48 protein-coding genes, 1 tRNA gene and 2 pseudogenes (1 of these 51 cut by a window edge) are annotated in these 56,662 nt (G+C 66.6%); 24 read left to right on the forward strand and 27 right to left on the reverse strand.

What is annotated here, in order from left to right:
• Positions 1-67 precede the first annotated feature (67 nt).
• Positions 68-994 (reverse strand): LysR family transcriptional regulator, encoded by a 927-nt coding sequence (locus AC3WT0_RS13690; RefSeq protein ID WP_492753956.1) that lies wholly within the window; start codon positions 992-994, stop codon positions 68-70.
• Positions 995-1,143: 149 nt separating this feature from the next.
• Here AC3WT0_RS13690 and aqpZ point away from each other — a divergent pair, with 149 nt between their 5' ends.
• Positions 1,144-1,866 (forward strand): aquaporin Z, encoded by a 723-nt coding sequence (gene aqpZ, locus AC3WT0_RS13695; RefSeq protein WP_492753957.1) that lies wholly within the window; start codon positions 1,144-1,146, stop codon positions 1,864-1,866.
• Between the two features lie 99 nt (positions 1,867-1,965).
• On the opposite strand, the gene AC3WT0_RS13700 is transcribed toward aqpZ, so the two are convergent.
• A complete protein-coding gene (locus tag AC3WT0_RS13700; protein WP_492753958.1) occupies positions 1,966-3,033 on the reverse strand; it encodes a mannose-1-phosphate guanylyltransferase/mannose-6-phosphate isomerase in 1,068 nt (355 codons plus the stop codon).
• A gap of 187 nt (positions 3,034-3,220) precedes the next feature.
• Here AC3WT0_RS13700 and AC3WT0_RS13705 point away from each other — a divergent pair, with 187 nt between their 5' ends.
• The 12 genes from AC3WT0_RS13705 (at position 3,221) to AC3WT0_RS13760 (ending at position 17,222) form a co-directional block, all read left to right on the forward strand.
• On the forward strand, positions 3,221-4,609 hold the full coding sequence (locus AC3WT0_RS13705; protein ID WP_492753959.1) for a TIGR03013 family XrtA/PEP-CTERM system glycosyltransferase: 1,389 nt from the start codon (positions 3,221-3,223) through the stop codon (positions 4,607-4,609).
• A 1-nt stretch (position 4,610) separates the two neighbouring features.
• The gene (gene prsK / locus AC3WT0_RS13710; RefSeq protein WP_492753960.1) at positions 4,611-6,692 is read left to right on the forward strand and encodes an XrtA/PEP-CTERM system histidine kinase PrsK; all 2,082 of its coding nucleotides are present in this window, start codon (positions 4,611-4,613) and stop codon (positions 6,690-6,692) included.
• Complete coding sequence (prsR, locus tag AC3WT0_RS13715) at positions 6,692-8,050, forward strand: PEP-CTERM-box response regulator transcription factor (RefSeq protein ID WP_492753961.1); 1,359 nt, start codon at positions 6,692-6,694, stop codon at positions 8,048-8,050. The genes prsK and prsR overlap by 1 nt, the downstream gene beginning before the upstream one ends.
• On the forward strand, positions 8,031-9,947 hold the full coding sequence (locus AC3WT0_RS13720) for a tetratricopeptide repeat protein (protein ID WP_492753962.1): 1,917 nt from the start codon (positions 8,031-8,033) through the stop codon (positions 9,945-9,947). The genes prsR and AC3WT0_RS13720 overlap by 20 nt, the downstream gene beginning before the upstream one ends.
• 29 nt (positions 9,948-9,976) lie before the next feature.
• Entirely contained in the window at positions 9,977-10,792 is an 816-nt protein-coding gene (locus tag AC3WT0_RS13725) for an ATP-binding protein (protein WP_492753963.1), read from the forward strand.
• A 290-nt stretch (positions 10,793-11,082) separates the two neighbouring features.
• The gene (locus tag AC3WT0_RS13730) at positions 11,083-11,652 is read left to right on the forward strand and encodes a hypothetical protein (RefSeq protein WP_492753964.1); all 570 of its coding nucleotides are present in this window, start codon (positions 11,083-11,085) and stop codon (positions 11,650-11,652) included.
• A 139-nt stretch (positions 11,653-11,791) separates the two neighbouring features.
• Complete coding sequence (locus AC3WT0_RS13735) at positions 11,792-12,100, forward strand: hypothetical protein (RefSeq protein WP_492753965.1); 309 nt, start codon at positions 11,792-11,794, stop codon at positions 12,098-12,100.
• A gap of 92 nt (positions 12,101-12,192) precedes the next feature.
• A complete protein-coding gene (locus AC3WT0_RS13740) occupies positions 12,193-12,906 on the forward strand; it encodes a hypothetical protein (protein WP_492753966.1) in 714 nt (237 codons plus the stop codon).
• Between the two features lie 155 nt (positions 12,907-13,061).
• Positions 13,062-13,829 carry a phasin family protein gene (locus AC3WT0_RS13745; RefSeq protein ID WP_492753967.1) on the forward strand — a complete coding sequence of 256 codons (768 nt, stop codon included), beginning with the start codon at positions 13,062-13,064 and terminating at the stop codon, positions 13,827-13,829.
• Positions 13,830-14,022: 193 nt separating this feature from the next.
• A complete protein-coding gene (gene clpS, locus AC3WT0_RS13750; RefSeq protein WP_492753968.1) occupies positions 14,023-14,352 on the forward strand; it encodes an ATP-dependent Clp protease adapter ClpS in 330 nt (109 codons plus the stop codon).
• A gap of 67 nt (positions 14,353-14,419) precedes the next feature.
• On the forward strand, positions 14,420-15,703 hold the full coding sequence (gene murA, locus AC3WT0_RS13755; RefSeq protein WP_492753969.1) for a UDP-N-acetylglucosamine 1-carboxyvinyltransferase: 1,284 nt from the start codon (positions 14,420-14,422) through the stop codon (positions 15,701-15,703).
• Positions 15,696-17,222 carry a PAS domain-containing protein gene (locus AC3WT0_RS13760; protein WP_492753970.1) on the forward strand — a complete coding sequence of 509 codons (1,527 nt, stop codon included), beginning with the start codon at positions 15,696-15,698 and terminating at the stop codon, positions 17,220-17,222. The genes murA and AC3WT0_RS13760 overlap by 8 nt, the downstream gene beginning before the upstream one ends.
• 24 nt (positions 17,223-17,246) lie before the next feature.
• Here AC3WT0_RS13760 and AC3WT0_RS13765 read toward each other — a convergent pair whose 3' ends face one another.
• The 3 genes from AC3WT0_RS13765 to AC3WT0_RS13775 form a co-directional block, all read right to left on the reverse strand.
• Positions 17,247-18,515 (reverse strand): DUF445 domain-containing protein, encoded by a 1,269-nt coding sequence (locus AC3WT0_RS13765; protein WP_492753971.1) that lies wholly within the window; start codon positions 18,513-18,515, stop codon positions 17,247-17,249.
• 70 nt (positions 18,516-18,585) lie between these two features.
• Positions 18,586-21,738, reverse strand: a complete 3,153-nt coding sequence (locus AC3WT0_RS13770; protein WP_492753972.1) for an efflux RND transporter permease subunit — start codon at positions 21,736-21,738, stop codon at positions 18,586-18,588.
• A gap of 11 nt (positions 21,739-21,749) precedes the next feature.
• A complete protein-coding gene (locus AC3WT0_RS13775; protein WP_492754043.1) occupies positions 21,750-22,922 on the reverse strand; it encodes an efflux RND transporter periplasmic adaptor subunit in 1,173 nt (390 codons plus the stop codon).
• A 160-nt stretch (positions 22,923-23,082) separates the two neighbouring features.
• On the opposite strand from AC3WT0_RS13775, the gene AC3WT0_RS13780 reads away from it, so the two are divergent.
• A complete protein-coding gene (locus tag AC3WT0_RS13780) occupies positions 23,083-23,799 on the forward strand; it encodes an SIMPL domain-containing protein (protein WP_492753973.1) in 717 nt (238 codons plus the stop codon).
• 59 nt (positions 23,800-23,858) lie between these two features.
• On the opposite strand, the gene AC3WT0_RS13785 is transcribed toward AC3WT0_RS13780, so the two are convergent.
• The 3 genes from AC3WT0_RS13785 to AC3WT0_RS13795 all read right to left on the reverse strand — a co-directional run bounded on the left by AC3WT0_RS13785 (position 23,859) and on the right by AC3WT0_RS13795 (position 24,955).
• Positions 23,859-24,116 (reverse strand): GlsB/YeaQ/YmgE family stress response membrane protein, encoded by a 258-nt coding sequence (locus AC3WT0_RS13785; RefSeq protein ID WP_492754044.1) that lies wholly within the window; start codon positions 24,114-24,116, stop codon positions 23,859-23,861.
• A gap of 178 nt (positions 24,117-24,294) precedes the next feature.
• Positions 24,295-24,594, reverse strand: a complete 300-nt coding sequence (sciP, locus tag AC3WT0_RS13790) for a CtrA inhibitor SciP (protein ID WP_492753974.1) — start codon at positions 24,592-24,594, stop codon at positions 24,295-24,297.
• 97 nt (positions 24,595-24,691) lie between these two features.
• Positions 24,692-24,955: a hypothetical protein gene (locus AC3WT0_RS13795; RefSeq protein ID WP_492753975.1), complete on the reverse strand. Its 264-nt coding sequence runs from the start codon at positions 24,953-24,955 to the stop codon at positions 24,692-24,694.
• Positions 24,956-25,070: 115 nt separating this feature from the next.
• On the opposite strand from AC3WT0_RS13795, the gene mnmA reads away from it, so the two are divergent.
• Positions 25,071-26,177, forward strand: coding sequence for a tRNA 2-thiouridine(34) synthase MnmA (mnmA, locus tag AC3WT0_RS13800; protein ID WP_492753976.1), 1,107 nt, complete (start codon positions 25,071-25,073; stop codon positions 26,175-26,177).
• A 100-nt stretch (positions 26,178-26,277) separates the two neighbouring features.
• Here mnmA and AC3WT0_RS13805 read toward each other — a convergent pair whose 3' ends face one another.
• Together AC3WT0_RS13805 and AC3WT0_RS13810 are read right to left on the reverse strand one after the other, a co-directional pair.
• Entirely contained in the window at positions 26,278-28,056 is a 1,779-nt protein-coding gene (locus tag AC3WT0_RS13805) for an ABC-F family ATP-binding cassette domain-containing protein (protein ID WP_492753977.1), read from the reverse strand.
• A gap of 150 nt (positions 28,057-28,206) precedes the next feature.
• Positions 28,207-29,805 carry an amidohydrolase family protein gene (locus AC3WT0_RS13810; protein ID WP_492753978.1) on the reverse strand — a complete coding sequence of 533 codons (1,599 nt, stop codon included), beginning with the start codon at positions 29,803-29,805 and terminating at the stop codon, positions 28,207-28,209.
• Positions 29,806-29,879: 74 nt separating this feature from the next.
• Between AC3WT0_RS13810 and AC3WT0_RS13815 the strand changes: the two genes are divergently transcribed.
• The 4 genes from AC3WT0_RS13815 (at position 29,880) to AC3WT0_RS13830 (ending at position 34,639) form a co-directional block, all read left to right on the forward strand.
• The gene (locus AC3WT0_RS13815) at positions 29,880-30,335 is read left to right on the forward strand and encodes a hypothetical protein (protein ID WP_492753979.1); all 456 of its coding nucleotides are present in this window, start codon (positions 29,880-29,882) and stop codon (positions 30,333-30,335) included.
• 33 nt (positions 30,336-30,368) lie between these two features.
• Positions 30,369-31,034: a response regulator transcription factor gene (locus AC3WT0_RS13820; protein WP_492753980.1), complete on the forward strand. Its 666-nt coding sequence runs from the start codon at positions 30,369-30,371 to the stop codon at positions 31,032-31,034.
• 37 nt (positions 31,035-31,071) lie between these two features.
• Positions 31,072-32,442, forward strand: a complete 1,371-nt coding sequence (locus AC3WT0_RS13825) for a sensor histidine kinase (RefSeq protein WP_492754045.1) — start codon at positions 31,072-31,074, stop codon at positions 32,440-32,442.
• Positions 32,443-32,557: 115 nt separating this feature from the next.
• On the forward strand, positions 32,558-34,639 hold the full coding sequence (locus tag AC3WT0_RS13830; RefSeq protein WP_492753981.1) for a M13 family metallopeptidase: 2,082 nt from the start codon (positions 32,558-32,560) through the stop codon (positions 34,637-34,639).
• Between the two features lie 51 nt (positions 34,640-34,690).
• On the opposite strand, the gene AC3WT0_RS13835 is transcribed toward AC3WT0_RS13830, so the two are convergent.
• Entirely contained in the window at positions 34,691-34,975 is a 285-nt protein-coding gene (locus AC3WT0_RS13835; protein ID WP_492753982.1) for a chorismate mutase, read from the reverse strand.
• Positions 34,976-35,070: 95 nt separating this feature from the next.
• Between AC3WT0_RS13835 and AC3WT0_RS13840 the strand changes: the two genes are divergently transcribed.
• From AC3WT0_RS13840 to AC3WT0_RS13850, 3 genes are read left to right on the forward strand one after another with little or no spacing between them, the layout of a single operon-like run.
• Positions 35,071-36,084: a polyprenyl synthetase family protein gene (locus tag AC3WT0_RS13840; RefSeq protein ID WP_492753983.1), complete on the forward strand. Its 1,014-nt coding sequence runs from the start codon at positions 35,071-35,073 to the stop codon at positions 36,082-36,084.
• Between the two features lie 19 nt (positions 36,085-36,103).
• Positions 36,104-38,551: an ATP-dependent helicase HrpB gene (hrpB, locus tag AC3WT0_RS13845; RefSeq protein ID WP_492753984.1), complete on the forward strand. Its 2,448-nt coding sequence runs from the start codon at positions 36,104-36,106 to the stop codon at positions 38,549-38,551.
• Positions 38,552-38,606: 55 nt separating this feature from the next.
• On the forward strand, positions 38,607-38,888 hold the full coding sequence (locus tag AC3WT0_RS13850; protein WP_492753985.1) for an ETC complex I subunit: 282 nt from the start codon (positions 38,607-38,609) through the stop codon (positions 38,886-38,888).
• 71 nt (positions 38,889-38,959) lie between these two features.
• On the opposite strand, the gene AC3WT0_RS13855 is transcribed toward AC3WT0_RS13850, so the two are convergent.
• The 3 genes from AC3WT0_RS13855 to AC3WT0_RS13865 are packed head-to-tail and all read right to left on the reverse strand — an operon-like array spanning position 38,960 to position 41,774.
• Positions 38,960-39,718 carry a hypothetical protein gene (locus AC3WT0_RS13855; protein ID WP_492753986.1) on the reverse strand — a complete coding sequence of 253 codons (759 nt, stop codon included), beginning with the start codon at positions 39,716-39,718 and terminating at the stop codon, positions 38,960-38,962.
• A gap of 36 nt (positions 39,719-39,754) precedes the next feature.
• Entirely contained in the window at positions 39,755-40,888 is a 1,134-nt protein-coding gene (locus tag AC3WT0_RS13860; protein ID WP_492753987.1) for an NAD(P)/FAD-dependent oxidoreductase, read from the reverse strand.
• A 7-nt stretch (positions 40,889-40,895) separates the two neighbouring features.
• On the reverse strand, positions 40,896-41,774 hold the full coding sequence (locus tag AC3WT0_RS13865) for a peptidylprolyl isomerase (RefSeq protein WP_492753988.1): 879 nt from the start codon (positions 41,772-41,774) through the stop codon (positions 40,896-40,898).
• Between the two features lie 93 nt (positions 41,775-41,867).
• Here AC3WT0_RS13865 and AC3WT0_RS13870 point away from each other — a divergent pair.
• Positions 41,868-41,958, forward strand: a tRNA-Ser gene (locus tag AC3WT0_RS13870).
• 136 nt (positions 41,959-42,094) lie between these two features.
• Here the strand turns inward: AC3WT0_RS13870 and AC3WT0_RS13875 are convergent.
• The 11 genes and pseudogenes from AC3WT0_RS13875 to AC3WT0_RS13925 all read right to left on the reverse strand — a co-directional run bounded on the left by AC3WT0_RS13875 (position 42,095) and on the right by AC3WT0_RS13925 (position 54,205).
• A pseudogene (locus AC3WT0_RS13875) lies at positions 42,095-42,845 on the reverse strand (IS5 family transposase).
• Positions 42,846-43,067: 222 nt separating this feature from the next.
• Positions 43,068-44,051 carry an acrylyl-CoA reductase (NADPH) gene (gene acuI, locus AC3WT0_RS13880; RefSeq protein WP_492753989.1) on the reverse strand — a complete coding sequence of 328 codons (984 nt, stop codon included), beginning with the start codon at positions 44,049-44,051 and terminating at the stop codon, positions 43,068-43,070.
• Positions 44,051-44,839, reverse strand: a complete 789-nt coding sequence (locus tag AC3WT0_RS13885) for a DUF1295 domain-containing protein (RefSeq protein WP_492753990.1) — start codon at positions 44,837-44,839, stop codon at positions 44,051-44,053. Before AC3WT0_RS13885 ends, acuI begins: the two co-directional genes overlap by 1 nt.
• A 17-nt stretch (positions 44,840-44,856) precedes the next feature.
• A complete protein-coding gene (locus tag AC3WT0_RS13890; protein WP_492753991.1) occupies positions 44,857-45,324 on the reverse strand; it encodes a DUF3237 domain-containing protein in 468 nt (155 codons plus the stop codon).
• Entirely contained in the window at positions 45,321-46,094 is a 774-nt protein-coding gene (locus AC3WT0_RS13895) for an SDR family NAD(P)-dependent oxidoreductase (RefSeq protein WP_492753992.1), read from the reverse strand. Before AC3WT0_RS13895 ends, AC3WT0_RS13890 begins: the two co-directional genes overlap by 4 nt.
• A 17-nt stretch (positions 46,095-46,111) precedes the next feature.
• The gene (locus tag AC3WT0_RS13900; RefSeq protein WP_492753993.1) at positions 46,112-48,709 is read right to left on the reverse strand and encodes a TonB-dependent receptor; all 2,598 of its coding nucleotides are present in this window, start codon (positions 48,707-48,709) and stop codon (positions 46,112-46,114) included.
• 117 nt (positions 48,710-48,826) lie between these two features.
• Entirely contained in the window at positions 48,827-49,936 is a 1,110-nt protein-coding gene (locus AC3WT0_RS13905; RefSeq protein ID WP_492753994.1) for a saccharopine dehydrogenase family protein, read from the reverse strand.
• 11 nt (positions 49,937-49,947) lie between these two features.
• Entirely contained in the window at positions 49,948-50,475 is a 528-nt protein-coding gene (locus AC3WT0_RS13910; protein ID WP_492754046.1) for an AMP-binding enzyme, read from the reverse strand.
• Positions 50,464-51,579 (reverse strand): annotated as a pseudogene (locus AC3WT0_RS13915) (AMP-binding protein); the annotation flags it as partial. The gene AC3WT0_RS13910 and the pseudogene AC3WT0_RS13915, both read right to left, overlap by 12 nt.
• The gene (locus AC3WT0_RS13920; RefSeq protein WP_492753995.1) at positions 51,576-52,790 is read right to left on the reverse strand and encodes a thiolase C-terminal domain-containing protein; all 1,215 of its coding nucleotides are present in this window, start codon (positions 52,788-52,790) and stop codon (positions 51,576-51,578) included. The gene AC3WT0_RS13920 and the pseudogene AC3WT0_RS13915, both read right to left, overlap by 4 nt.
• A 92-nt stretch (positions 52,791-52,882) precedes the next feature.
• Entirely contained in the window at positions 52,883-54,205 is a 1,323-nt protein-coding gene (locus tag AC3WT0_RS13925) for an acyl-CoA dehydrogenase family protein (protein ID WP_492753996.1), read from the reverse strand.
• Between the two features lie 132 nt (positions 54,206-54,337).
• Between AC3WT0_RS13925 and AC3WT0_RS13930 the strand changes: the two genes are divergently transcribed.
• Positions 54,338-55,360 carry an AraC family transcriptional regulator gene (locus AC3WT0_RS13930; RefSeq protein ID WP_492753997.1) on the forward strand — a complete coding sequence of 341 codons (1,023 nt, stop codon included), beginning with the start codon at positions 54,338-54,340 and terminating at the stop codon, positions 55,358-55,360.
• 11 nt (positions 55,361-55,371) lie between these two features.
• On the opposite strand, the gene AC3WT0_RS13935 is transcribed toward AC3WT0_RS13930, so the two are convergent.
• Both AC3WT0_RS13935 and araD1 read right to left on the reverse strand, forming a co-directional pair.
• Entirely contained in the window at positions 55,372-56,304 is a 933-nt protein-coding gene (locus AC3WT0_RS13935) for a Gfo/Idh/MocA family protein (protein WP_492753998.1), read from the reverse strand.
• Positions 56,301-56,662: the 3' end of an AraD1 family protein gene (araD1, locus tag AC3WT0_RS13940; protein ID WP_492753999.1), read on the reverse strand. The gene runs 631 nt beyond the window's last position; only the last 362 of its 993 coding nucleotides appear in the window; the start codon falls outside the window, past its right edge; its stop codon occupies positions 56,301-56,303. Before araD1 ends, AC3WT0_RS13935 begins: the two co-directional genes overlap by 4 nt.

Raw genomic sequence — 56,662 nt, forward strand, 5'->3', positions numbered from 1 at the left:
TCATCCAACTCGTCGGCAGCGTCAGATGTGGAGAAGAGACAGGGCCGGCGCCGCCCCCGAACGGACTCTAGATATCCGGCAGCCCCTGGTCGCTGTCGTCCGCGCCCAGCCGCACGAACTGATCGAGCAGCCATGACGCGGCGGGGCCGGGCGGCGTGTCGCGCCGCCACACGCCCGCGAAGCGATAGATGCCGCCCGGATGATCGGGCATGTGGAGCCTGACGAGCCGGCCCTTCTCCAGATCCTCCTCGATCATCGGCAGCGGCATGTTGCCCCAGCCGATCCCTTCGCGGAGCAGTGCGTGCTTCGCGCCCAGATCGGCCAGCCGCCAGGTCCGGTGGCTGAGCACTGAGAAATCCTGCCCCTCGGTGAAGCGCGACCGGTCGGTCAGCACCAGCTGGGTGAAGTTGCGCCCCATGCCGGGCGCGATCCGTTCCAGCCGCCCGAGCGGATGATCGGGCGCCGCCACGGGCACCATCGGCACCGCGCCCGCCGCCATGCAATCGACGCCTTCGACCCCGGCGGCGAGCGGTCCTGAAATGCCGACCACCGCCTGCCGGTCGAGCACCATCTGCGTGATCGCGCCCAACGCCTCGACATGCAGGCGCAGCGACACCGTCGGATATTCGAGCGCGAAGGCCTTGAGCACGCCGCCCAGCCGGTTGGCGGGCAGCATCACGTCGACGGCAAGGTCGACCTCGGCCTCCAGCCCGTCGAGCAGCCCCTTCACCGTGGCGCGCAGCGCATCGACGCCCTGCGTCACTGTCCGCGCCTCGGCGAGCAGCACGCGCCCGGCGGTGGTCAGCACCGGTTTGCGCGATCCCTCGCGCTCGAACAGCGTCACGCCCAGTTGCTGCTCGAGATTGACGACGCCGTAGCTGATCACCGAGACGGCGCGGTTAAGCCTTCGCCCCGCCTCGGCGAAGCTGCCGGCGTCCACCACGGCAAGGAAGATCCGCAACTGGTCGATCGTCGGCGTGCCGGGATTGGCCATGATGCGCGGCTCTCATAATTTTACATTTGGACAAGGCGCGTCCGCCTGCAGCCTATCCTATAGGGACAGGCCGGATCGGCAAGCATTGCTTGCCAAGTCCTCCACTTTTCAACATCCTGCGCAGACGTGTGGGTGAGGGGAGATTGATCATGCCTGACCTTAAGCGACTCTTTGCAGAAAGCCTCGGAACATTCTGGCTCGTCTTCGGCGGCTGCGGCAGCGCGGTTTTCGCGGCGGCCTTTCCCGATCTCGGCATCGGCTTTGCGGGCGTGGCGCTCGCCTTCGGCCTGACGGTGCTGACGATGGCCTATGCGATCGGCCATGTCTCGGGTTGTCACCTCAATCCGGCGGTGACGATCGGCCTGTGGGCCGGCGGCCGCTTCCCGGCGCGTGACATCCTGCCCTATGTCGTGGCGCAGGTCGTCGGCGCGATCATCGCGGCATGGCTGCTGCTGTTGATCGTCAGCGGGCGGCCCGATTTCGTGCTCACGCCCACCGGCCTCGCGGTCAACGGCTATGGCGAACATTCGCCGGGCGGCTACAGCCTGCTGTCGGGTTTCCTGATCGAGGTGATCCTGACCTGCGGCTTCCTCGTCGTGATCCTGGGTTCGACCGACAAGCGCGCACCCGCCGGCTTCGCGCCGATCGCGATCGGGCTGGCGCTCACGCTCATCCACCTGATCAGCATCCCGGTGACCAACACCTCGGTCAATCCGGCGCGCAGCACCGGGCCGGCGCTGCTCGTCGGCGGGCTGGCGCTGCACCAGCTCTGGCTGTTTTGGGTCGCGCCGATCATCGGCGGGCTGCTCGGCGGCGTCGTCTATCGCACCGTCGCGCCGGAGCCCGGAGCGCCCCCGATCGTCGGGGACTGATCGCCACCGTCATTGCGAGGAGGCGAAGCCGACGAAGCAATCCAGTTCGACGCTGGACTGGATTGCTTCGCTCCGCTCGCAATGACGCAGCTCAGATGATCATCCGCTCTCTGCCGCGCGCGCCTTGAGGGCATCGACGATCTTGCGCACCTCCTGCGATTTGCCGCGCGGCAGGATCAGCACGTGACCCCCGCTGGCGACGACGATCAGGTCGCTGATCCCCACCGTCGCGATCGACGGGCCGTCGGTGCGGATCAGGCAGCCCTCGGTATCGATCGCGATCACGTCGCCGCCGATCGCATTGCCGCTTTCGTCCTGCTGGCTGAGCGTATGGAGCGCATCCCAGCAGCCCACGTCGGACCAGCCCATCGTCACCGGCACGACGGCGACCTGATCCGAAGCCTCCATCACCGCATAGTCGATCGAGATCGACGGCGAGGCGACGAAGGCCTGCGCGTCGGGATAAAGGCGTATGCCCTCGCGCGTGCCCTTGGCCATCGCCAGCCGCGCCGCTTCGAACACGGCGGGTTCGTGATGGGCGAGCGCATCGAGATAGGCATCGGCACGGAACATGAAGATCCCGCCGTTCCAAACATGATCGCCCTCCGCGAGCATCGCCGCCGCGCGCACGGCGTCGGGCTTTTCGACGAACCGGTCGACGCGGTGGACGCGGTTGGTCAGTCGCTCGCCGATGCGGATATAGCCGTAACCCGTCTCGGGCGCGTCGGGCTCGATCCCGAAGGTGACGAGCCAGCCCTCGTCAACATAAGGCAAGGCCGCCTCGATCGCATCGTGGAAGGCCTGGACATCGTCGATCACATGATCGCTCGGCATCACCAGCAGCGGCGCGTCGGGGGTCGGCGCAGCGAAAGCCGCCAGCGCGATCGCCGGCGCGGTGTTGCGCCCTGCGGGCTCGAGGATCAGCCGCGCCGCCTTGATGTCGACTTGTTCGAGCTGATGCTCGATGGTCTCGGCATGCGCGCCGTTCGCGACGACGATGGGGCGCGTGAAGCGCGCATCGTCGCCGGTACGCAACACAGTCAGCTGAAGCATCGTCTGCGCCGCCGTCAGCGCCAGGAACTGCTTGGGCTGCTCGGCGCGTGACATCGGCCATAAACGCGTGCCGGCGCCGCCGGACAGGATGACGGGGGTGACCGAATGGCTCATGCGTTGATCATGTAACAGTAAATTCTCCACGCGAAACGGGGGGATGGACCCGCCCCGCGGAAAGAACCCGCCACGCCCCCTTTGGCTCCGCCAAACCCGCCTTCAGGAAATATTTGTCAATTTCGCCGACACTGCCGGCCGTGTCGGAATCTCTTACAGGTGGGGCAGGGCCGGGTCGCGCGCGCCGATGATAAGGCTGTTCAAACATTATGTGCCGCATGCGGTGCTGGCGCTCTGGCTGCTCGATGTAGCGCTGCTGCTCGTCGCGGCCGAGGCGGGGTGGACGGTGCGCGCGCATCAGATCGGCATGGATGCCGGGTCGCTCGCCGGCCGCACGCCTCAATTGCTCGCCTTCGCTTCCTGCCTGTCGCTGACGATGATCGGCGTCGGCGTCTATGGGGTAGAGGCGCTTCAGTCGCTGCGGTTTGCGACCGCCCGGCTGATGGTCGCCATCTCGCTGGGCGTCATCCTGCTGTCGCTCGTCTATTTCCTGCTTCCCGATTTCAGCCTTTGGCGCTCCAACCTCTTCTACGCGATGATCCTGTCGTCGGCGCTGCTCGTGGGCGTCCGCCTGCCGATGGCGCGCGCCTTTCGCGGCCCCGGCTTCAAGCGGCGGATCATCATCCTCGGTGCCGGCCGGCGCGCGATGCGCATCCGCGATCTGGCGGCGGCGCGCGGCGCGGGCTTCGTCATCGTCGGCTATGTCGCGATGAACGACGGCAAGCAGCTGATCGGCGAAGCGATCAATCGCGATGCGATCAACAGCCTTGCCGATCATGTCGTGCTGCTCGGCGCGAGCGAAGTCGTGCTCGCGCTCGAGGAAAGGCGCAACGCGCTGCCGCTTCAGGATCTGCTGCGGATCAAGACCACCGGCGTCCATGTCAACGACATGTCGACTTTCCTCGAGCGCGAGACGGGGCGCGTCGATCTCGACAGCGTCAATCCCTCCTGGCTGATCTTCTCCGACGGCTTCTCGTCGGGCCGCCGCCTGTCGGGTTTCGCCAAGCGCCTGTTCGATCTCGCAGCCTCGCTGTGCCTGCTCGTGCTGACCTTCCCGCTTCTCCTCCTCGGCGCGCTGGCGGTGAAGCTGGGCAGCCGGGGACCGGCCTTTTTCCGGCAGGTCCGCGTCGGGCTCTACGGGCAGAATTTCACGCTGGTGAAGCTGCGCTCGATGCGCGTCGATGCGGAGGCGCCGGGCGTCCCGCAATGGGCGGAGGAGAATGATCCGCGCATCACGCGCATCGGCCGCCTGCTGCGCATCACGCGGATCGACGAACTGCCCCAGCTCTGGCTGGTGCTGAAAGGCGAGATGAGCTTCGTCGGCCCGCGTCCGGAGCGTCCGCAATTCGTCGCCGATCTCGAGACGCGCCTGCCTTATTATGCCGAACGCCATATGGTGAAGCCGGGGATCACCGGCTGGGCGCAGATCAACTATTCCTATGCCGCCTCGATCGAGGATGCGCGGCGCAAGCTCGAATATGACCTCTATTACGCCAAGAACTACACGCCCTTCCTCGATCTGCTGATCCTGCTCCAGACCGCGCGGGTTATCCTCTGGCCGGAAGGAGCGCGCTGAGATGCTGACGATCATCGGCATCTGGGGCCATGCGGCAGCGGCCACGCTGTTCGCGGCGCTCGCTGCCTGGCAGGTCCGGCTCGTGCCGCCGACCAGCCAGCGACGCATGCTGGCCGCCGCACTCGGGCTGACCGCGCTCTGGGCTTTCGCCTCGGCGATCATCGCGCCTGATGCGATGGTCGCGCGCCTCGCGGAAAGCCTGCGCGACCTCGGCTGGCTCGGCTTCATGTTCCTCATCCTCAGGCGGGGCGAGGGCGATCAGCGCAAGGGCGCGGTCTCCGCCCTCTACGGCGTCGTCGCGCTGGTGATCGGCGCGGAGATGCTGCTCGATCTCACGCTCGATCCCGACATCGCCGATCGCGCGATCGGCGGGGCGATCGCCTATGCCGCCGTCGTGCTGCGCCTCGCCGCGACGATCGGCGCGCTGGTCCTCGTCCACAATCTCTACACCGCCGCCGCGCCCGGCGCGCGCGCGGGCATCCGCCTGCCGATGACCGCGCTCGCGGTGATGTGGACCTACGATCTCCAGCTCTACACCGTCGCCTATCTGGCGAGCGGCTGGACACAGGAGATTTTCGCGTTGCGCGGGCTGATGATGGTGCTGCTCGCGCCGATCTTCGCGCTCGCCACCTGGCGGCGCGAGACATGGACCGTCCGGCTGTCGCGCACTGTCGCCTTCCAGTCGCTCTCGCTCGTCGCGATCGGCGCCTATCTCGTCGTCATGGTCGTCGTCACCGCCGCGCTGGAACGCTTCGGGGGCGAGGCCGCGCGCGGCGTTCAGGTCGCTTTCGTCTTCGGATCGACCATTGCGGTACTGCTGCTGCTTGCCGTCGCGCCGTTCCGCGCCTGGTTCAAGGTCAAGATCGCCAAGCATTTCTTCCAGCATCGCTACGACTATCGCACCGAATGGCTGCGCTTCACCGAGACGATGGGCCGCCCCGGCGCTGTCAGCGGCTCGCTCGACCAGCGCGTGGTGCAGGCGATCGCCGACATCACCGAATCCCCCGGCGGGCTGCTGCTGCTCCCCGACGACAGCGGCGGGCTGTCGACGCAGGCGCGCTGGAACTGGCCGGGCGCCGACGTCCCCGTGCAGGCGGGCGACGGCGATCTGCTCCGCCACTTCGAGGCGACGGGGCGGATCGCCGAGCTCGACGCCGCGCGCAGCGGGCAGGGGCCGGACGCCGGGCTGCTGCCCGAATGGATGCTGGCATCGCCCGCCGCCTGGGCCGCCGTCCCGCTCGTCCATTATGACCGGCTCGCCGGCGTCGTCCTGCTCGCGCGTCCGGTGATCGGCCGCCGGCTCGACTGGGAGGATTTCGATCTGCTCCGCGTCGTCGGGCGGCAGGCGGGCAGCTATCTGGCCGAGGCGCGCGTGGCCGAGGCGCTGTCGGAGGCGCGGCGCTTCGACGAGTTCAACCGCCGCTTCGCCTTCATCATGCACGACATCAAGAATCTGGTCAGCCAGATCAGCCTGCTCGCGCGCAATGCCGAACGCCATGCCGCCAATCCCGATTTCCGGGCGGACATGATCGCGACGCTCAAGGATTCGGCGACGCGGATGAACGATCTGCTCGCGCGCCTGTCGCAGCATAACAAGGCGCGCCCGGCCGAGCCGCGCCCGGTGCCGCTGATGGCGGCGGTCGAAGGCGTGACGGCGGCCAAGCGCCCGCTTCACCCGATCACGCTGACGGGCGAGGCGGACCTCTTCGCGCTCGCCGATCCGGCGCGGCTCGAGCAGGTCATCGGGCACCTCGTCCAGAATGCGATCGACGCGAGCCCCCCTGGCGAGCCCGTCTGCCTCAACGTCCGCCGCCGCGGGCTCGAGGCGCTGATCGAGATTCTCGACCGCGGCCACGGCATGTCGGCCGATTTCGTCCGAACGCAGCTTTTCAAGCCCTTCGCGTCCACCAAGGCGGCCGGCTTCGGCATCGGCGCCTACGAAGCGCGCAGCCTCGTCATGTCGATGGGCGGCCGGATCGAGGTCGAAAGCCGCGAAGGCGAAGGCAGCCGCTTTACCGTCGTGCTGCCCCAGCCCGCATACACGCGTGATTCCCCTGACAACCTAGTTGAAAAGGCCGCCTGATGAGCGACAAGCCCCGCCTCCTGATCGTCGAGGACGATCAGGGCCTCCAGCGCCAGCTGCGCTGGGCCTATGAGGATTATGAAGTGATCGTCGCGGGCGATCGCCAGTCGGCGATCGATGCGCTGCGCCTTGCCGAACCCAGGGTAGTGACGCTCGATCTCGGCCTGCCGCCCGATCCCGACGGGACGAGCGAGGGCTTCGCGACGCTCGAGGCGATCCTCAGCCTCGCGCCCGATACCAAGGTCATTGTCGCATCAGGTCACGGCGCGCGCGAAAGCGCGCTGGGCGCGATCGCAGGCGGTGCCTATGATTTCTACCAGAAGCCCGTCGACATCGACGAGCTTGGCCTGATCGTCCGCCGCGCCTTCCACCTTCAGGCGATCGAGGCCGAGAATCGCCGCCTCGCCGAAAGCATGAACGGCAGCCACAGCGTGCTCGGCGGGATGATCACCGGCGCGCCGGAAATGCTGAAAGTCGCGCGCACGATCGAGCGCGTCGCCGGCAACAATGTCTCGGTCATGCTGCTCGGCGCGAGCGGCACGGGCAAGGAACTGCTCGCGCGCGGCCTCCACGACGCCAGCGGGCGCCAGGGCGCCTTCGTCGCGATCAACTGCGCCGCCATTCCCGAGAACCTGCTCGAGTCCGAATTGTTCGGGCATGAGAAGGGAGCGTTCACCGGCGCGATCAAGACCACCGAAGGCAAGATCGAGATGGCCGAGGGCGGCACGCTCTTCCTCGACGAAGTGGGCGACATCCCGCTGCCCCTGCAGGTCAAGCTGCTGCGCTTTCTGCAGGAGCGCGTGATCGAGCGGATCGGCGGCCGCAAGCCGATCGTCGTCGATACGCGCATCGTCTGCGCCACGCACCAGAATCTCGAAAGCATGATCGCCGACGGGCGTTTCCGCGAGGATCTCTACTACCGCCTCGCCGAGATCGTCGTGAAGATCCCCGCGCTTGCCGAGCGGCCGGGCGACGCGGGCCTGCTCGCGCGCCACTTCCTCGGCCGCTTCGCCAAGCAGATGAACCCCAATGTACGCGGCTTCACACCCGATGCGCTCACCGCGATCGATCGCTGGAGCTGGCCGGGCAACGTCCGCGAGCTTGAGAACCGGTTGAAGCGTGCGGTGATCATGGCTGACGGCAAGCTCGTCGCCGCGGCCGATCTCGATCTCGAAGGCGATGCCGAGGAAGCCGATCTGATCAACCTGAAGGCCGCGCGCGAGCAGGCCGACCGCAAGGCGATCCGTCGCGCGCTGGCGCGGAGCGAGAATAATATCTCGAACGCCGCCAAGCTGCTCGGCATCAGCCGGCCGACGCTCTACGATCTGCTCAAGCAATATGACATCTCGGCCAGCTAGGCTGGCGGCGCTTGCCGGCGCGTTGTTGCTGCTGGGCGCAGCGCCGTCGGCGAGTGCCGATCTGGTGGCGGGGCTGGCGGCGCTGCGGCTGCATCATCCCCGCGAGGCGCGCGTCCATTTCATGAATGCGGTGCGCGCCGATCCGCGCGATCCCACGGTGCGATTGCTGCTGGCGCGGACGGCGCTGCTGCTTGGCGACGGCGTGGCGGCAGCAGGCGAGATCGGACAGGCCAGGAGCCTTGGCGTTCCCGCCGCCATAAGCCATCATCTGCTCGCCGAAGCGCTGCTGCTTCAGGGGCAGGCGCAGGCCGCGCTCGCGGAAGCGGATGCCGTCCACATTCCGGCGCGCTATGCCGTCTACGCTGCGCGCATCCGCGCCCGCGCGCATGCGATGCTGGGCGACAATGGGTTGGCCGTTGCCGATTTTGGCGAGGCGCTGCGGCGGGCGCCCGACAATGCTGCCTTGTGGATCGATCTTGCCCGCTTCCGCCGCGACACGGGCGAGATGGCCGGCACGATCGAGGCTTCGGCGCGCGCGGTTGAGCTCGATCCTCGCGATCCCGAGGTGTTGCTGGTGCGTGGGCAGATGGTGCGCGATCAGTTCGGCCTCGTCGCGTCCTTGCCCTGGTTCGATCAGGCGATCGCGATCGATCCCGGATATGCGCCCGCGCTGATCGAGAAGGCGGCGACGCTGGGCGATCTGGGACGTTATCAGGCGATGATCGCGGCCTGCCGGGCGGCGCTGGCGATCGATCCGGGCAATGCGCGGGTCCTCTACCTGCAATCGGTGATGGCGGCGCGCGCGGGGCGCTTCGATCTCGCGCGGAACATGCTCAATCGCGTGGGGGAACGCCTGAACGGCGTGCCCGGCGCGATGCTGCTTTCAGCCACATTGTCGATCCACGAAGGCGCATTCGAGCAGGCAGCGAACCAGCTCGACGATCTGCTCGACGAGCAGCCCGACAATCTCGCTGCACGCCGGCTGCTGGGGCTGGCGCGCTGGCGGGCGGGCGATCCGGCGGCGGCGATCGAGGCGCTCGCGCCGCTTGCGTCGCGCGGCGACAGCTATGCGTTGCTGCTGACCGGGCGCGCGTATGAACGGCTGGGCGATCGCGTGGCGGCCGCTCCCTTCCTCGATCGTGCGGCGGTCGCTCGCGGCAACGACGGAGGCCCGATCGATCCGGCCACGCCGCTCACGACGCTGGCAGCCGAAGCGGCGGGCGGCGATGCGCGCGCCGTCGCGCGCTATTCGCGCGGGCTGATGATCGCCGGGAATGGTGGCGCGGCGCTGGCCGAGGCGCAGCGTTTGCTCCGGCGCAATCCCGGCGCGCCGGGCGCGCATATGCTGGTAGGCGACGTGCTGGCGGCGATGCAGCGCTGGGGCGAAGCGGCGCGTGCCTATAGGGACGCCGCCTCGCTGCAATTTTCGGAGGGCGTCGCGCTGCGGCTTGCCGACGCGCAGACGCACGCAGGCGACGCGGCGGCAGGGGCGGCGACGCTCAGCCTGTTCCTGGCGCAGAATCCGCGCTCGATCCCCGCGCTCAACGCGGCGAGCGACGCGATGCTTGCGGCGGGCGCGTGGGCGCAGGCGGAAGCGGTGATCCATTCGGTGCGTCTGCGCATCGGCAATGGCGATTTGCTGCTGCTCAACAATGCCGCCTGGGCTGCGAACGGGGCAGGGGATCAGGCTCGCGCGCTGCGCTTCGCGCAATTCGCTTTTGGTCGCCAGCCCGCCAGCCCCGCGCTCGCCGACACGCTGGGCACGATCATCGCCGAAGGCGGGGCTGACCGGGCCTATGGTGTCGCGCTGATCGAGCAGGCTCTGGCGATCGCGCCGAACGATCCAGCTTTTCGCCAGCATCTGGCACGCGCGCGTTCGGCCGGCGGGGAATTGTAGCGGGACCCCGCGCGCGGCTAGAGGGGGGCATGACCGAGGATCATCTCGCCCGCATCGCCGCCGCGCTGGAGCGCATGGCGCCCCCTCCGCCGGCTGCCGCTGATCCGTTGGCCCATCCGGCCTATGGCTGGCGCGACGGCGTATTGGTGGCGCTGCGCGATTTTCGTCCGCTGCCGCTCGACATGCTTTGGGGTATCGACGCGCAGAAGGCGACGCTGCTCGAAAATGCGCAGCGGCTGGCGACGGGGCACGCCGCGCATGACGTGCTGCTGTGGGGCGCGCGCGGCACGGGCAAATCGGCGCTGGTCAAATCGGTGGTCGGCGCGCTGCAATCGGAAGGCGCGGGGATCGCGCTGATCGAGGTCGACGGCGACCGGCTCGATACGCTGCCCGCGCTGTTCGCGGCGCTGGCCGGCGTCGAGCGCGCGTTCGCGATCTTCGTCGACGATGTCGCGTTCGAGGCCAATGGCGCGGGTGCGCGGGTGCTCCGCTCGCTGCTCGAGGGCGGAGCGGAGGCGCGACCGAACAATGCGCGACTGCACGTCACGTCCAACCGCCGCCACATCGTCGCGCGCGACATCGCCGAGCAGGACAGCGCGATCAACGTGCGCGACGTGGTCGACGACCGGCTCGCGCTCGCCGACCGCTTCGGCCTCAGCATCGGTTTCCACAATGTCGACCAGCAGGCCTATCTGGCAATGATCGAACATTATGCCGCCGCCTACGACCTGCCCTTCGATCCGGCGGATGCGGTCCAATGGGCGACGCAGCGCGGCAGCCGATCGGGACGCATCGCCTGGCAATATGTGACCGAGCTCGCCGGGCGCGCGGGGAAGCGGATATGATCCCGATCGTCATCCCCATCCGCAGATGGTGGAACGGTGGCTTTCCCGTCATTGCTTCGCTGCGCTCGCAATGACGATCTGAGTTGAATGCCGGCCCTTCTCGTAAGGCTAACCGGCCGAAGGCGCAGTGCGGGAGTTACTAATCGCGATCATGCGCGTTAGGATCGCATCGGGCGGTCGCGAGGGGCGTTGTCGTCCGGTGCTGCTCGATCACGCAGATGAGTGAGTATAATTTGTCAGGACAATCCTCCTCGATATCACCGGTTCGTTGCGAACGCGCGGCTTCGCGCATGATGGCCTGGTCGCTCGCCGCCGCGCTGTTCGCGAGCGCGCCCGCCTTCGCTCAGGACTATGCCGCACGCGACATCGGCGGCTGGACGGTCGCGCCCAACAAGGACCGAAATGGCTGCTTCATCACCAAGGCCTATGACGGCGTCGGGGGCACGACGCTGCTTCTCGGCCTCGACATCGATGGCGCCAACCATCTCTCTGTCCTGAACGACAACTGGTCGATCAAGCCGCAGGATCGGTTGAAGCTGAGCTTTCGCCTGTCCAGCGGCACCTATCCCGATCATTTCGCGGTGGGGATGGCATCAGACGGGAAGAGGGGGTTCGTCACCAATTTCGAGACGAAGTTTCCGACCTATTTCGCGGCGTCCAAAACCCTCAACATCTATCGCGGCAGCACGCCGGTGGAACAGCTGGCGCTCGACGGGAGCGGTGCGGCGGTTACCGAATTGCGGCGCTGCGTCGAGGCGCAGCGAGCCAAGCCGGCGGCCGACGCGCAGGTCGAAAAGCGATCGGGCAAGATACCGAAAGATCCTTTCGCATCGGACCCGAAGCGCCGCCCCAGCCCCTGACGGATTGTTCCTCGATAGCTTCGATGGCGCCCCGTCATGCGCCGAACCGAGGCGACGCGCCGTTGGATTGAGGTAAACGGCGGAACAACCGCGCGCGGGCGCTGTTTACGAGCGGTTGGGTCAACAATTGGAAATTAGCATGTCGCGAACTGTGAAACTTGCCCCCGCCATCGTCATTCTGGTGGGCGCGATCAGCTTGGGCGGCTGCGCCACCAAATCCTATGTCCGCGAGCAGATCGCTCCGGTCAGCGAGCGCGTGGGTGCACTCGAGACGAAGCTGCAGGAAACCGACGGCACGGCCAAATCGGCCCTCGCAGAGGCTCAGGCCGCGTCGCAGGCGGCGCAGAATAACGGCCAGCGTATCGACCAGCTCACCACCCGCGTGGACGGGACCGAGCAGCAGATCGTCGCGCTTCAGAAGAAGCAGCAGAAGCGGTCGCGCAACTGACCGGATGCAGCCGCAACGGCTGATCAGAGTTTGACTATAACGCGTGGTCGCTCCTCGGGGCGGCCACGCTTTTCTTGTGAGCGCTCCAGTCGATGATCACTTTATTCCTGGCGCTGGCGGCAGCCACACCGGCCGCAGGGGCCGCCCGTCCGTCCGAACCGGCGCCGTCGCAGTCCGAAGCCGCGCCGGTCAGGAAAAATGCGATCGTGCCGTCCCCGGATGCGGAGCGCGTCGTCGACTGGATCGCCGCATCGGGCGACAATCGCGGGCTGCCCTACGCCATCGTCGACAAGAATAACGCCTCGCTCTTCCTGTTCAGCGCCAAGGGGAAGGCGGTGGGCGCCGTTCCCGTGCTGATCGGTGTCGCGACGGGCGACGAGGCGACGCCGGGTATCGGCAGCAAGAACCTCGCCGAGATCGGCCCCGCCGAAAAGACGACGCCGGCCGGGCGCTTCCTTGCGAAGTTCGGCCTCGCCGCCGGCAAGGAAAGGGTGCTGTGGGTCGATTATGCCACGTCTGTGGCGCTCCATCCGATCCCGCCGGGCGCCAGCAAGAAAGAGCACCGGCGCGAGCGACTCCTGTCGCCGACGTCTGACGACAATCGCATCACCTTCGGCTGCATCAACGTGCCGCTCGCCTTCTACGGCAAGACCGTGCGTCCGCTTTTCCTGCGCAAGGGCGGCTATGTCTATGTGATGCCCGACACCAAGCCGCTCGAAGATGTTTTTCCACGCCTGCGCGTTGAAGCGCTTGCGCGGGGCGGGGCGAAACTTGCGACGGATCAGGACATGGTTTCCGGTAAGTAGCTATCTTCACATGCAATATAGCCGGCACGCGTTCCCGCGCCGGACGAGCAGATTGCATTTTTGTTGCACTGCACAAAAACTCTTGAAAAGCGAATCACGCTCCTATATTGTGCATTGCAACATAGAAGAGCGTTCAAGCTTTTCGGGAGCCTGAAATGAGCGACGAGACGAACAAGACCGCGCCCGATGGCGCCCCGGCCCCCAAGGCCGCGGCAAAGCCGGCGGCTGTGAAGCCTGCGGTCAAGGTCGAGGCGACGAAGCCCGCGCCGGTGAAGCCGGCCGTGGCCAAGGTCGCCAAGCCGGTTTCTGCGCCGGCCCCGAAGGCGAAACCTGTTCCCGTCAAGCCGGCGGTTACCAAGCTGGCGGTCAAGCGTCCCGCCGGCCCGGTTTCCTCGAAGACGCCCCTCAAGCCGCAACTGAAGAAACCCGCTGCTCCGGCGATCGCCGCTGCCGCGCAGAAAGGAACGACCGCAATGACCGAGACCGTGACCAAGATCGCCAACGAAGCCGTGGAGCGCGGCCAGGCGCTGTTCGGTGACTTCAACGCGCGTGCCAAGGCCGCGCTCGAGAAGAGCACCAAGCTCGTCGAGGAACTGAACGAGTTCAACAAGGGCAACCTCGAAGCCGTGGTCGAATCGACCAAGGTCGCCGCGAAGGGCGCCGAGGCCCTCGGCCAGCAGGCCGCTGACACCGCCCGCAAGAATTACGAGAAGGCCACGGCCGCGATGAAGAGCTTCGCGTCGGTCAAGTCGCCGACCGAGCTGTTCCAGCTGCAGAGCGAATATGCGCGCTCGGCCTTCGACAGCTTCGTCGCCGAAAGCTCGAAGAACACCGAAGCCTTCCTGAAGCTGGCCGGCGACGTGTTCCAGCCGCTGTCGAACCGCATCGCGGTGGCGGCGGAGAAGATCAAGACGGTCGCCTGATCGTCCGAACTTCGTAAAGCATTGAAAGGGCCGTCCCGGAATATCGGGGCGGCCCTTTTTCTTTCGGCGCGAAACGCCTGCGCCGCGCGCGATTCAACACGCTCTATCGCATCTTAACCCTTCAACCGCCCTTGCCCTCGCTTCGGCGCTTGCCATATTCTGACACGCAATGACCCAAAGCATCGAACCCCTTATGGCGACCCACAAGGATGGCGAGGACGAGGACGGCACCGGCCTTGGCGTCGCCACGCGCACACGGACGCGCACCAAGAAGCCTGCCCCCTACAAGGTGCTGATGCTCAATGACGACTACACGCCGATGGAGTTCGTCGTGCTCGTTCTCCAGCGCTTCTTCCGCATGGACATGGAGGCCGCGACGCGCGTGATGCTCCACGTCCACCAGAAGGGCGTGGGGGTGTGCGGCGTCTTCACCTACGAAGTCGCCGAAGCGAAGGTGACTCAGGTGATCGACTTCGCGCGCGAGAACCAGCACCCGCTGCAATGCACGCTCGAAAAGGCCTGATCGGCTGATTTTCGGCGTCTGCGCCAAGGGCGCTTGCGCGTTTATGGCGAAGCGCTAGACCGGATCGATGGACCGCATCATCATCAATGGCGGCAAGCGGCTGGAAGGCCGCCTGCCCATCTCGGGCGCCAAGAATTCGGCGCTGACGCTGCTTCCCTGTGCGTTGCTGACCGATGAGCCGCTGACGCTCCGGAACCTGCCGCGCCTCGCCGACGTCGACGCCTTTGGTCATCTGCTCAACCAGATGGGGGTCTCGACCACGATCGAGGGCGCGTCGCCGGAAGATTTCGGCCGGGTGATGACGCTGCGCGCCAACCGCGTCACCTCGACCGTCGCGCCCTATGACATCGTGCGCAAGATGCGCGCCTCGATCCTCGTGCTCGGCCCGCTCGTCGCGCGCGCCGGCGAGGCGATCGTGTCGCTGCCTGGCGGCTGCGCGATCGGCAACCGCCCGATCGACTTGCACCTGAAGGCTCTCGAAGCGCTGGGCGCCGAGATCGAGCTGACCGCCGGTTACGTGAAGGCGACCGCACCCGGCGGCCGCCTGCCCGGCGGCGACTTCACCTTCCCGATCGTCTCGGTCGGGGCGACCGAGAATGCGGTCATGGCCGCCGTGCTCGCTTCGGGGCGCAGCGTGATCGACAACGCCGCGCGCGAGCCCGAGATCGTCGATCTGTGTCGCTGCCTCGTCGCCATGGGCGCGAAGATCGGCGGCATCGGCGAGAGCCGGCTGGTGATCGACGGCGTCAAGGAACTGCACGGCGCGACCTACAAGGTGATGGCTGATCGCATCGAGGCGGGCAGCTACGCCTGCGCGGCGGCGATCACCGGCGGCGCGCTCGACCTCGTCGGCGCCGAGCCGGGCGAGATGCGCGCGACGATCGCTGCGCTGGTCGAGGCGGGGCTCCACGTCGAGGAACTGAATGACGGGCTGCGCGTCGCCGCCAATGGCGCGATCCGCCCGCTCAACCTGTCGACCGCGCCTTATCCGGGCTTCGCGACTGACATGCAGGCGCAGTTCATGGCGATGCTCACGCTTGCTGCCGGCACCAGCGTGCTGACCGAAACCATCTTTGAGAATCGCTACATGCATGTGCCGGAGCTGGCGCGCATGGGGGCGGACATCCAGGTTTCGGGGCGCAGCGCCGTGGTGCGCGGGGTCGAGGGGCTGACCGGCGCGCCGGTGATGGCGACCGATCTGCGCGCGTCGATGAGCCTGATCATCGCCGGGCTTGCCGCCAAGGGCGAGACGCAGGTGGCGCGCGTCTATCACCTCGATCGCGGCTATGAGCGGCTGGAGGAGAAGCTGCAGGCGGTCGGCGCCGACATCGAACGCGCGGGCGATGGCTGACGAGCCGGCGACGCCGACCGAGGTCGCGCGGCTCGATGTGCTGCGCGGACTGGGGCTGAGCCCTGGAACGTCGGGCGCCGCCAATGAAGCGACGCGTTTTGCTGCCCTGCTGTGCGAAACCCCGATAGCGCTGGTCAGCCTCGTCGATGAAGAGCGCCAGTATTTCGTCGGGCGTACCGGCCTCGACATCATAGAGACGCCGCGCGACCAGTCCTTCTGCGCCCACACGATGCTGGGCGACGATCTGATGATCATTCCCGATGCGCGAGTGGACCCGCGCTTCGTCAACAACATGTTCGTGACAGGGCATCCGTTCATCCGCTTCTACGCGGGGATGCCGCTCGTCTCGCGCGAGGGCTATCCGCTCGGCTCGCTCTGCGTGATCGATCCCGAGCCGCGCGACGGGCTGACCGATCTTCAGCGGCAGGGGCTCAAGATCCTCGCGCGTGGCGTGATGCTGGGGCTTGAATCACGACGCGGGGTAAAGGAGCGGGCGGCGAGCGAACTACGCGCGGCGCGTGCGCTGTCGGACGTGGAGCAGCGTTTCCACATCCTTGCCGACACCATGCCGCAGATGGTCTGGTCGGCACTGCCCGATGGCTACAACGACTATTTCAACGCGCGCTGGTACGAATTTTCGGGCCTGCCCGAAGGGTCGGCCGATGGCGAGGGTTGGGAAGCGATCATCCATCCCGACGATCTGGCGGAGACATGGATGCGCTGGCGCCATTCGCTCGAGACGGGCGAGCTATACGAGACCGAATATCGGCTGCGTCATCATAGCGGCGAATATCGCTGGGCGCTGGGGCGTGCCCAGCCGATCCGCGACGAGGATGGCCATATCACGCGCTGGTTCGGTACCTGCACCGACATCCACGAACAGAAGTTGCTTTACGAACAGCGCGAGGTAGTGGCGCGCGAGCTGTCGCATCGGATCAAGAATATCTTCTCGGTGATCAGCGGGCTGATCGGCCTCTCGGCGCGCGCGCACCCCGAAATATCGGTGCCGGCCGCCGAACTGCGCGAACGTGTGCTGGCGCTCGGGCGCGCGCATGAGCTGGGCCGGTTGCGCGCGGCGGGGGAAGAACCCGGCACGACGAAGGGCGTGCGGACCTTGCTGACGGCGCTGCTCGCGCCTTATCGCACCGACGGCGGCGACAGGTTCGAGATTGCCGGGCCGGACCTCGCGGTCGACGATCGCGCCGCGACGCCGCTTGCCCTGCTGTGCCATGAGCTTGCAACCAATGCCGCCAAATATGGCGCGCTTTCGACGCCGGGTGGCCGCGTGCTGGTGACGCTTTCCGCCGATGGCGAGGATTGCGCGATCGAGTGGCGCGAGTGCGGGGGGCCGTCGGTCATCGCCCCGACGCACGAGGGGTTCGGATCGCGGCTGATCGCGCTCAGCATCGAACGCCAGCTTGGCGGCCGCATCGAACGCGACTGGCAGGCCGACGGGCTGCGTGTCCGCCTCGATGTCCCGCTCCGCGCCTTGCGGCGCGACGCCGAAGGGCAGGGCTGACCAACCCCGTCCGAATGCCGGACCTCAACCCAAATGGTTGAGTGCGTGGATGGTGAGGCCGACGAGGCCGCCGACCATGGTGCCGTTGATGCGGATATACTGGAGATCGCGGCCCACCGCCGCCTCGAGCCGGCCGGTCACCGTGCGCGCATCCCAGCCGCGGACGGTGTCCGAAACGAGCGTGACGATGCCGTCGCCATAGCGCGCGGTCGCGCCCACCGCTGCGCGGCGGACGAAGCGATTGATCGTCACGCGCAGCCGGTCGTCGCCCTGCAGCGCCTCGCCCAGTTGCTTGATCATCTCGCCCAACCGCCCGGTCATCGCCGATTGCGGATCGCGGACGGTGGCGAGCAGGGCGGTGCGCGCCTGTTCCCACATCCCGTCGATCCAGCGCCGCATCGCCGGGTTTTCGAGCAGCTCGTCGCGCAGTGCCGCGACGCGGGCGCGCATATGTTCGTCGTCCTGCAGGTCGGCGGCGAGATTGCAGAGCCCGTCCTCGGCGCGCACGCGCAGGGGGTGGGCGGGGTCGATGCTCATTTCGTCGAGCAGGCGGAGGAGGCCGTCGATGATCTTGTCGGCCAGAGTCTCGTCCAGCCCGGTCCAGCGCAGGATCGATCCGGCGCGGTCGTGGATCATCTGGCGGATCAGATGCTCGTTCGCCTCCAGCGTGCGCGAGGCCCAGCGGATCGCGCCATCGAGCAGCGGGACGTGGCGATCCTCGCGGATCGCGGCGCTCAGCGCCTGGCCGAGGATCGGCGCGAAATCGATCGCGCTCAGCCGCTGGACGATCGCGCCCTTGACCATCCCGCCCAGCCGGTCCTGGTCGAGCGCGCCCAATATGTCGGCGACCAGCCGCGCCGCGCCGTCGCGCAGCCGCCCCTCGCCGGCGGGCGTCGGCGCGGCCAGGAAACGGCCAGCGGCACCCGCGACGTCGAGCCTGCGCATCCGCCGCGCGACGACGGAAGGCGTCAGGAAATTATCCTTGAGGAAGGTGGCGAGCGTATCGCCGATCCGGTCCTTGTTGCGCGGTATGATCGCGGTGTGCGGGATGGGCAGGCCGAGCGGGTGGCGGAACAGCGCCGTCACCGCAAACCAGTCCGCCAGCCCGCCGACCATCGCCGCCTCAGCAAAGGCGCGGACGAACCCGGCGGCGGGATGGAGCGGCTCGAAATGGCGCGCGACGGCATAGGTCGCGGCCATCAGCACCAGCAGCCCGGTCGCCACCGCACGCATGCCGCCATAACGCTGCGCGGGGCTGGCGCGGTCCGATCGGGCGCGGGCGAACAAGCTCATACTGTCAGAATGAACCGGGGGTGGAATGGTTCAACCCCCAATTTCATTCCTTTGCGATCATGGCCGGTGGTTACTCGGCGGGCTGCGCCGTCTCCGTCCCGTGCGGCGTCGCACCGCCGTTGGTCAGGCTGCGCGACAGCTTGGGTCCCAGCCAGCGTTCGAAGCCCATGGCAAGGCTGAACGTCGCCGGCACGATGAGCAGGGTCAGCACGGTCGAGACGACGAGGCCGCCGATCACTGTGATGCCCATCGGCGCGCGCCAGGCGCCATCGCCCGATATCGACAAGGCGGTGGGCACCATGCCCGCGACCATCGCGACCGTGGTCATCACGATCGGCTGGGCGCGCTTGTGTCCTGCGTCGATGATCGCGACCTTGCGGTCGACACCCTTGCCCATCTCCTCGAGCGCGAAGTCGACAAGCAGGATCGAGTTCTTGCCGACGATGCCGAGCAACATCAGCACGCCGATGAACACCGGAAGCGACAGCGGGTTGCCGGTGAGCCAAAGCGCCAGACCGCCGCCGAGCGGAGCCAGCAGTAGCGAGCCCATGTTGACGAAGGGCGGCATGATCCGCTGGTATAGCAGCACGAGCACGCCGAAGACGAGCATCACGCCGGCAACGATCGCGATCGCGAAATTGACCAGCATCTCGTTCTGCCACTTCGAATTGCCGAGGATCAGGCGGCTGACGCCGATCGGCAGGTTCTGGAGCGACGGCAGCTTGTTGATCTTCTCCATCGCCTGCCCGCTGACGAGGCCGGGCGCGAGATCGGCGCCGATCGTCAGGCGGCGGACCTGATTATTGCGATCGATCTGCGTCGGTCCCGCGCCAAAGCCGACGTCGGCGACGACCGAGAGCGGCACCGCGCCGCCATATTGGGTCTGGACAGGCAGGTTCTTGATCGTCGCCATCTTCTGGCGCGCATCCTCGTTGATTGCGACGCGGATCGGGATCTGGCGATCGGAAAGCGAGAATTTGGCGCTGTTCTGGTCGATTTCGCCCAGCGTCGCGATGCGGATCGCCTGGCTCAGCGCCTGCGTCGTCACGCCAAGCTGTGCGGCGAGGTCGAGGCGCGGGCGCAGCGTAATCTCGGGGCGCTGGAGATTGCCCTCGACGCGCGGCGCGACGATTTCCCTGAGGCCCGACATTTCGCGCAGGATGTTGCCCGCAACGCGATTGAGCTCCTCGGGATCGTCACCGCCGAGCGTGATAGAGATGTCGCGGTTGCTGCCGCCGCCGCCGCCGAACTGCGACTGGAAGTTGACGCGCGCGTCGGGAATGGCGGCAAGCTGCGGCGCGACCGAGCGCTCGAACTCGGTGCTCGTCATCGGCCGGTCCTTACGCAGGCGCAGGTAGACCGTCGCGGTGCCGACATCGATGCGTTCGAACGTCTTCTCGACGACGTCGGTGCGCTTGTCCATCATCGCGGCGACCCTGTCGGCCACCGCCTCGGTCTGGGCGAGCGTGGTGCCCGGCACCATGCTGATCGCGATGCGGCTGGTGTCGCTGTTGATCGCGGGCTGGAAGGTCATCGGCAGTTGCGCGAAAACGAAGATGGTGAGGAGGAAGGCAAATCCCCCCATGCCGAACACGATCACACGATGATCTGCGAAGCGCGATAGACGACGGCGCCATCCGCCCCTGGCGCGCATCCGGTCCATCCGGCTCTCGTCGAGCGTCCAGGTGAGCGCCGCCATATAGCGGTCCATCAGCCAGCCGCCGCCATGTTCCTGCTCGCCATGCGCTTTCAGGAAATAGGCGGCGATCATCGGCGTGATCATGCGCGCAACGGCAAGGCTCATCAGCACCGAAGCGACGACGGTCAGGCCGAAATTCTTGAAGAACTGGCCGGAGATGCCGGGCATCAGGCCGACGGGCAGGAAGACAGCGACGATCGTCATTGTGGTGGCGAGCACCGCAAGGCCGATCTCGTCGGCGGCGTCGATCGCCGCCTGATAGGCGCTTTTGCCCATACGCATGTGGCGGACGATATTCTCGATCTCGACGATCGCGTCATCGACGAGCACGCCGGCAACGAGGCTGAGGCCAAGCAATGTCAGGCTGTTGAGCGTGAAGCCCATCAGATCCATGAACCAGAAGGTCGGAATGGCCGACAAGGGGATGGCGAGCGCGGAGATGATCGTCGCCCGCCAGTCGCGCAGGAACAGGAACACCACGACCACCGCGAGCACCGCGCCCTCGATCATCGCGTGCATCGCCGATTCATACTGCTTCTTGGTATAGTCGACGTTGGTGAACAGCTCGGTGAAATGGACCTTGGGGTTCTGCTTCTCGAGATCCTTCAGCACCTTCACCGCGCCGTCATAGACGGTGACGTCGGACATGCCCTTGGCGCGCTCGAACCCGAAGGTCAGCACCTGCTTGCCGCCGGTCTTGGAAATCGAGCGCTGTTCGTCGTGCAGGTCGCGGACGTCGGCGATGTCCGACAGCTTGACGCTCTTGCCGTTCGACAGCGCGATCTGGGTCTCGCCCAGCTCGAACGCATTCTTGGCGTTGCCGAGGATGCGGACCGACTGTTCGGAGCCGGCAATTTCGGCGCGGCCGCCCGCCGCGTTGAGGTTGACCTGGCGCAGCTGGTTGTTGACCGCCGTCGCGGTCAGGCCCAGTGCCTGCATGCGTGCCGGATCGAGCACGATGCGCATCTCGCGCGAGACGCCGCCACGACGATAGACGTCGCCCATGCCCGACACCGACAGCAGCTTCTTCGAGACGGTGTTGTCGACATACCAGCTCAATTGCTCGAGCGTCATGTCGGTCGCGGATGCTGCGTAATAAGCGAGCGTGTTGCCCGAGGTGGAGACGCGGATCACCTGCGGCTCCAGAATTCCGTCGGGCAGGTTGCTACGGATCTGCGAAATCTTGTCGCGCACGTCGGTGACGGCGCGGTCGATCGGGGTGCCGATCGCGAACTGGATGAAGGTCTGCGACTGGCCTTCGGTCACCGTCGAGTTGATCTCGTCGATCCCCTCGATCGTGCGCACGGCTGCCTCGACGCGCTGGGTGACCTGCGTCTCCAGCTCGGTCGGCGCGGCGCCCGGCTGGCTGATGAGCACGATCGCGCCGGGGAAATCGATATCCGGATCGTTCTGCACGTCCATGCGCATGAAGGCGACGATGCCCGCAAGCGTGAGCGCCGCGAAGATGACGAGCGGCGGAACCGGATTCCGGATGGACCAGGCCGAGATGTTGCGGAAGTTCATCGGTTAGTCCCTCAGCGCGTCTTGGTGAGAACGGGCTTCACCGTTTCGCCGGGGCTCAGGAAGCCGCCGGCCGAGAGGACGACATGCTCGGTGCCGCCGAGGCCGCTGATCACGGCGACGCCCTTGTCAGTCACGTCGCCGACCTTGATGTCGCGGCGCTCGGCCTTGCTGTCCTTGCCCACCACGTAGACGAAGCTGCCCTTGTCATCGCTCTGCACGGCCGAATCGGGGATCAGCGGAACGATGGCCGAGCCGCCGATGATCGCCGCCTGTGCGAAGCCGCCGGGGCGAAGTTCGGGGTCATAAGGCACGGCGATGCGCGCGATGCCCTGGCGCGTCGTCGGATCGATGACGGGCGAAAGCTGCCAGACGCGGCCGGCGAAGCTCTTGGTCGAGCCCACGGGCGTGACGGTCGCCGTCACGCCTTCGCGCAGCACCGCCATATCGCCTTCGGCAAGCTGGGCGCGCAGCTCCATCTCGCCGTCCTTGGCGATGCGGAACAGCGTGCCGCTGCCGGCCTGTACGACCTGGCCGGGTTCGACTGCGCGCGTGAGGATCAGGCCCGCAGCGGGCGAGCGAATGTCGAGCCGGCCGTTGCGCGCGCGCATTTCGGCGAGCTGCGCTTCGGCGAGGCGAACGCGCGCCGCAGCCGAGTCGCGCGTAGCGAGCAGCTGGTCGACGCTCGCCTTCGAGATGAAGCCGCGGCTGACAAGCTGCTGCGAACGATCGAGATTATTCTGCGCGATGCGGGCATCGGCGCGCGCGACGTTGAGCGAGGCTTCCTGCTGCGCCACCTGCTGCGTCTGGACCGAGCGCTCGATGGTCGCGAGCACCTGCCCGGCGCCGACCCATTGGCCGGGCTGGACAAGGACGCGCGTGACCATCCCGCCTTCGCCGACGACAGCGACCGGCATGTCGACGCGCGCGGCGAGCGATCCGGTGCCGAGGATCTGGCGATCGACCGGCTGGCGACCGGGCACGAAGACCGTGACGGTCGGCGACTGATCGCCCGATGCCGCAGGCTTGGCGGCTTCCTTGCCGCGCATGAAGTAGAAGGCGGCGGCGGCGATCACCGCCAGCGCGACCACCGCGCCGATGATCAGGCGACGCCGGCTGCGGCGGCGGGCCGCGCCGTCCACATCGAGCATGTCGCCACCACGCGAGAAACTGGCCTCGTAGTTCATCGTCTTCAACTTTCCGCCCCGAACAAGTCGCAATGGCAGCTGTATTATATTAATAAGTCACCGGGCTCAAGCGGCGTTTTTGCGTGCCGCGATTCCGGGTCGTTCAGACGGCGTGCAGCCGGTCTATGCTGTTAGGCGCGCATCCACGGAGGAGACGTAAATGAAGACCCTTGTCCTGCTGCCCCTGATCGCCGCCGCTGCCGCGCCGGCCGCGGCGCAAGTCCAGGCGATGCCCGTCATCGCCGTCACCGGCACTACGCTCGACATCAGCGCGGAAGGCGAAACGACGCGCGTCCCCGATGTCGCGACCATTTCGGCCGGCGTCGTGACGCAGGCGGTCGATGCCGCCGCCGCGCTGCGCGACAATGCCGCGCGAGTCGAACGCGTGATCGCCGCGCTCAAGAAGGCCGGCATCGCCGATCGCGACATCCAGACCGCGAACATCCAGCTCAATCCGCAATATCGCTATGCCCAGAACGAAGCGCCGGTGATCACCGGCTATCAGGCGACCAACACGGTCAGCATCCGCTTCCGCGACATCGCCAAGAGCGGCACGGTGCTCGACGCGCTGGTGAAGGAAGGGGCCAACCAGATTTCGGGGCCGAACTTCATGCTCGACAAGCCGGCAGAGGCGCTCGACGAGGCGCGTGTCGCCGCGCTCGGTATCGCCCGCTCGCGCGCCGAGCTTTATGCGAAGGCGGCGGGCCTCAAGGTCAAGCGGATCATCTCGATCAGCGAGAGCGGGGCGGATTTCCCGCAGCCCGTGCCGGTGATGATGATGGCGCGGGCCGATGTCGCGGCTGCCCCGCGGACCAAGATCGTCGCCGGCGAGCAGAAGGTCGGCATCACGCTCAACGTGAAGTTCGAGCTCGAATAAACGAAAGGCCGGCGTTCCCCTTTGGGGGAGCGCCGGCCTCGCAAATCCAGCGGGGCGGTTTAGCGGACCGAGCCGCGCCGGATCAGATTGACGATCGCCAGCAGGATAACTGCGCCTACCAGCGAAACGAGGAAAGACGTCAGTGTCAGCGGAGCGTTGTTGATCGTTCCGCCGCTGAAAATCCAGCCGCCGATGAAGGCACCAATGATGCCGACGACGATATTGAGTATGATGCCCTGCTGGGCGTCCGTCCGCATGATCAGGCTGGCGAGCCAGCCGATGACGCCACCGACGATCAACCAGATAATGAATCCAATCATGTTCACCCTCCTGTCGCCCCGCCATCTGGCGGTGTCTCTATAGACGAATGGAAGGTGAGCCGGTTCCGACGATGACGCAATTTGTTTCGGATGCGGCAGTCGGCACCCTACAGGAAATTTGACATTTGCTTCGGGAAACGCGCCGTCGGCGCATTTCCCGGAGCCTATACTGGTCTCAATATTTCTGCTGGCGCTCGTAGAGCGACTTGTAATGCTGGATGCGCGTCACTCGCAGCCCGGGCATGCCCGAGCGATCGACCGCGCGCTGCCAGCTCGCAAATTCCTCGACCGTGAGATTGTAGCGGTCGCACACCTCGTCGACCGTCAGCAAGCCGCCATTAACGGCCGCCACCACCTCCGCCTTGCGGCGGACGACCCATCGGGTGGTGTTGGCCGGCGGCAATGAATCGAGAGTCAGCGGCTCCCCGAGCGGCCCGATCACTTGAGCTGGACGAATTTTCTGATTCTCGATCATGTTTACCTCGATACGCTGGGATTATCCCGTCCCACTCGGTTTGGCTGATACAGCAGCGGATTTTAGGAACGCTGAAACGTGACGGTAAAAAGCTCGGTCATGTTGGTTTATGGTCGGTTAGCAGCGCGGCCACACCGGGATGAAAGCTGCCTGAGACGCGATGAACGCCCTCGCCGAAAAGATTGACGCGTCCCGCCATCGAGGGATCGCCCGATCGCGCCGGAATCAGCGACGACGCCTGGGCGATCGCCGTGGCGCTTGCCGCCTGCCGCGCCGCCAGTTCGGCGAGCAGCACCGAAATGTCGGGAATCGTCGCCGGTCCGCGCGCCTTCCAGTCGAAACGAGCGAAACTCAGATCCATGAAACGAGGCGACTCCGGAATAGTGCGGCGATGTCATTTCTGTTACGCCGAAAGGATGAAGGGGCCGTAAAGCGCCCCTGTTGAAATCGTGCGCGATCCCCTAAATGACGCCGCGATGACTCCGGATTTCCAGCTTGCCGCGCCTTTTTCGGCCCGCCGCATCATCGTCGCCATGTCCGGCGGCGTCGATTCCTCGGTGGTGGCCGCGCTGGCCGTCCGTTCCGGAGCCGAGACGATCGGCGTGACGCTCCAGCTCTATGATCATGGCGCAGCGGTGGGGCGTACCGGCAGCTGCTGCGCCGGGCAGGATATCCGCGACGCGCGCGCGGTCTGTGACAAGCTGGGCATCGCCCATTATGTCTTCGATCACGAAACGCGCTTCCGCGAGAGTGTGATCGAGGATTTCGCCAACGAATATATGGCCGGGCGCACCCCCATTCCGTGCGTGAAGTGCAATATGGGGGTGAAGTTCACCGATCTCTTTCGCCTCGCGCGCGATCTGGGCGCCGATTGCCTCGCGACCGGCCATTATGTCCGCCGCGTGATGGGCGAGGGCGGGCCGGAACTGCACCGCGCCGTCGATCCGGCGCGCGACCAGAGCTATTTTCTGTTCGCGACCACTGGCGAGCAGCTCGACTATCTGCGCTTCCCGCTGGGCGGCATGCCCAAGCCCGAAGTGCGGGCGATCGCCGCCGAGCTTGGCCTTGGGGTCGCGGCCAAGCCCGACAGCCAGGACATCTGCTTCGTCCCCGACGGCGATTATGCGCGCGTGGTCCGTAAGATCAGGCCCGATGCGGACGAAGGCGGCGAGATTGTCGATCAGTCGGGCCGCGTGCTCGGTCGCCACCGCGGGCTCATCCATTATACGGTCGGCCAGCGGCGCGGGATCGAGATTGGCGGGCAGGCCGAGCCGCTCTACGTCGTCCGGCTCGAGGCGGAGAGCCGGCGCATCGTCGTCGGCCCGCGCGCCGCACTGGCGGTGGGGGCTGCGCGCCTCGCCGACATCAACTGGATCGGCGGCGATCGTCACGGGCCGCTGACCGCCAAGGTCCGTTCGATGGCCAGGCCGGCGCCGGCGCGCCTCGTCGATGGGCGAGTGATCTTCGACACGCCGGAATATGGGGTCGCGCCCGGCCAGGCGGCGGTGCTTTATGATGGCGACCGCGTGCTCGGCGGCGGCTGGATCGCCGAGACGGAAGCGGCACTGCTCGAACTGGTCTAGCCTCGATCGTCATTGCGAGCCTAGCGAAGCAATCCAGAGAGTGTCTGGCTTTTCTGGATTGCTTCGCTGCGCTCGCAATGACGGAGTGGGGATTGCTGGCCTAGCCCAGCGCCTCGACCATTTCCGCGAGCGCCAGCCAGCGCTCCTCGGCTGCGTCCTTTTCCCCGCGCGCGGCGTCGATCGCCTTGGTCAGCGCCTGGAACTTCGCCGGATCGCGCGTGTAGAGATCGGGGTTGGACAAGGCTTTTTCGTCGCGCGCGATCGCAGCCTCGATTTCCTCGATCCGCTTCGGCAGCAGGTCATAGTCGCGCTGGTCCTTGTAGGTCAGCTTGGCCGAAGGCGCCTTGGGCGCGGCGACGGCCTGCGGCTTGGCGGCGGCCTTGTGCGGCTCGGGCTTCGGCTCGCGCCGCTTCGCCCAATCCTCATAGCCACCGGCGACGATATCGACCTTGCCCGATCCATCGAGCCCCAGCGTGATGGTGACCGTGCGATCGAGGAAGTCGCGGTCGTGGCTGACGATCAGCACGGTCCCGTCATAGTCTGCGATCACTTCCTGCAGCAGGTCGAGCGTCTCGAGGTCGAGATCGTTGGTCGGCTCGTCGAGCACGAGCAGGTTCGATTCGCGGGCAAATTCGCGCGCGAGCAGCAGGCGTGAGCGCTCGCCGCCCGAAAGCGTGCCGATGGCCGCGTCCGCCAGACCGGGCTCGAACAGGAAGTCCTTCAGATAGCCCTGGATATGCTTCTTGACCCCGCGCACCGCGATCCAGTCGCCGCCGTCGGCAAGCACGTCGCGGACGCGCTTCTGCGGCTGGAGCAGCGAGCGCTGCTGGTCGATGACGATGCCGTCCAGCGTCTTGGCGAGCGTGATCGTGCCTTCGTCGGGCTCGATCTCGCCGGTGAGCAGCTTGAGCAGCGTGGTCTTGCCCGTGCCGTTCGCGCCGACGATGCCGATGCGGTCGCCGCGCTGGATGCGCAAGGTGAAGTCGCGGATGATCGTCCTGTCACCGAAGCGCTTGGTGACGTTGAGCGCGGTGATGACTGACTTGGTCTTCACGTCGTCGGTGGCGATGGCGAGCTTGGCCGTGCCCGCCGGCCCGATCATCGAGGCCCGCTGCGCGCGCATCTGGTTGAGCTTTTCCAGCCGCCCCTGGTTGCGCCGCCGCCGCGCGGTGACCCCGCGTTCGAGCCAGTGGAACTCCAGCTTCAGCTTGGCGTCCAGCTTCTCGGCGGCGCGCGCTTCCTCGGCATAGGCGCGTTCCATCCATGCCTCGAACCCACCGAAGCCGACGTCGGCACGGCGCAGGTTGCCGCGATCGAGCCATAACGTGGTGCGCGTCAGCCGGGTCAGGAAGGTTCGGTCGTGGCTGATGACCAGGAAAGCGCCGTTGAAGCGGTTGAGCCAGCTTTCCAGCCAGTCGATCGCCGCGAGGTCTAGATGGTTGGTCGGCTCGTCGAGCAGCAGCACGTCGGGCTCCTGGGCCAGCGCGCGCGCGATCGCGGCGCGGCGGCGCTCGCCCCCGCTCGCGGTTGCCGCCTCGCGCGACAGGTCGAGCCCGATCTGGTCGGCGATCGACTCCACCTCGTGCAGCGGCGGCGCATCGGGCGCGGCCATCGCGAAATCGCGCAGCGTCGCGAACTTGCTGACGTCGGGGTCCTGCTCGAGCAGGATGACGCGGGTGCCGGGGACGATGCTGCGCCGCCCCTCGTCGCTTTCGATTCGCCCGGCGAGCAGTTTCAGCAGCGTCGTCTTGCCCGCGCCATTGCGCCCGATCAGCACCAGCCGGTCGCGCTCGCCGATATGGACGTCGAGCCCGCGAAAGAGCCAGCCGCTCCCCTGGATGAGGCCGAGATTTTCGAAGGTTAGGACGGGTGCTGCCATGATCGGCGCGAGATAGCGACGGCGAGGGCGTTCGTCACCCCGCGTCAGTCGTCACGATGCATATCGTCATTGCGAGCGCAGCGAATCAATCCAGCTTTGCGCCCAACATTTCTGGATTGCGTCGCTGCGCTCGCAATGACGGCAGAGGGGCTATCGCGCGGCGCGCTTGGCCTTGGCGTCGGCGACCATCTTCGCGACTTCATCGAGCAATTGATGCGCGTCATAGACGATTCCGTCCTTGATCGGCCATTTCACGCCGCCGACGCGCTCCTGCCTGTCGGTCGCGGGGTTTAGGCGAAGATGTCCGGTGCCGTAGAGCGTCTTGAAGTTGGCGAGCGGATTTTCCGGCGCGATCACCAGATCGGCGAGCATGCCTTCGCGCACCAGCCCGAACTCGGGCGCCTTGCCCTTGGGCTCTTCCAGCGTCCGTGCACCGTTGATCGTCGCCGACTGGATGACCTCGAGCGGCGAGAAGCCGGCTTCCTGCAGCAGTTCGAATTCCTGGATATAGCCGAAGCCCCAAAGTTCGTAGATGAAGCCCGGATCGGAGCCGGTGGTCACGCGCCCGCCCATATTCTTGTAATCGTTCATTAGCCGCATCCAGCGCGCATAGAAGCGCCGCCACATGATCTCGTTCTCGGTCGTCCAGTCGTAGAAATAGCTGCCGTGATTTTCGCGCGACGACTGGAAGAAGTCCCAGAGCGAGGGCAGGGCATAACGTTCCTGCCAGTCGGCATTGCGCGCATGCATCAGATCGCGGCTCGCCGAATAGATGGTGAAGGTAGGATCGAAGGTGACGTGGTTGGCCTTCTGCTCCTCCAGATAGGCGATCCATTCGGGGCTGCCGGGCTCGACCGTCTGGTCCCAGATGGCGGCCGCGCCGCCGAAGCGCTGCTGTTCGTTATTGTAGTTGTAGTCGCTGGGGAATTTCTGGACGCCGCCGTCCTTCAGCAGCGATTCGAAATGGCCGTAGAAATGGGTGACGGTGCCGAGTCCCCATTCGCCCGCGGTGCGCGCATTGACCTGCGCGACGCCGAGCTGGCCGAGATGCGCGACGGTGCCGAGCCCTGCCGCCTTGGCCGCCTCGATCGCCGCCTTCATCACCTCGGGCGGGTCCATGTTGAAGAATTTGATGCCGTCGACGCCGTTCGCCGCCGCCCATTTCACCCAGGCGCGCGCCTTTTCGGGCGTGTCGACCTTGCCGCCGCTCCAGCCGTCACCGAGCACGAGATAGACATAGAGGCGGGGGGCGACGATCTGGTTGGCGGCGCTGCGGCGCTTGTCGTCCATGCTGCGGTTGGGTGTGCCGAAATAAAAGGGAACGCCGCGCACCGTGGTGACACCATGCGCCAGCCACAGCTTGTAGCCATAGGATGCGTCGGGGGCCTTCTCCGCATTGCCGTTATGGCCGTGCGTGTCGACGAAGCCGGGGAGGACGTACATGCCCGTGGCGTCGATCTCGCGATCGAACTGGCGCGGCGCGCGGTCGGCGCGCATCGGCAGGCCGGGCGTGCCGGCGGGCCTGATCTCGGCGATGCGATTGCCGTGGACGACGATATCGACCGGGCCGCGCGGGGGAGCGCCGCTGCCGTCGATCAGCGTCGCACCGCGAACGACGAGCGTGGCATAGGGGCCGGCGCCTTCGCCCGGCGCGCGATCGGCGACGCGGATCATCCCGTCATTCTGCGCCGCCGCCGGATGCGCGGCCGCACAGGCAAGTGCCAGCGAAGCAAGCAGTTTGCGGATCATGGCTTCCCCCTTCGGACCTGTGCGGCATTCATGACCTATTCAAGGCCTCTCGCCTATGCCAACCAGCAATGAAGATGACCAAGCCCATCCTGACAGCGATAATCTTCGCCGTTGGCGCTGCGGTGGTCGCCGATTCGGCGATCGCCCAGCGGAGGGCGCAGCCTTATCCGGGCGATCGCTATGAACGGCCCTATCCGGGCGGCCGGGATCGGGACGGCGGTCGCGACCGCGACGGTGGTCGGGATCGCGATGGCGGCCGGGACGGTCCATCGGGCTACCCCTATGGCGGGCCGCCTTTCCGGCGCGGCGATCAATATGAGGCCTACCGCGCCCGCGCGCAGGGGCAGGTGCGTTCGCTGCGCGAGATCGAGGGGCGCATCGTCCCGCGCATGCCCGGCGCATCCTATCTCGGTCCCGAGTTCAATTCGGCGAGCGGCAATTATCGCCTCAAATTCCTGCGCGGTGGGCAGGTGATCTGGGTCGATGTCGACGGTCGGACTGGACAGGTGGTCGGCCGTTCGGGCTATTAAGCGCAACGCTTCCGTTACATTGAGAGGATTTCGATGCGTGTTCTGATCGTCGAGGACGAACCGAGCCTGGGCCAGCAGCTTCGCAGCACGCTTGAGGATACGGGCTATGCGGTCGATCTCGCCACGGATGGCGAGGATGGGCATTTCCTCGGTTCGACCGAATCCTACGACGCGGTGATCCTCGACCTCGGCCTGCCCGAGATTGACGGGCTCACGGTGCTTGATCGCTGGCGCAAGGAAGGCCGCACCATGCCGGTGCTCGTGCTGACCGCGCGCGACAGCTGGTCGGACAAGGTGGCGGGGCTCGATGCGGGCGCCGACGATTATCTCGCCAAGCCCTTCCAGTCGGAGGAGCTGATCGCCCGCCTGCGCGCGCTGATCCGCCGCGCCTCGGGCAATGCCAGTTCGGAGCTGATCGCGGGCGACGTGCGCCTCGACACGCGCAGCGGTCGCGTGACGCTGGCCGGCGAACCGGTGAAACTGACCGCGCAGGAATATAAGCTGCTCAGCTACCTGCTTCACCACAAGGGCAAGGTCGTCAGCCGCACCGAGCTTATCGAGCATATCTACGATCAGGATTTCGATCGCGATTCGAACACGATCGAAGTGTTCGTGACGCGCATCCGCAAGAAGCTGGGTCAGGACGTGATCACCACGATCCGCGGCCTCGGCTACAGCCTCGAAGATCCGGCCGCCTGACATGGCCGATGTGCCGGCCCCCGAACCGGCGGCCGGCATGACCGAGCCGACCGTGCCGCCCGCCGAACGCCGGCGGACGACGGGGTCGCTCAGCCGGCGCATGATCGTCATCGCCGGCCTGTGGATCAGCCTGCTTCTGCTGGGCGGCGGCGTGGCGCTCGATCGCGTGCTGACCGGCGCGGTGACGCGCAATTTCGACGACTCACTCGAATATGTGCTGACCGCGATGATCGCCTCGGCCGAGATCGGGCCAGGGGGTGAGGTGCTGCTCAACCGGCCGCTCGGCGACCAGCGATTCCTCGAGCCCTATTCGGGGCTTTACTACCAGATCAGCGGCAAGGGCTTCGACCATTTCCGCTCGCGTTCGCTGTGGGATCGCGCGCTGCAGGTGCATAGCGGGCATGGCGACGACGACATCCACGTCTATGACAGCAAGGAGTTTCCCGACGATCGGCTGCGCGTGCTCGAACGCGACGTGAAGCTGCCGGGGTCGAAGGTGACATGGCGGTTCCAGGTCGCGCAGTCGCGCGCCGGGCTGGACGAGCAGATCGCCTCGCTCCGCAAGACGCTGGTGCGCAGCTTTGCGTTGCTGGCGCTGGGGCTGATCGTGCTTGCCGCGCTCCAGACATTTTACGGGCTGTGGCCGCTGCGCAAGGTGCGCGACGCGATCGCCGCGATGCGCGCCGGCAAGGCGAGCCGGATCACCGAGGCGATGCCGATCGAAGTGACGCCGCTGGTCGAAGAACTGAACGCGCTGCTCGAGCATAACGAGAAGCAGGCCGAGGAAGCGCGCCGCCACGCGGGCAATCTTGCCCATGCGCTCAAGACGCCGCTGACCGTCATCATGAACGCCGCGACCGCAGGCGCGCCCGATCTGGCCGAGACCGTGGCGCGCGAGGCCACAACGATGCGCCGGCAGGTCGACCATCATCTCGCCCGCGCGCGCGCCGTGGGTCGGCGAGGCCATGCGCACAGCCGGGCCGAGGTCTGGCCCAGCCTGCAGGCTGTCGAGCGTGCGGTGGGGCGGCTCTACAGCCATGTCCGGCTCGATATGGCGGGGCGCCAGGATCTGGCGGTGCGCGTCGAGCGGCAGGATCTCGACGAGATGCTTGGCAACCTGATCGAGAATGCCGCCAAATATGGCGGGGGCAGCGTGTTCGTGACCGTCGCCGGCGATGCGGGCTTTGTCGAGATCATGGTCGAGGATGATGGCCGCGGCATCCCGGAGGAACTGCGCGACAAGCTGTTCGAGCGCGGCGCGAGGCTGGACACCTCGAAGCCCGGGACCGGGCTCGGCCTCGCCATCGTCCGCGACGTCGTCGAGATTTACGGCGGCACCGTCGCGCTCGAGGAAAGCGAGGATCTGGGAGGCTTGCTCGTCAGGCTGCGGCTCCCGGCCGCGGATTGAGGGGCGCGCTTCTGCCAAGCGCCGACAGCTGACGACGAACGACACGGCTGGCGCTTGCGCGTTCCGCTTGCGTCATTAAGCTCTGCCACTTCTTATGACTTCCCAGGGACAATCCATGATTCATCGCATCCTTCTGGGCGCGGCGACGCTTGCGCTCGCCACGGCCATCGCCCAGCCTGCGCTGGCGCAGGGCACGGCCGCGCAGCCCGCCACGCTGGCGCCGTCGACGCCGGGCCATCCGAGCCTCGGCGACTTCGGCGTCGATCTGGCCGGCATGGACAAGAGCGTCGCGCCCGGCGACGATTTCTACAAGTTCGTCAACGGCACCTGGGACAAGAACACCAAGATCCCCGACGACCGCGCCTCGTGGGGCGGCTTCGCGATCCTGCGTGACCTGTCCGACCAGCGCACCCGCATCGTGATCGAGCAATCGGCCCAGACCAAGGCGGCGCCGGGCTCGGCGACGCAGAAGGTGGGGGACTATTATGCCAGCTTCATGGACGAGGCGGCGATCGAGGCGAAGGGCATCACTCCGCTGAAGCCGCAGCTCGATGAGATCGCGGCGATCAAGTCGGCCGCCGACGTCGCACGCATCTTCGGCGAGGATCAGCGCATCGGCATCGACACGCCGATCGGCGCGGGTGTTGAGCAGGACCTGAAGAACAACAGCACCTACGCCGTCTATATCGGCCAGGGCGGCCTCGGCCTTCCCGACCGCGACTATTATCTCGTCGACACCAACCCGAAGTTCGAAGAGGCGCGGACCAAGTACAAGGCCTATGTCGCGCAGATGCTGACGCTGGCCGGCATCCCCGATGCCGAGGCCAAGGCGCAGCGCATCTACGATCTTGAGGTCAAGATCGCCAAGACGCACTGGACCCGCGCCGAATCGCGTCAGCTCGAAAAGCTATACAATCCCGTCGCGTCCGCCGAGGCAGCCGCAAAATATCCGGGCTTCGACTGGAAGGCGTTCCTGACCGCCGCTGGCGCAGGGAACCAGGCGCAGGTCGTCGTCATGCAGCCGAGCGCGATCACCGGCACGGCGGCGCTGATCGCATCCGAGCCGCTGGATGTCTGGAAGGACTATCTGACGCTACGCACGATCAGCAACGCCGCGCCGCTGCTGCCCAAGGCCTTCGTCCAGGCCAATTTCGACATGTACGGCAAGACGCTGTCGGGCACGCCCATGCTCAAGGATCGCTGGAAGCGCGGCACCGATCTCGTCAATGCCGGGCTGGGCGAAGCGGTGGGCGAGCTTTACGTCGCCAAATATTTCCCGCCCGAATCCAAGGCGAAGATGGAAGTCCTCGTCGGCAACCTGCGCGCCGCGCTCGATCTGCGGCTGCAGAAGCTGGCCTGGATGGCGCCCGAGACGAAGGAAAAGGCGCGGGCCAAGCTCGCCGCCTTCACCGCCAAGATCGGTTATCCCGACAAGTGGCGCGACTATTCGGCGCTTATGATCAAGCGCGACGATGCCTATGGCAACGAACTGCGCTCGACCGCCTTCGAATATCAGCGCAACCTCGACAAGATCGGCAAGCCCGTCGATCGCAGCGAGTGGGGCATGACGCCGCAGACGGTGAACGCCTACGCCAACCCGCTGATGAACGAGGTGGTCTTCCCTGCCGCGATCCTCCAGCCGCCCTTCTTCGATCCCAATGCGGACGATGCAGTCAACTACGGCGCGATCGGTGCGGTGATCGGCCATGAGCTGAGCCACCATTTCGACGATCAGGGCAGCAAGTTCGATCCCAAGGGCAATCTCAGCGAATGGTGGACGGCCGAGGATGTGAAGCGCTTCAAGGCCTATACCGATCGCGTCGTCGCCCAATATGGCGCCTATGAGCCGATCCCGGGCAGCCATGTGAACGGCGAGCTGACGCTGGGCGAGAATATGGCCGATCTCGCGGGCGTGAACATCGCGCTCGACGCGTATCATATCTCGCTGAAGGGCAAGGCGGCGCCGGTGCTCGACGGGTTCAACGGCGACCAGCGCTTCTTCCTCGGGTTCGCGCAGATCTATCGCTACAAGGGCCGCGACGCGGCGGTGCAGCAGCAGCTGACCACCGATCCGCATACGCCGGGCAACTGGCGGCCTTATGTCGTGCGCAATCTCGACGCCTGGTATTCGGCGTTCGGCGTGAAGCCGGGCGAGAAATTCTACCTGGCGCCCGATCAGCGCATCAAGGTCTGGTAAGAATGATGGGGCGGTTCCGAAAGGGACCGCCCTTCCTCATTGCGGCGGCGCTTACGCGCCGTCGCGCATCCGTTCATGGTGACGGATCACTTCATCGATGATGAAGCGCAGGAACTTCTCCGAAAATTCAGGATCGAGATTGGCGTCCGATGCCAGCCGGCGCAGCCGCTCGATCTGGCGGTCCTCGCGGCCCGGATCGGCCGGGGGCAGGCCGTGCGTCGCCTTGTGACGGCCGACGGCCTGCGTGATCTTGAAGCGCTCGGCGAGCATGAAGACCAGCGCGGCATCGATATTGTCGATGCTTTCCCGGTAACGCGCCAGTGTATCGTCGGCCATTCGAATCCCCTGTTTGGGTCGTTTTCGACACAGACGGCCCCGAGCGCAAGCGCTTCGCGCTTGCGCTCGGCTCGCGCCCGCGCCACATCGCCCCAATGACTGCGACAGTTCACCGCATCGGCGCCGAGCGCCAGCCTACGCTCGATCCGATGATGGCGCTCGTCGCGCAGGATATGAATGCGGTCAACAGCGTCATCCTCGATCGCATGCAATCGCACATTCCGTTGATTCCCGAACTTGCAGGCCATCTGATCGCGGGCGGGGGCAAGCGGATGCGGCCGATGCTCACGCTCGCCTGCGCCCGGCTGCTTGGCTATCCGGGCACGCGGCACCACCAGCTCGCAGCCTGCGTCGAGTTCATCCACACCGCGACTCTGCTCCACGACGATGTCGTCGACGGATCGGACCTGCGCCGGGGCAAGCGCACCGCCAACATGATCTGGGGCAATCCGGCAAGCGTGCTCGTCGGCGATTTCCTGTTCAGCCGATCGTTCGAGCTGATGGTCGAGGACGGCAGCCTGAAGGTGCTCCGCATCCTGTCCAACGCCAGCGCGGTGATCGCGGAGGGTGAGGTCAACCAGCTGAGCGCGCAGCGCCGCGTCGATACCAGCGAGGACCAGTATCTGGAGATCATCGGCGCGAAGACCGCGGCATTGTTCGCCGCCGCGTGCCGCATCGCCGCCGTCGTCGCCGAACGCCCGGAGGCGGAGGAACTCGCGCTCGACGCCTATGGCCGCAACCTGGGTATCGCTTTCCAGCTCGTCGACGACGCGATCGACTATGCGTCCGACGCGCGCACGATGGGCAAGGACACGGGCGACGATTTCCGCGACGGCAAGGTGACGCTGCCCGTCATCCTCGCCCACGCGCGCGGCAGCGATGCCGACAAGCGCTTCTGGCGCGACGCGATGATGGGGCATCGCATCTCGGACGCCGATCTCGATCAGGCAAAGCAATTGCTGGCCGACACCGAAGCGCTGGCCGACACGATCGCGCGTGCGCGTTTCTACGGCCAGCGGGCGATCGACGCGCTGGGCGGCTTCGCGTCGGGGCAGGCCAAGGCGGCACTGGTCGAAGCCGTCGAATTCGCGATCGCACGCGCCTACTGAGCGCAATTAGAGGCGGGCGATGACGACCCTGCCCATCCACGCCGTTCTTGGCGATCTGCTCGCGGCCTTGCGCTTGTCGTCCAACGCCGTGCTCGTCGCCCCGCCGGGCGCGGGCAAAACGACGGCGGTGGCCCCCGTGCTGCTCGGTGAGCCCTGGTGCGCCGGGCAGGTGCTGCTGCTGTCGCCGCGCAGGCTGGCGGCGCGCGCCGCAGCGGAGCGGATGGCGGCGCTGGCGGGCGAACCCGTCGGCCGCACGATCGGCTATGCGACGCGCATGGATGCGAAGCAGTCGGCCGACACGCGCCTGCTGGTGCTGACCGAAGGCATTTTCCGCAATCGCATCCAGAGCGATCCCGAGCTTGCCGGCATATCGGCCGTGCTGTTCGACGAAGTGCACGAACGCTCGCTCGACAGCGATTTCGGGCTCGCGCTCGCGCTCGATGCGCAGGCGGCGCTGCGTCCCGATCTGCGGCTGGTGGCGATGTCGGCGACGCTCGACGGCGCGCGCTTCTCGGCGTTGATGGGCGATGCGCCGGTGATCGAGAGCGAAGGGCGCAGTCATCCCCTGACGCTGCGCCACATCGGCCGCCGTGCCGAGGCGCGGATCGAGGATGAGATGGCGGCCGCGATCCGCCGCGCGCTGGCCGAGGAAAAGGGCGGGCTGCTCGCCTTCCTGCCGGGCGTCGCGGAAATTGAGCGCACCGCCGAGCGGCTCGACGGTCTCGCGCCCGATATCGATCTTCATCGCCTCCACGGTTCGCTCGATCCGGCCGCCCAGCGCGTGGCGATCGCGGCGGCCCCGCCGGGCAAGCGCAAGCTCGTCCTCGCCACGTCGATCGCCGAGACCAGCCTGACGCTCGATGGCGTGCGCATCGTCGTCGATTCGGGGCTGGCGCGACGGCCGCGCTATGATCGCGCGGCGGGGATGACGCGCCTCGTTACCGAGCGTGCAAGCCGGGCAGCCGTCACCCAGCGCGCCGGCCGCGCCGCGCGCCAGTCGCCGGGCGTCGCCTATCGTCTGTGGGAGGAAGCGGCGACCGCCGGCCTGCCTCCCTTCGACCCGCCCGAGATCGCCGAAGCCGATCTGTCCGCCTTGCTGCTCGATTGCGCAATCTGGGGCGTGCGCGATCCGCGCGATCTCAACTGGCTCGATCCGCCGGGCGAAGCCGCGATCGCAGAAGCGCGGAGCCGGTTGCTGACCCTCGGCGCGATCGATGTCGACGGTCGCCCGACGGCGCATGGACGAAAGCTGGCGACACTGCCGCTGCCGCCGCGGCTGGCGCATATGCTGGTGGAGGCGCGCGAGCTTGGCTGGGCGCGCACGGCGGCCGAGGTTGCCGTGCTGTTGTCGGAGCGCGGACTGGGCGGCAACGATCCCGATCTGGAACTGCGCCTGCGTCGCTGGGGGAGCGAGCGCGGCCAGCGCGCCGAGGCGGGGCGCAGGCTTGCCGCGCGCTGGGAGAAGCTGGTGGGCGGCGACGGCGGACGCGGCGGCGCGGGCGCTGCCGTTGCGCTGGCCTTTCCCGATCGCGTCGCGCGGCGGCGCAGCCATGACGGGGAGGACTGGATCAGCGTCGGCGGGCGCGGCTTTCGCCTCGACCCCACGTCGCCGCTCGCGCGCGCCGAATGGCTTGCGGTCGCCGAAACGCAGGGCGCGGCATCGGGCGCGCGCATCCTCTCCGCCGCGCCGCTCGATCCGGCCGAGGTCGAAAGCCTTTTCGCCGACCGGATCGAAAACGGCAGCCATGTGCGCTTCGATGCCGCGACCGGCGGCGTCTCCGCTACGCGCGAACGCCGGCTGGGCGCGATCCTGCTGGCGCGCGGGCCCGACGACCGTGCCGATCCGGCTGCTATCGCGGCGGCGCTGCTGGACGGCGTGCGCGCGGGCGGCCTGTCGTTGCTGCCATGGCCCGAAAGCGCTGCGGCGCTGCGCGCGCGCATCGGCTTCGCGGCTGGCCATGGCGGGGCCGAGGTCGACGTTTCCGAAGATGCGCTGATGGCCGCGCTCGACGACTGGCTGCCGCCTTTGCTCAAGGGCCGGCGGCGGCTGGCCGACATCGATCCGGGCGCGCTTGCCGGTGTGCTCGACGGCTTGCTCGGCTGGGAAGGGCGGCAGACGCTCGATCGGATCGCGCCCACGCACTTCGCCTCGCTCGCCGGCAGCAACCACGCGATCGACTATGCGGCGGAAGGCGGTCCGCGCGTCGAGCTCCGCCCGCAGGCGCTGTTCGGTCTGGCCGAGCATCCCACGGTCGCGGGCGGTCGCGTGCCGCTCGTCCTCAGCCTCACCTCGCCCGCCGGCCGGCCGATCCAGACGACGCGCGACCTGCCCGGATTTTGGGCAGGAAGCTGGGCTTCGGTGGCAAAGGAAATGCGCGGTCGCTACCCCCGGCATCCCTGGCCGGACGATCCGGCGGGAGCGCTCGCGACACTTCGCACCAAAAAGGCTGATGCGCGGCGCGGCTGAACGCTTGCCTTGCACGGGTCTGCGCGATTATTGGCGAGCCAACAGGAGCATGTTCATGGCGACGGCGCGAATCTACCAGCGGATCAAGAATGCGATGCAGTCGGGCCGCGCGCGGACCGATCAGTGGCTGCTCGAATATGAAGCTGCCGATCCGCAGCTTCCCGATCCGCTCACCGGCTGGGCAGGCTCGGCCGACACGCGCCGGCAGCTCCGCCTGACCTTCCCGTCGCTCGAGGCCGCCACCGCCTATGCCGAGCGCGAGGGGATCGCCTATCATGTCGTCCCCGCGCCGCAGCGGACGCTGAAGCTGCAGGCCTACGCGGATAATTTCCGGTAAGTCTGATCCAGCGAAGCTGGATCGAGCGCGGCGTCGCATCCACGCCAGTGGATCGGACTCCAAACGTCGATTTATTGCGCGGGCCGCAGGCTCGCCGACTGGATTTGCCAGCGAAGCTGATCGGGCGTCGCGCCCGGCACGTCGTTGACGCGGCGGAGCGTGTAGCTGCCCGCGAAGCGCTGCTGTCCGCCATTGTTGAGCGTCGCGGCGATCGTGACCGGAATGGTGACGAAGCTCGATCCCGCCGCCCCGTCCGGCGCGCCGGGTTGGCCGAGCGTCACGCTGGTCGTGCGCGTTTCCGCGAAACCCTTGGCGAAGGCATCATAGCTTTTGCCGCTCGCCGCGCCGTCATTGCTCCACTGCGCATAGGCGGTGCCATAGTCGCGTGCGGCAAGCGCCCGATAATATAGCTGGATCACATTGCCTGCGGCCGCGACGCTGGCGGCAGCAGGGCCGCAGCCGGCGGGGCGATCGGACCCGTTGCCGATCAGCGCACAGGATCGCGCAATCTCTTCCTCGATCATCGCGCAGCTATTGGCGACGTTGCACGGCGGATGCGTAGCGGGCGAGACCTGGACGCACAGGTCCGCGCGCTTCTGCGCCGCCGCCCGGCCTATCTCGGCCGAACAGGCGAGGGGGCCGGTGGGCGTGGCGGCCTCGGCGGTCTCGACGATAGTGGGGAGCGCGCTCGCGACGTTGGATTCGGGCGTTGAGGCGTTGCTTCCCGCCGCCGCGCTTGCATTGCCGCCGCCATCCTGATTGCTGCCACAGCCGGCGAGGATGAGCGAGAACGCGACACACGGGATATGCAGCGAACGGGGCCGGGCCATCGTCAATCCTCCTCCAATGCCCGCCGTCATAGCGGTTCAGGCGCGTGGGAGCGAGAGGCGGCCGGGCAGTATCTGTTCGGGCGTGACACCGTCGATCGCGGGGAAGGGCGCGCCGGTGATGATAGCCGCCGCGATCGCGGCCATGGCCGGCGCGGTCTGCAACCCATAACCGCCTTGTCCCGCGAGCCAGAAGAGGCCCGGCGCGTCGGGCGCGAACCCGGCCACCGGCACGCGGTCGGCGCTGAAGGTCCTCAGTCCCGCCCAGCGATGCGGGATGCTGCGTGGCGGATCGATCGTCGTCCATTCGCTCAGCCGGTGCGCGGCGAGTGCGATGTCATAATCGTCGGGGCTGGCATCGCCCGGCTCGTCGGGTACTTCGTCGACCGGCGAGATAAGCAGGCGCCCGCCCTCGGGCATCAGGTAGAATTCATCGACCACGCTCTTGAGGAAGGGCCAGCCCGTCATGTCGGCGCCCGCCGGCGGATCGACGACGATGATCGTCCGGCGCAGCGGCGTGAGGCCAAGGGTTGCGATGCCTGCCAACGCCGCGACGCGATCAGCCCACGCTCCGGCGGCGTTGACGAGGATGGGCGCGGTGAAGCTGCGTCCGTCCTCGAGCGTGACCTGCCAGGCGTTGCCCTTGCGCGCGATGGCCGAGACGCGTGCGCGCGTCTCGATCCGTCCCCCGGCGGCGCGGAGCGCGCGGGCATGACCCTGGAGCAGTGCATCGCCGTCGAGCTTCAGCCCGTCATGATCGGCGAAGCCGGCGACTACCTTGCCGTCGGCCGTCCGCGCGACCGGGCAAAGCGCGGCGATGCCCGCCGGATCGAGCCGCTCGACCCCGGAAGACAGCCCGCGCGTGATCGCCTCAAGCTGGTCGAGCGCGTCGAGGCTGGTGTCGTCGGCAACGAACAAGGCGGGCATGCGGCGGCTCAGTTGGCCGAAGCCTTCGGGCGGATCGATGAAGAAGGCGCGGCTGTGCCGCGTCAGCGCGCGCACGGCATCGTTGCCGATGCCGAAATGCGAGAAGGTCACGCTCCGCCCTGAGCTGTGATGGCCGGGGGCGTCTTCCGCCTCGAGCAGCAGGATGTCGGCCTCGCGCGCGAGCGTGGAGGCAAGCGACAACCCGGCGATCCCGCCGCCGAGGATCAGGATATCGGCATCGGCCATGGTGCGATCAGGCTGGTTTGCGGCGCACGGGCACGGGGACGTTGCAGATATCCGCGCCGCCCGCGGGCACGTTGAAGAAGGCATCGCGCCGGTTGGCGCGCGCCTCGGCATAGGCGGCGAAGCTGGCGCTGTCGGTCGCCAGATATTGCCAGCGCGGGATCGCCAGCCCTTCGGTGCCGCGGCGGACCGCGGCGATGGCGACGCGTTGCTCGGGCTTGTCGTAGAAACCGAGCTGGGCGGTGCCGCGCGGCAGCGCGCTCAGCGCCTCGATGCCGTCGATCACGCGTCCCACGGCGGCGATGTTGCGTTCCAGATGGCGCGGGCCATGCCCGATCACGGCATAGAGTTCGCTGCCATTGCCGGTATCGGGCGCGAGATCGCGGCCGACGCCGACCATCGCATAGCAATGAGGTAGCCAGGCCTGCTTGCCGTCGGTTGCGACGGGCCAGCCCCCGGCATGCCCTGTCTGCCTGGCATAAGCGTCGGGATAGCCGAGCGGGCGGAAGCCGATGCCGGCAAGCGGACGGCTATATTCAGCGGGCGGCTTCGCGACCACGCCGGCGGGCAGCGCCTTCGTGCTCTCAGCATCGCCCCATTGGACGACGTAATTGTCCTGCACCCGGTTGATGCTGGTCCCGTCCCAGAAATGCGCGGTGGCCAGCGCCTCGATATTGGCGACATGGACGGGCGCCCAGCCGGGGGCGAGCTGGATCGTCACCGCCTTGCCCGAGCCAAGGGTGAGGACGATCAGGTCCGCAGGATCGATGTCGCGCCAGTCGCCCGCAGGCGCAGCGGCGACGATCTCGGCGGGCGAACGGGCGGCGGGAGCGCCGGCGGCGGACTGGTGCGCCGCAGCTTGCAGGGCGAGGGCGATGAGCATCGACATGCGCGCCGGTGTGGCACGCGGCGCGATCAAGCGGAAGGGGCGACTTGCCCCCGCCGCCGACACCGACTAGGGAGCCGCCTTCCAGGACTATGCGGAGCGGTGGCCGAGTGGTCGAAGGCGCTCGCCTGGAAAGTGAGTATACGGCAAAACCGTATCGAGGGTTCGAATCCCTCCCGCTCCGCCAGTCCTTCGTAATTAAGTCAAATTTTCCAGCGTATTGCGAGATTGCTGGCGCTATGACCCCACCAGATACCCCACACTTTCTTGTGTCAGCGGTAATGCGGTAGCAGGCCATTGAGCCTAGGGTCAGAACCCACTGATCAGAGCCAGAAGATGACGGTTGCGGCGAGGGCGATGGCAGAGAAGAAGGCGGTTGGGCATCGGTCGTATCGGATTGCGACCCGTCGCCAGTCCTTGCGGCGACCGAACATGATTTCAATGCGGTTGCGGCGTTTGTAGCGGCGTTTGTCGTATTTGACGGTCTTGTTCCGGGATTTTCGGCCCGGGATGCAGGGGGTGATGCCCTTTTCCTGCAAGGCGTCCCTGAACCAGTCGGCATCATAGCCCCGATCGGCGAGCAGCCATTGGGCTTTGGGAAGCTCGTCCAACAGGGCGGCGGCACCGATATAATCGCTGACCTGCCCTGCGGTCATGAAGAAGCTGAGCGGGCGACCGTTCGCATCCGTCAAGGCATGAAGCTTGGTGTTCATGCGGCCTTTCGTCCGCCCGATCAGGCGGCCATAATCCCCTTTTTTACCCGCAGGCTCGATGCCGTGCGGTGGGCTTTCAAATAGGTCGCGTCGATCATCACCGTCTTGCGCTCCGAAGCCTGGGGCGCTGCCAGACCTTCCATCATCCGCAGGAACACGCCCTTGTCACCCCACCGCCTCCAACGGTTGTACAGCGTCCCTTCGACAAGCTCAGGACAGGCTTGTGCGGCCCATAGTCCTTCGGTGCATCGCGCCAGCACAACCCGTTGCGATCGACGAAGATGATCCCGCTCAGCACCCGGCGATCGTCAACCCGCGGCTTGCCGTGGCTCTTCGGAAAATACGGCTCGAACAGCGCCATCTGCTCGTCCGTCAGCCAATACAGGTCACTTAATTCCAGTCTCCTCTCGGAGCCTGAATCACACAAACCCAATCATATCAATGGGTCCTGACCCTAGCGCAGCGGGCGTTGCACAACGGCAGTTACGCAGACTTCTCAGATACGCCAGCGCACAAAAATTGCCGAATAAATCCCGCTGTATAAAATATGGACAAGTAAGTATTCTGCTCAAATTCAATTCTGTCATCGATTGACGTCCACCACCGTCCGCCCGCGAATGGCGCCCGACAGAATCTTGGGCGCCAGCGCGATGGCATCGGCGAGACCGACTTCCTCGGTCATCCGGTCGAGCTTCGCCGGATCCAGATCGCGCGCCAGCCGCGCCCAGGCCTCCTCGCGCGCAGCGATCGGCTGCATCACACTGTCGACCCCGGCCAGCGTCACGTTGCGCAGGATGAAGGGGTAAAGCGTTGCCGGCAGGTCGACGCCCTGCGCCAGCCCGGTCGCCGCGACGATGCCGCCATAGCGCAGCGAGGCGACGACGTTGACCAGCGTGTGGCTGCCCGCCGTATCGATCGCCGCGGCCCAGCGATCGCTCTGCATCGGTGGGCCCGCTTCGGCCAGCGTCGCGCGGTCGATGATCTCGGCCGCACCCAGCGCCTTCAGGTAATCGGCCTCCTGCGGCCGGCCGGTCGAGGCGATCACGCGGTAGCCGAGCTTGCCGAGCAGCGCGATCGCCACGCTGCCGACGCCCCCGCTTGCCCCCGTCACCAATACCTCGCCCGACGCGGGCGTGATGCCGTGTTTTTCCAGGCGAAGGACGCACAGCATGGCCGTGTAGCCCGCCGTGCCGATCGCCATGGCCTGCCGCGAGGTGAAGCGTTCGGGCAGCGGCACCAGCCATTCGCTCTTTACGCGCGCGCGCTGCGCCAGCCCGCCCCAGTGCCGCTCGCCAAGCCCCCAGCCGTTGATGACGACGCGGTCGCCAGGCGACCAGCGCCGGTCGTCGCTGCTTTCGACCACGCCGGCGAAGTCGATGCCCGGCACCATAGGATAAGATTGCACGAGCGGAACCGCGCCGCTGATCAGCAGCCCGTCCTTGAAGTTGAAGGTCGAATATTCGACGCGCACCGTCACGTCGCCTGCGGGCAGCTGCGCGTCGTCGACGTCCGCCAGCCGCGCCGATTGTCCGGCGTCGTTCTTTTCGAGGAGGATCGCCTTGAACATCACTGGTCCTTTGATTGGGAGGCGGCTGCATCGGCGGCGGGCGAGCGAAGCATGATCAGGCCCCAGGGGATGAGCATGCCGGTGCTTGCCTTGTAGGCCGCCCATCCGGGGTGACGGGAAAGCGCATGATCCTTCTGGTACATGCGCGGCAGGAAGGTGGAGACGGTCGCATAGGCGACGATCGCCCACGCGGCCCAATGCGCGGCGAGCAGCGCATAGGACGAATAGATCATGATCTCGCCGAGATAATTGGGGTTGCGCGTATAGGCGTAGAGTCCGCCGGTGAAGAGTCCCTGCCGATATTTGAGCGTGAAGTGGCGCTGCCCGTCGGCGGCGATCATGGTGACGACGCCCAGCGTGTGGAGCGCGATCGCGGCGGCGAGCAGCGGCCCGGACGGCTCGACATGCCGCGACAGGAACAACCAGGGGATCAGCCAGTACCAGGCGATCAGCATCGCATACATGTTGACCGCACCCCACCAGGCGGTGGTGCGATCGAGCTGGTGATCGCGGAAGCCCAGATCCTTGATCATCCAGCAATAGCCATAGCTGCCGTGGAGCGCGAGATAGACCCAGGCTGCGGTCGAGAAGTTACCCGTCGCCACCATCATCGCGTAGATGATGAAGACGGTGACGATCTTGTGGAAATCGACAGCGTAGGCGACCTTGATGCGCGGGCTGCCCTTGGCCTCGAAGATCAGCTGGCTCTGCACGCGCAGCATGAATGCCGCCCAGCCCGGTACCGGCTGCCGCCCGGCCGCGCCATTCTCGATCGATGTGGTCACCACCTGCCTTCTCCTCCGGATCAGCCGATTTCGTGGACGCGGTAGGTGACGCCGCCGACGCCTGTGTGCCCGACGCCCACCGCGCAGACCGCGTTGAGCCAGGCATAAGCCGGGCTCGCGGTCTCGAACGTCACCAGCGTGCGAAAATAATAAAGCGCCGGATCGACCGGCTCGGCGCGGCCGACATCGAGGACCGCCGGCAGGATATCCGGCGGCGCAACGAGACGGCCGACATAGGTGACGAGGACCAGCGCGTCGTCATCGGTCCGGATCGTCGCGCGCACGTCGACCGCGATCGATCCGTCGGGTCTGATGCGCGCCCAGTCGGCCCCCACCGGCAGGAAGCGCCCGTTGATCCGTTCCCCTTTCACCGTCCCGTCTGCGATGGGGAAGATGGCGCGATGTCCCTCCGGCCCCGGCCCGATCTCGATCGGCGGGGCAAGGCTGACGAAGGCATCATAGAGATGCCGCGACGTGAGCGCGCTCATGCCGCCGTATACCCGCCATCGACGATCAGCGCGCTGCCCGTCATGTAGCTCGCGGCATCGCTTGCCAGGAACAGGATCGGCCCGGCAATCTCCTCCGGCGTCGCAAGGCGGCGCATCGGAATATGGGCGATGATCTCGGCCGTGAAGGCCGCCCCTTCCGCTTCCGGCATCCCGCCGATGGCGTTGGTGACGAGCGGCGTGTCGGTATAGCCGGGGTGGATCGAATTGACGCGGATCGGATAGCCGCTGTTCGCGCAGTGGAGCGCGGCATTGATCGTCAGCAGCTTCACCGCGCCCTTGGAGGCATTATAGGCCGCCAGCCGCGGCTCCCCGACATTGCCCGCGATCGACGCGACGTTGACGATCGCGCCGCCCCGCGCCTTCATCACGGCGATCGCCGCCTGCGTGCCGAGGAAGACGCTCTCGACATTGACGGTATAGGTGATGCGCCAGTCGTCGAGGCTCTGTTCCTCGATCGTCCCGATCCGGCCGATGCCGGCATTGTTGATCAATATGTCGACGCCGCCATGGCGCGCCGATACATCGGCCATCAGCCGGGGCCATGCGGCGGCGTCGGTCACGTCCTGCCGCAGGCCCTCGATCCTCAGCCCGCGATCGGCGAGCGGCTTCACCAGATCCGCCAGTTCGCTGTCCAGCAGGTCGGTCGCGATCACCGTCGCCCCCGCCTCGGCGAAGGCGGCGGCGGTCGCGCGGCCGATACCGCGCGCCGCGCCGGTGACGATGGCGACCTTGTTCTTCAGTCCCGTCATCTCGTCCTCTCCCCTGCTCAGAACCGGAAGGTCACTTCACCGCCAAAGGTGCGCGGCGTGCCACGGTTCAGATAGTCGAGGCCGAACACGTTGATGTTGAGGCCGTAGGTATAATAGAATTTGTTCGTGATGTTCTTGCCCCACACGCTCGCCGACCAACGCGACGTGTTATAGGTGAGCCGGCCGTTGAACAGCCAATATCCGGGATTGCCGCAGGCAATCGACGACCCCGCCTGCAGGATATTGAAGCCCGGCGCGGGCTGATCGCACGGCGTCTGGCCATAATTCTTGAACGGGTCGAAATAATATTTGCCCATGTAGGACGTATCGCCACGCAGCGTCAGCTTGCCATGGTCGGTATGCAGCACATCCCAGTCGAACCCCGCCGAGAAGGTGATCTTGGGCGCGTTGGGGAAAGGATTGCCGTTGATCGGCAGCGTGGCGCTGCTCGGATTGGTCGGATTGATCGTATTGCCGGTATATTTCGTGTTGAGCAGGCCGAGCGAGGAATCGAGGCGCAGCGAGTCCAGCGCCTGCACCGCCAGTTCCGCCTCGGCGCCGTACAGCCGGCCGTTGCCGCTGCGCGTGAAGGTCGTCGCGCCGATCACCTGGGTGAACTGCTGGTTCTTGTAATCATAGTAGAAGCCGGCGAGGTTCAGCTGCACGCGCTTGTCGAACAGCCGCATCTTCAGGCCACCTTCATAGGCGTTCACCGTCTCGGGCTGGATATAATAGACCTGATTGAGCCCCTGATAGGCCAGCCCGTTGAAGCTGCCGCTGCGATAGCCGCGGCTGTAGTTCACATAGCCCATGATCTCGGGCGTGAACTTGTAGCTGACATTAGCGCGACCGGTGAGGCGGTTCGCCGATTCCGACTGGTTCACCGCCGGCGCATTGGGATCATAGGGGAAGGTGTAGGGAATGGTGCTGGCGACGATGTTCTTGCCCGCGAGGTCGAGCAGCGTCGTGCGGCCGTTCAGATATTTGACCTTGTCCCATGTGTAGCGCAACCCGATGCTGACCGTCAGCTTGTCGGTCAGGTCATAGCTGGCATCACCGTAGATGGCCTTCGATGGCCGCTTGATTGTGTAATATTGATCGGCGAGGATCGGGCTGAACGGTGGCGCGCCGGCAGCGCGACATGCCGCCGAAACTGCCCCGCCGAAGCCGCCGCCGCCCGAATTGTTGAGCGCGATGTCGGTCTGCAGCGCGACGAGCGAACGCGCATCGAGGAAGCCGTTGGGATTGACGACGACCGGCGCGCAGAAGCCCGGATCGGTCGGCTGCAGCGTCGGGTTGAGCGCGAAGGCAGGCAGGATGCCGATCGAATCCGGCGTCGCGATCGCGGCATTGTTGTAGCTGCCGGGCAGGCCTGCACCCAGCAGCAGCGGGCGGAGGACGCCGAAGAAATCGGGCTGGTTGTGCGTCTTCACCCGATCGACGCCGTAGTAGAAGCCGCCGACGACATTCAGCTTGTCGCTCTTGAAGGTCAGCCGCAGATCCTGGTTGAAGTTCATGCTCTTCGACAGATAGCGGATCGCGCACAGATCGTTGGGCGAACCATCGCAATCGAACGGCGCGTTGCGATAGGTGCCGACATCGTAGCCGGTGATCGATGTCAGGTTGAACTGATCGTTGATGTCATATTTGATCGTCAGCGCCGTGCCCTTGGAAGACGAAAAATAGCGCCCGGTGGTGTCGGAGGCGACTTCGTTGCGGCCGAGCGCCGTTCCGCCGTTGGACGCCGGATCGAAGCGCGAATAGCCAAGCGCGTCGGCGCGCCCGGCAAGCTGGCCTTCGGCATAGGCCGTCGGCGCCAGCGGATTGTCGCGCGCGCCATAGACCTTCAACGAAATGTCGAGATCCGAATTCGGCCGCCAGCGCAGCGTCGCGCGCCCGGCATAATTGTTGGTCGTGCCGACATGGCGCTGCTGCGTGGGGTTGTACATCCAGCCTCCGCCCTTGCCGAAGGTGCCGGCGACGCGGATGCCGAGCTGGTCGGGGACGAGCGTCGCTTCCACGGCGCCTTCGCCCGACTTGGTGTTGTAGTTGGCATAGCCGAGCGTCAGGTAGCCGGTGAGCGGATCCTGCAGGCTCGGTCCCTTGGTGAAGATGCTGATCGCACCGCCGGTGGTGTTGCGCCCGTAGAGCGTGCCCTGCGGTCCGCGCAGCACCTCGATCCGGTCGAGATCGTAGAGCTGCTGGCCGTGGCTGGCGCGGAAGCTCTGATAGACTTCGTCGACATAGACGCCGATGGGCGACGCCGTGGACGCGGAGAATTCATTGGCAACGGAAACGCCGCGCAGCGAGAAGTTGGGCTGCGTCTTGCCGTAGGGCGACGTGACCTGGAGGCTGGGCAGCGTGCCCATCAGGCTCGACGTATCGGTGATGCCGCGCGCTTCCAGCTCTTCGCTGCTGATCGCCGAGACGGCGACCGGCACGTCCTGCAGATTCTGCGAACGCTTCTGCGCGGTGACGACGATGTCGCCGAGCTGCGGGCCTCCCGACGCATCGGCCGCCGGCGTCGCTTCCTGGGCGAACAGCGGCGCACCGCTCAGCGCCATCAGCGATGCTGCGCAAAGCAGAACCGCCCGTTCCATCTTGATCCCTCCCATGATCCTCTCCTTCCTTGTTTTTTGCGCGCGACCCTCCCTTCCGCCGGGCGGCTTGCGCCCGGCGGCCGGAGCCTTTGCGTCACTTTTCTCCGTCGCCCCTTGCGTGGGGCGTGAAGCTCAAATCTCCTGTGCTTCCCAGCTGTGGTAGCCATGCTCGGCCCACACGTTCAGAATGTTGCGCGCGCCGATCGCCTTTGTCGGCGACTGGAAGCCTGCCGCGAGCAGCTGGCCACGCAGGATGCGGCGGCATGCCTCGGCGGCGAGCAGGCCCGTCTGGATATAAGGCGAATTGCCGCGCAGCACGGCGCGCACGCCGGTGGTGTTGCCGCGGCCGATGCAAGAGATGATCGATCGATTGACGTCGGGATCCTCGCGTCCCGGCTCGACCGTGGTCATCTCGCCGCCCAGCCTGTTGCAGACCAGCTCCTGCTCATCGTCTGGCAGGTGGCGATAATTCTTCTCGAAATCCTCGAGCGTCTTGATGACGGCGTCGAACATCAGCGGATTGCGGAAAGCGACCATCGTCATGCAGTTGCGCACGCGCGCATCGCCTTCGTACCACACAGGCTCGCCCCCGCCCGACCAGGGCAGCGCGCGGAACAGGCGGTGCGCATCGGGCACGGTCACCTGATAAGCAGTCGCCATCGGCCACAGCGCCAGCGCGCGGTTCTCGATATAATATTGCGGGCGCGTGCACATGCGCAGGAACGACTTGGTGGAAGCGACGCTGGTCGCCGAATCCGCCAGATAGAGAATGTCCAGCGAGTCGATGCCCGGCGTCTCGAGCGCGATCTCCGCCGCAATATTGCCCGCCGCCCACATGTATGACGTGGCCGGCGCGACGAGCAGGCCCTTGGCGGCGTAGCGCGCGCCATATTCGTCGCGTAGAATGCGCATCCAGTCGGCTTCGCCTGTCGTGTCGAGATAATGGCATCCGGCCGCCAGCGCGGCTTCGGCGACAGGCTGGCCAAGCTGGGTGAACGGGCCGGCGACGTTGTAGACGATCTTGGCCCCGGTGAAGAGCCTGGTCAGGGCATCGACATCATGATCGACGGCGCGGCATTCATAGGCGGCGCCCTTCAGCTCGGGCACCAGCGCCATCTGCTCTTCCAACCGCGCCAGGCTGCGCCCGGCCGCGATGAAGGGGATGCCCATCTCCGCCAGATGCCAGGCGATCAGCTTACCCGTATATCCGCTCGCCCCGTAAATGATCACTGGTGCAGTCATCTGCTTCTCCCTTAGAATCTTATCTTTAGCGGCCCGGCGGGGCCGAACAGCCGAGCGTCGCCTGCCTGCAGCATTGCGACAAGATGCCTGTCGATCGGCTTCTCCGACGCGGTCTTGGGAATCTCGTCGACGATCTGGATGATCGAGGGCATCGCCGTCGATCCCAGCCGGTCGCGGCAGCGCGCGAAGACGCTGGGCGGGTCGATGCCATTCGGGGTCGGCACGATCGCCGCGACCACTTCGCGCTCGCCCGGCGCATTGTCGGCGGTGGCCGCGCCATAGACGTAGACGTCGGCAACGCCGTCCATCGCCGCGACCTCGGTCTCGATCTGGCCGGGGTTCACGAAGTCGCCGTTGCGGCGGATCGCCGATCCGTCGCGATGCGAGAAGAACAGCCAGCCGTCCGCGTCCTTGTAGCCGATGTCGCCGGTGCGGAACCAGCCGCCGCGCGTCTTGGCCGCCGACGCCTCGGGGTTGCGCCAATATTGCACGGCGGGAACGCTGCCTTTCTCAGGGCGGAAGCAAATCTCGCCGAGCATCGAGGCAGCCAGCTCATTGTCGTCGGCGTCGAGGATCGCGCAGATCCAGCCCGCCGGCGGCTTGCCGACCGAGCCCACCGGCCCGGTATCGGGCGGGTTGAGCGAAAGCCCACCTTCCGCCGCGCCATAGAATTCGCAGATACGCACGCCGTAGCGCGCCTCGAAATCGCGCCACATGCTGGCGGGCATCCCCGCGCTCAGGATCATGCGGACGCCGTGCCCGCGATCGTGCGGCGCCGGCGGCTCGGCGAAGATCGCAACCGTCATCCCACCGAGCAGGTTGAAATAGGTACAGCCATAACGCGCCACGATGTCCCACAGGCGCGACTTGGAGAAGCGGCGGCTGATCACCAGCGGCAACCCCATCGACAAGGCGTTGCCGAGCGTCACCAGCTGCGCATTGGCATGGGTGAGCGACAGGCCCGTGTAGAGCTTGTCGTCGTCGCGCATCCCGATCAGCGGGCCATAGCCGGCAACGGTCGCGAAGCGCGCATAAGGCGCCAGCATTGCCTTGGGATCGCCTGTGGTGCCCGAGGTGAAGAGGAACTGCATCGGCCGTTCGAGATCGGGGCCGGACCAGGCGGGAGGCGCCCCAGCGGCGGCCAGCGCATCGGCATAGCGGCTGATGCGCAGGCTGCGGACCGCCGCAGGTTCGGCTTCGCCCAGCACCCACAGCCATTCGAGCGTCGGCGCGGCGTCCGCTACCTCGGCGAGCGCGGGCAGCGCATCCGGGCTGACCACGGCACCACGTGCTTCGGTGAAGCGCAGCATATAGATCAGCCGCTCGCCCCGCGTGCGCGGGTCGATCGGCACGAACACCGTAGACGCCAGTTCCGATCCGATCATCGCTTCGACGAATTCGGGGTCGTTGGGCATCAACAGCGCGAAGCTGTCTCCCACAGCCATGCCCTCGGCCGCGAGCGCAGCGGCGAAACGATCGCCACGGTCGCGCAATTGTCGATAGCTGCGCGTTGTTTCCATCAACGCCCCGTCGCGGCCGATATCGACGAAAGTGAAGGTCGGCGCGTCGGGATCGCGCGCGCAACCGGCTTCGACCAGCGCGACCGGCGTCCGATCGAGGGGGTTGGGGGAGGGCACTGTCATATGGCCAGCACCGTCATGGCAACCGCCGCCGCGTCACGCCCCAGGAAGCCGCCGCCATTCTCTGCGACCGCCAGCCGCGCGCCGGCCACCTGCCGGTTGCCGGCGCGACCGCGAAGCTGGGTCGTCAGTTCATAAATCTGCGCCAGCCCGGTCGCGCCGATGGGATGCCCCTTGCGCACCAGCCCGCCCGAAGGATTGACCGGCACGCGCCCGCCCAGCTCGGTCGCGCCGCTGTCGAGCAGCACAGGCCCGTCGCCCGGCGCGCACAGGCCAAGCGCCTCGTAGCAGATGAGCTCCGCAGGCGAGGTCGCATCGTGAAGCTCGACGCAGTCGATGTCGCGCGGGTCGATCCCCGCCAGCTCATAGGCGCGCTGCGCGGCCCATGCGGTGATGCCGGGTTCTCCGGGCGCGGGCTCGAACGCGCTGGCGACCAGCGAGCTCAGCACCTTCACCGGCGCCGCGATCCCGCGTTCGCGCGCGAAGCGTGGCGACACGATCACCGCCGCCGCCGCGCCGTCGCCGAGCGGCGAGCACATCGGCAGGGTGAGCGGCGCCGAGATCATCGGCGCGGCAAGCACCGCCGCCTCGTCGATCACGTCGGTGAACTGGGCGAGCGGATTGAGGTGACCGTGACGGCTGTTCTTGGCGGAGACGCGCGCGAAATGCGCAGCCGTCGCGCCGGTTCGCGCGCAATAGTCGCGGGCCATGCGCGCATAGATGTCCATGAACAGCGAGCGTTGGCGCCCTTCGTTCTCCTCGGCGGGTTGCCCTTCCGCGACATAGGTCAGCAGTTCGTCGGCATGCTCCACGTCGATGGCGCCGGTGAAGACCGCAAAGCTCTTCGCCTTGTCGAGGTGAAACAGCTTCTCGACCCCGAAGGCGAGGACGACGTCATGCACACCCAGCGTCACCATCGTGCACGCCTGCTGGAATGCGGTAGACGCAGTGGCGCAGGCATTTTCGACATTGATCACGGGAATGCGGCCGATATCCATGCCGCGCAGGATCGCCTGCCCGGCGATCAGCGTCTGGCCGGTGACGAGCGGCGCAGCCGCCGTCCCCGCCCACGCGGCCTCGATCTCGTGCGCCTCGACCCCGGCATCGGCCAGCGCCGCGCCGATCGCCTCATGCGCCAGGCTGGACAGGCTTCTGTCCAGATGCTTGCCGAAGCGCGTCATGCCGACCCCGGCGATGATGGCATCCTGCTTCATTTCGTCTCCCCCGGCGATTGCGCCGGCCGCAGCTTTCCTCCGCCCGGATCGCGTCCGGACGCCGTTTCAACCCTGACGATGGTCCGCCGTCCCTAGAGCGCGTGCAGCCGCTCGGGATCGGCGAGCATCACGCCCCCCTTGATCGCGATGATCTCATTGCAACCGTCCTCGATCAGCGACGCGCGAGCGTCCCGGAACAATTTCTCGACCGGATATTCGCGCGTCAGCCCATTGCCGCCGAACATCTGGATCGCGTCGCTCGTCACCTCCAGCGCATGCTGGGTGGATGTCGTCTTGGAGAACATCGCCGCCTGCAGCGCGGGGACCGGCGCGCCCATGTTGAACGCCGTGACGCGGCGTGCAAGCGCACGCGATGCCTCGACCTTGCGCGCCATGTGGAACAGGCGGCGCTGGACATCCTGATGGCGGATGATCGGCACCCCGCCCTGCTTGCGTTCCTGCGCATAGTCGAGCGCCAGCTCATAGGCGGCGCGCGCGCAGCCGACGAAGGTCGACCCCATCAATGCATTGGCCTCAGAATGGATGGCGTAGACGCCCTTGCGATAATCCTCGGGCGCGACGAGCAGATGATCGATGTCGACGGTGACGTCGTTGAAGAAGATTTCGCCCTGCGGCAGCGCGCGCTGGCCGATCTTCTCCAGCGGCTTGCCGCGCGTCACCCCGGGTGCGTCGAGCGGCACGACGACCACCGCACCGCGCGCGGGATCGAAGCCGCCTTCGGTCTCCGCCGCGCAATAGAGGATGCACAGTCCGGCGACCGGCCCGTTGGAGACCCAGGCTGACTTCTGTCCGTTGATCACAACCTTGCCGTCGCTGATCTTCGCGATGCAATTGGGGCGATTGGGCTTGCCGGCGGCGTGCGCCGCGTGACGGCCTGGATCGATGGAGTCACTTCCGCGATCCGGCTCGGTGATCCCCCAGCAGCCGAGCAGCGTCTCGGGATAGGTGCGCTGCACAAAATCATTGCCGAAGCGCATCGCCATATAATGCGGCAGCAGTCCCGCGCCGGCCGAGATGGCGAGCCCGGAATCGCCCCAGCCCATCTCCTCGAACAGCACGCTGAAGGCGTAGGGCATTTCCTCGGGCGAGAAGGAGGCGAGCGTCGCCATGTCGATGCCGAGATCGATGAAGCCCTGCCGGAACTCCCAGAAGCGCGAACCGCCGTCGACCACCTGCTCGGCGGTGAGCCGATCGAGCTCGGTGCCGATGGGGCGCATCACCTTCTGCGCGAAGCCGTGGAGCGACTGCTGAAGCTCGCCGACGATTCCCGGCAGCGGCGGTTCCGCACCAAGCTGGCCAAGCGTCACGTGCGGATCGGAATCCCACAAGGCGAAGGGCAGGGGACCATCCACGGGAGTCGAGGATATGTTGCCGAGGGAAGTCTGCTCGTTCACGCCATCCATCTCCTGTCGCCCCGTCTTTTGGTGATCGGGTACAGTGTCAATTGAGCAGACGCCAAGTCACTATGGAATGTCGCTATCCGCCAAGTTTTTGACTTTTCCCGCCACGCATGCTCGACTGGCGCCATGAAGCTCGAATTCATTTCCTCGATGCGCCTGCCCAATCAGAGCGTGCGGTTGATGGCCGCCATGCTGTTGGAATCGGGGATGGATCCCGCACCTCTCCTCCGCGTGGCGGGGATCGATCCGGTGCTGGCGGGGGATCCGCAGGGCGAGGTCTCGGGATTGCAAGAATTGCACTTCCAGGAACAATTTGCGCTGGCGACGAAGGACCAGCCCGAAATCTGGTTCCGCATCGGGCTGCGTTATCGGTTGATGACCTATGGTCCCCTGGGGCTCGCCGTATTGTCGGCAGGGACGATCCACGAAGGGCTGAAAGTGCTCGTCGCCTTCCAGGCGCTCACTTACTCGCTGCTGCAATATCGGCTGACCGAGGAAGCCGGTGAATTGACCGCGATGGAAGCGGACGACTCGCTGATCGATCCTGCGCTGCGCGACTTCTGCCTCGTCCGCGCGCTCGGATCGGCGACGATGTTCCTGCGCGACATGCGCCAGCCCTTCCCGCTGCAGGCGATCGAGACGCGCCTGTCGTCGCGTTTCGAGACGATGGACTACAGCGCGGCGCTGGGCGTGCCCGTGCGCTTCGGCGCGCCCGTCTCGCGCTGGCTGTTCGCACCGGGTGCGGGGGAGATGGCGCTGCCGATGGCGAGTCCGCTGCTCGAGCAAACATACCAGCAGCTTTGCGAACGCCTGATCCGCGAAGCGCAGATCAGCGACGACATGGTGGGCGGCCTCTATGCCATGCTGGTCCGCTCGAACCGCAAATTCCCTTCGGCGGCGGAGGCCGCCGCCCAGCTCTCAGTGTCCGAACGAACGCTCAACCGCCGGCTCGCGCAGCAGGGATTGAGCTTCGGCAACGTGCTCGACCAGGTTCGCCAGCAACGCGCCACCTATCTGCTCGACCGCTCCAACCTGTCGATCGAGTCGATCGGCGAGATGCTCGGCTTTGCCGAAACCGCCAGCTTCTCGCGTGCCTTCAAGCGCTGGACCGGCCTGTCGCCCATGACTTACCGCCAGCGTCCGCGCTGAGGCGACCTGCTTCAGTCGTGGAAGGGCGAAACGGTCTCGATCCGGCCATGCAGGAACGCATCGGCGACGAGGCGGAGCGGGGCTATGTCGACGTCGCTCCGGCGTGCGGCGATCAGCGCCATGAAATGCGCATAGAGGCCCGGATATTCCCGGTCCTCGCCGCTCAGGGTTTCGCCGGGCAGCGTAAGCGCTGCGCCTCCCCGCGATAGTGCAAGCATGCCATTGTCGGTCGCAACCTCGATATCCCAGCTTTGCGGGCCGGTCTGCCGCCAGTCGAGGTCCATCGTGATGGGCGCGCTGTTGCTGTCGCTGAATTGCAGTTCGGCAGCGATCGGAGCTTCGCGATTGGCCGGCATCTTGAGCAGCGCGCCGGTCAGGAAGAAAGGCGAGGGCAGGATATGCGTCGCGATCGACAGGGCGTTGATCCCCGGATCGAAGACGCCGAGCCCGCCGGGCTGCCAGATCCACGCCTGGCCCGGGTGCCATACGCGGACATCCTCGCGCCAGACGATCGAGACGCGCTTCACCTCGCGGTCGGACAGCCAGTCGCGGGCGCGGGCGACGCCTGCCGCGTGGCGCGAATGCCAGCTTGCGAACAGCGAGACGCCACTGGCCGACGCCAGCCGTTCGAGTGCTGCGACCTCTGACAGCGTCGCGCCGGGCGGCTTCTCGAGGAGGACGTGGAGTCCGCGTGCGATCGCGGCGGCCGCAAGGCCGTAGCGAACCTGCGGCGGCGTGCACAGCGCGACCGCGTCGATCGCGGCGCCCGAAGCGAGCAATTCGTCGAGGCTGCGGAAATGCGACACGCCATCGACGCCTGAGTCATGCGGACTGACCGTCGCGGCGAGCGCGAAGGCGGGATTGGCGGCGATCGCTGGGAGGTGCTGGTCGCGCGCGATCTTGCCCATGCCGACGACCGCGATGCGGATCGGACTGGCGGTCATAGCTGCTGGGTTATCACGGTGACATCAGCATTTTGCGCGAGGGGATTGCGCAGGGGGAGCGTGAAGGGTTTCGATTCGATCTCGAAACGATCGCCTGGCTGCGTGCGGATTCCGTCGCTGAACGACAGGGTGGCGGTGCCGAAGAAGTGGACATGAATGTCGCCGGGGGTGCGAAACAGCGGATATTTGAAGTGATGATGCTCGAGATTGGCGAGGCTGTGCGACATGTTCGCCTCGCCCGACAGGAAAGGCTTTTCCCAGATCGTCGCGCCGTCGCGGACGATGCGGCTGGTGCCCCGTACATCCTGCGGCGGGGGACCGACGAGGATTTCGGGGCCGAGCGAGGCCTGCCTGAGCT

This window comes from Sphingomonas sp. EU05-FHT14C10 (assembly GCF_058790595.1).

What these genes read in the sequence shown, in the direction of transcription:
- mnmA (WP_492753976.1), top strand. Translation starts at nt 25,071, where the DNA reads ATGACTCCGGATTTCCAGCTTGCCGCGCCTTTTTCGGCCCGCCGCATC.
- AC3WT0_RS13720 (WP_492753962.1), top strand. Translation starts at nt 8,031, where the DNA reads ATGACATCTCGGCCAGCTAGGCTGGCGGCGCTTGCCGGCGCGTTGTTG.
- AC3WT0_RS13745 (WP_492753967.1), top strand. Translation starts at nt 13,062, where the DNA reads ATGAGCGACGAGACGAACAAGACCGCGCCCGATGGCGCCCCGGCCCCC.
- AC3WT0_RS13835 (WP_492753982.1), bottom strand. Translation starts at nt 34,975, where the DNA reads ATGGCCGACGATACACTGGCGCGTTACCGGGAAAGCATCGACAATATC.
- AC3WT0_RS13855 (WP_492753986.1), bottom strand. Translation starts at nt 39,718, where the DNA reads ATGGCCCGGCCCCGTTCGCTGCATATCCCGTGTGTCGCGTTCTCGCTC.
- AC3WT0_RS13895 (WP_492753992.1), bottom strand. Translation starts at nt 46,094, where the DNA reads ATGACGGGACTGAAGAACAAGGTCGCCATCGTCACCGGCGCGGCGCGC.
- sciP (WP_492753974.1), bottom strand. Translation starts at nt 24,594, where the DNA reads ATGATCGAGAATCAGAAAATTCGTCCAGCTCAAGTGATCGGGCCGCTC.
- AC3WT0_RS13825 (WP_492754045.1), top strand. Translation starts at nt 31,072, where the DNA reads ATGACCGAGCCGACCGTGCCGCCCGCCGAACGCCGGCGGACGACGGGG.
- AC3WT0_RS13765 (WP_492753971.1), bottom strand. Translation starts at nt 18,515, where the DNA reads ATGAGCTTGTTCGCCCGCGCCCGATCGGACCGCGCCAGCCCCGCGCAG.
- AC3WT0_RS13840 (WP_492753983.1), top strand. Translation starts at nt 35,071, where the DNA reads ATGACTGCGACAGTTCACCGCATCGGCGCCGAGCGCCAGCCTACGCTC.
- aqpZ (WP_492753957.1), top strand. Translation starts at nt 1,144, where the DNA reads ATGCCTGACCTTAAGCGACTCTTTGCAGAAAGCCTCGGAACATTCTGG.
- AC3WT0_RS13830 (WP_492753981.1), top strand. Translation starts at nt 32,558, where the DNA reads ATGATTCATCGCATCCTTCTGGGCGCGGCGACGCTTGCGCTCGCCACG.
- AC3WT0_RS13775 (WP_492754043.1), bottom strand. Translation starts at nt 22,922, where the DNA reads ATGAACTACGAGGCCAGTTTCTCGCGTGGTGGCGACATGCTCGATGTG.
- AC3WT0_RS13705 (WP_492753959.1), top strand. Translation starts at nt 3,221, where the DNA reads ATGATAAGGCTGTTCAAACATTATGTGCCGCATGCGGTGCTGGCGCTC.
- AC3WT0_RS13725 (WP_492753963.1), top strand. Translation starts at nt 9,977, where the DNA reads ATGACCGAGGATCATCTCGCCCGCATCGCCGCCGCGCTGGAGCGCATG.
- AC3WT0_RS13795 (WP_492753975.1), bottom strand. Translation starts at nt 24,955, where the DNA reads ATGGATCTGAGTTTCGCTCGTTTCGACTGGAAGGCGCGCGGACCGGCG.
- AC3WT0_RS13700 (WP_492753958.1), bottom strand. Translation starts at nt 3,033, where the DNA reads ATGAGCCATTCGGTCACCCCCGTCATCCTGTCCGGCGGCGCCGGCACG.
- hrpB (WP_492753984.1), top strand. Translation starts at nt 36,104, where the DNA reads ATGACGACCCTGCCCATCCACGCCGTTCTTGGCGATCTGCTCGCGGCC.
- AC3WT0_RS13860 (WP_492753987.1), bottom strand. Translation starts at nt 40,888, where the DNA reads ATGGCCGATGCCGATATCCTGATCCTCGGCGGCGGGATCGCCGGGTTG.
- AC3WT0_RS13930 (WP_492753997.1), top strand. Translation starts at nt 54,338, where the DNA reads ATGAAGCTCGAATTCATTTCCTCGATGCGCCTGCCCAATCAGAGCGTG.
- AC3WT0_RS13920 (WP_492753995.1), bottom strand. Translation starts at nt 52,790, where the DNA reads ATGAAGCAGGATGCCATCATCGCCGGGGTCGGCATGACGCGCTTCGGC.
- AC3WT0_RS13810 (WP_492753978.1), bottom strand. Translation starts at nt 29,805, where the DNA reads ATGATCCGCAAACTGCTTGCTTCGCTGGCACTTGCCTGTGCGGCCGCG.
- AC3WT0_RS13730 (WP_492753964.1), top strand. Translation starts at nt 11,083, where the DNA reads ATGATGGCCTGGTCGCTCGCCGCCGCGCTGTTCGCGAGCGCGCCCGCC.
- AC3WT0_RS13865 (WP_492753988.1), bottom strand. Translation starts at nt 41,774, where the DNA reads ATGTCGATGCTCATCGCCCTCGCCCTGCAAGCTGCGGCGCACCAGTCC.
- AC3WT0_RS13760 (WP_492753970.1), top strand. Translation starts at nt 15,696, where the DNA reads ATGGCTGACGAGCCGGCGACGCCGACCGAGGTCGCGCGGCTCGATGTG.
- AC3WT0_RS13770 (WP_492753972.1), bottom strand. Translation starts at nt 21,738, where the DNA reads ATGAACTTCCGCAACATCTCGGCCTGGTCCATCCGGAATCCGGTTCCG.
- AC3WT0_RS13820 (WP_492753980.1), top strand. Translation starts at nt 30,369, where the DNA reads ATGCGTGTTCTGATCGTCGAGGACGAACCGAGCCTGGGCCAGCAGCTT.
- AC3WT0_RS13735 (WP_492753965.1), top strand. Translation starts at nt 11,792, where the DNA reads ATGTCGCGAACTGTGAAACTTGCCCCCGCCATCGTCATTCTGGTGGGC.
- AC3WT0_RS13900 (WP_492753993.1), bottom strand. Translation starts at nt 48,709, where the DNA reads ATGGGAGGGATCAAGATGGAACGGGCGGTTCTGCTTTGCGCAGCATCG.
- AC3WT0_RS13780 (WP_492753973.1), top strand. Translation starts at nt 23,083, where the DNA reads ATGAAGACCCTTGTCCTGCTGCCCCTGATCGCCGCCGCTGCCGCGCCG.
- murA (WP_492753969.1), top strand. Translation starts at nt 14,420, where the DNA reads ATGGACCGCATCATCATCAATGGCGGCAAGCGGCTGGAAGGCCGCCTG.
- AC3WT0_RS13890 (WP_492753991.1), bottom strand. Translation starts at nt 45,324, where the DNA reads ATGAGCGCGCTCACGTCGCGGCATCTCTATGATGCCTTCGTCAGCCTT.
- AC3WT0_RS13740 (WP_492753966.1), top strand. Translation starts at nt 12,193, where the DNA reads ATGATCACTTTATTCCTGGCGCTGGCGGCAGCCACACCGGCCGCAGGG.
- AC3WT0_RS13935 (WP_492753998.1), bottom strand. Translation starts at nt 56,304, where the DNA reads ATGACCGCCAGTCCGATCCGCATCGCGGTCGTCGGCATGGGCAAGATC.
- AC3WT0_RS13850 (WP_492753985.1), top strand. Translation starts at nt 38,607, where the DNA reads ATGGCGACGGCGCGAATCTACCAGCGGATCAAGAATGCGATGCAGTCG.
- AC3WT0_RS13805 (WP_492753977.1), bottom strand. Translation starts at nt 28,056, where the DNA reads ATGGCAGCACCCGTCCTAACCTTCGAAAATCTCGGCCTCATCCAGGGG.
- AC3WT0_RS13815 (WP_492753979.1), top strand. Translation starts at nt 29,880, where the DNA reads ATGACCAAGCCCATCCTGACAGCGATAATCTTCGCCGTTGGCGCTGCG.
- AC3WT0_RS13690 (WP_492753956.1), bottom strand. Translation starts at nt 994, where the DNA reads ATGGCCAATCCCGGCACGCCGACGATCGACCAGTTGCGGATCTTCCTT.
- prsR (WP_492753961.1), top strand. Translation starts at nt 6,692, where the DNA reads ATGAGCGACAAGCCCCGCCTCCTGATCGTCGAGGACGATCAGGGCCTC.
- AC3WT0_RS13910 (WP_492754046.1), bottom strand. Translation starts at nt 50,475, where the DNA reads ATGCTCGGCGAGATTTGCTTCCGCCCTGAGAAAGGCAGCGTTCCCGCC.
- AC3WT0_RS13905 (WP_492753994.1), bottom strand. Translation starts at nt 49,936, where the DNA reads ATGACTGCACCAGTGATCATTTACGGGGCGAGCGGATATACGGGTAAG.
- prsK (WP_492753960.1), top strand. Translation starts at nt 4,611, where the DNA reads ATGCTGACGATCATCGGCATCTGGGGCCATGCGGCAGCGGCCACGCTG.
- clpS (WP_492753968.1), top strand. Translation starts at nt 14,023, where the DNA reads ATGGCGACCCACAAGGATGGCGAGGACGAGGACGGCACCGGCCTTGGC.
- acuI (WP_492753989.1), bottom strand. Translation starts at nt 44,051, where the DNA reads ATGTTCAAGGCGATCCTCCTCGAAAAGAACGACGCCGGACAATCGGCG.